Here is a 56951-nt window from a genome sequence, read left to right on the forward strand (position 1 = left end):
CTGAAGCTGCATCAGACTCACGGATTGCCTTGAAGCAAACGCTTCATCAAGAGTGCAGGCAGGTTTTTTCTCGTATCGGCGATGATATGGATATAGATGGTTTGCTCTCGGACTTCATAAATGATGCGATTCAAGCCAGAGATGACTTGTCGATATTGACCAAGGTTCAGCCTTTCTATTTCTTCGGGAATGGAACCTGAATAGGGTAAGGATGCGAGACTGCGAATAGCGATCTTCAAGCTGGCATAAGTGCTATGCCAGGTTTGAGGTGAGAACTGTTTGATGAGGTAGGTGCGAAGATCTTTGAGATCTGTTTCGGCGGACTGAAGAATAACGACCTTCAAACTCATTGGGGGTCGATCCTGTCCAACTCTGCGAAAACGTCTTCAACGTCCCTGTACTTGCCTTCCTCAATTTCTCGATTTCCCATGGCAAGCAGTTTGAGCAGAGCCATTGTTTCTTCCTGCTCTTCAAAACTTTTGACGTCCATGACTACAAGCTTCGCTTCGCCGTTCTGGGTAATCACCAGCGGCTCACGGCTTTCGCTAATCGTTTTGACGATTTCGGCGGTATGGCTTTTCAGGTAGCTGATGGGTTTGATCTGGGATGAAAGCTTCACGGGCTGCGCCTCGCTGAGTGGACTAGGACTGAGTTTAGTCTTAATTCAGTCCTGAGTCAGTCTGAGGTGACAAGCGTGTCTAGCGTTGTTCCGTCTTCGCGGGTTCAAGCGCGAAGACGGCTTCGAACGACTTAGATTCGGAAGCTGCCAACCAACTGCTTCAACCGCGCAGCCTGCTGCTCCAGATCCGCACAAGCCCGCAAAGTCGCCTGCAAGTTCTCCACACCTTCCTGGTTCAGCGTGTTGATCTCGTTGATATCAACGTTGATCGACTCGACCACCGCCGTCTGCTCTTCCGTCGCGGTCGCCACCGACTGGTTCATGCCGTCGATCTCGCCGATGCGCTGGGTCACGCTGCCCAGGCGTTCGCCGGCCTGGTTGGCGATGCCGACGCTGCTTTCGCTCTCACGCTGGCTCTCGGTCATGATGCCGACCGCCTGACGTGCGCCGACCTGCAGCTCTTCGATCATCTTCTGCACTTGCTGCGCCGAATCCTGGGTGCGGTGCGCCAGGTTACGGACTTCGTCGGCGACCACGGCGAAACCGCGACCGGCCTCACCGGCACGGGCCGCTTCGATCGCGGCGTTGAGCGCCAGCAGGTTGGTCTGCTGGGAGATGCTGGTGATCACTTCCAGAATCTGCCCGATGTTCACGGTGTTGCTGTTCAGGGTTTCGATGTTGCCGCAGGAGTCGCTGATCTTCGCCGACAGCTGTTGCATGGCGTGGATGGTTTTATCCACCACCTGCTGGCCGTCTTCGGCCAGGCTGCGCGCATCGCTGGAATGTTGCGAGGCGAGGGCGGCGTTCTGGGCGATTTCCTGGGCGGCGGCGCCGAGCTGGTTGATCGCGGCGGCCACGCTGTTGGTGCGCGAGGCCTGTTGGTCGGAGTTGAACATCGACGAGTTCGACGCCGCGACCACGCGCAGGGCGACTTCGTTGACCTGGCCGGTGGCCGACGACACTTCGCGGATCGAAGTGTGGATGCGCTCGACGAAACGGTTGAAAGAGGTGCCCAGTGCGCCGAACTCATCGTTGCCGTGAATGGTCAGGCGTTTGGTCAGGTCACCTTCGCCTTCGGCGATATCGTGCATGGCGCGGCCCATGGTCAGCAGCGGCTGCATCAGGACGCGGATCAGCATGCCGAGCAGGGCGATGATGATCACTACGGCAATGACCATCGCGATCAGCGCCGAGGTGCGGAATTCGCTGAGCATCGAGAACGCGGTGTCCTTGTCCAGCACCAGCGCGACGTACCAGTCGGCCGACGGCACGCCGTTGACGCGGGTGAAGGAGATCAGTTGGGTCTTGCCGTCGAACTCGACTTCTTTCAGACCCGGGCTGACTTTCGGCGCGCCGTTGGGGTAGGCCTCGGCCAGGGTCTTGAGCACCAGCTTGCTGTCCGGGTGGATCAGGATCTTGCCGTCGGCACCGACGATGAACGCGTGACCGTGGCCGCCGAAGTTCAGCGAGTTGATGATCGCACTGACGCTCGACAGATCAATGTCGGCGCCGGCCACACCGATCATCTGGCCCTGGCGCTGCACCGGGGTGGCGACGGTGATGACCAGTTTGCCCGACGAGGCGGCGATGTACGGTTCGGTGACGATGGTCTGTTGCGCAGCGTTGGCGGCCTTGTACCAGCCACGGGCGCGCGGATCGTAATCCGGTGCGCGGTTGCCGGCCGGAACCGAGAACATCACACCGTCGGCGCCGCCGAAGTAGCTGAGCTGGAAATTGCCGGTGTAGGCGGGCAGGTCGATGATGCGTTTCAGGCTGGCCGGGGCGTTGCCGTCGGCGACAACCTGTTGCGCCATCGATTGCAGCAACTGGATGCGGCTTTCCAGCCAGGTCTGGATGTTGCTGGTGGTCAGGCTGCCCAGTTCCTGCATCGACGCTTCGGTGCTGCTTTGCAGGGCTTCGCGCTGGCGATAGTCGTTGAACAAAATGAAACAGGCGAATGCAACGGCCACCACAAGGGCGGCAGCCAACAAGATCTTGTGGCTGAATTTCATGTTTCTGGTCATTAAGAGAGCTACCGCGAAGGGGCTGGTCAAGAAAGGGCGGCAATTTGCCACACTATCGGGCTTTGCGCTGCACTTATTTCGACCGTGGCGCGCCAAAGATTAGGCGGCTTTTGTGAAAGTCGACGAAATGCTCAATAGCCCCACAAAGTGTCTGATTTACCGATGAATGCCGGACGAGCGGGCGAACAAATAGCCGGTCTGCCAGGGAACCAGACAGGGGTTTTCTCTTCTAAGCTTCTGGTTGGCGCCAGGCCATCCCCCTTCCGCTCCAGGAGTTACACCATGTCGCTGCGATCTATCGCCCTTCTGTCGTTTTGCGTGCTGTTGGCCGCATGCAGCAAGGTCAATCAGGAAAACTATTCGAAGCTCTCGGCCGGCATGGCCAAGGCCGAAGTCGAGACGCTGCTCGGCAAGCCCACCGATTGCTCGGGCGCGCTGGGCATGTCCAGTTGCACCTGGGGCGACAAGAACAGCTTTATCAGCGTGCAGTACGCCGGTGACAAAGTGCTGATGTTTTCCGGCCAAGGCCTGAAGTAAACCGGGGCTTCGCGCCCACGGGAGAAAAACAATGAAGCGGTTATTGCTTGTCCTTTTTGCCGGCCTGGTATTGGCTGGCTGCGCCACGTCCGGTGAAGATCCGCTGGCGCCGAAGACGGTCAACAGTGTCAATCTCAAGCGTTACCAGGGCACCTGGTACGAGCTGGCGCGTCTGCCGATGTACTTCCAGCGCAATTGCGCGCAATCCGAAGCCCGTTACTCGCTCAAGCCCGACGGCAATATCGCGGTGTACAACCGCTGTCTGACGGCAGACTGGAAGTGGGAAGAGGTCAAAGGCACGGCTTATCCACAGGTGCCGGGCAAGACCGACAAGCTGTGGGTCGAGTTCGATACCTGGTTCTCGCGCCTGATTCCGGGTGTGGCGAAGGGTCAATACTGGGTGCTGTACGTCAGCGATGACTACAAGACCGCCCTCGTGGGCGACCCGAGTCGTCGCTACCTGTGGCTGTTGTCCCGCACGCCGACCGTCAACGGTGTGGTGCGTGAGGAACTGCTGAGCAAGGCGCGCCAGCAGGGTTATGACACCACGCGTCTGATCTGGCGGGCGTCGGATCAGCAGATGGCCAAAACGTCCAACTGACTTCTCCTGTTCTGATCGTTCCCACGCTCCGCGTGGGAGTGCCTCAATGGACGCTCTGCGTCCGCTTTTGGGACGCGGAGCGTCCCGGGCTGCATTCCCACGCAGAGCGTGGGAACGATCAGTAACAGAGGTTTTGTGTCAGCCCAAAAGCTCTCGCAGGACCTGGGTGAAGGCGCGATTGCTGTCCTCCTCCCCGGCATGTCGCCCCTCGCGCACGACCCACTGACCGTTGACCAGCACGTCGCGCACCTGACGATCGCCACCGGCAAACAGCCAGCGATTGAGAATCCCGTCACCGCTGGCCGTGGTCAGATACGGATCGCTGCCATCGAGCACAATCCAGTCGGCACGCTTGCCGACCTCCAGCGCACCGATCGGCTGGCCCAGCGCCTGAGCACCTCCATCCAGCGCCGCGTCGTACAACGTGCGGCCAACCATCGGCTGATCCGCGCCATACAAGCGATTGCGCCGCTGATCGCGCAGACGCTGGCCGTATTCCAGCCAACGCAATTCTTCCACCACGCTCAACGACACATGGCTGTCGGAGCCAATCCCCATGCGCCCACCCTGAGCGAGGAAATCCACCGCCGGGAATATCCCGTCGCCGAGGTTGGCCTCGGTGGTCAGGCACAGGCCGGCGATGGCGCGACTCTTGGCCATCAGCGTGACTTCTTCCGGGTTGGCGTGGGTCGCGTGCACCAGGCACCAGCGCTGATCGACTTCGGTGTTTTCGTACAGCCATTGCAGCGGGCGACGACCGCTCCAGCTCAGGCAGTCATCGACTTCCTTCTGCTGCTCGGCGATGTGGATGTGCACCGGGCATTGCTGGTCGCTGGCCGCCAGTACTTCGCTGATCTGTTGCGGTGTGACCGCGCGCAACGAGTGGAAGCACAGGCCCAGCGACTGCGCCTTTTGCTGCGCCAGCAGGGGTTGCAGGCGCGATTGCAGCTTCAGGTAGTTTTCGGTGCTGTTGATGAAACGGCGCTGGCCTTCGTTCGGCGTCTGGCCGCCGAAACCGCTGTGGCTGTAGAGCACGGGAAGTAACGTCAGACCGATGCCGGCCGAGCTGGCCGCCTGGCTGATGCGTAACGCCAGCTCGGCCGGGTCGGCGTAAGGCTGGCCGTTGTTATCGTGGTGGACGTAATGGAATTCGGCGACCGAGGTGTAACCGGCCTTGAGCATTTCGATGTACAGCTGACGGGCAATCACCCCGAGCTGGTCGGGGCTGATTTTTCCGACGAGCCGGTACATCAGATCGCGCCAGGTCCAGAAACTGTCGTTGGGATTGCCGGCCACTTCCGCCAGTCCCGCCATCGCTCGCTGGAACGCGTGGGAGTGCAGATTCGGCATCCCCGGCAGCAGCGGACCGCTCAACCGTTCGGCGCCATCTGCGGTGGAATCGGCCTGGATTCGGGTCAAAACGCCATCGGCGCTGACCTCGAGACGTACATTGTTGGCCCATCCGTTAGGCAGCAGCGCGCGTTCGGCAAAGAAGGCGGACATGGTTCAGCACCCCATCGTGTGTTATTTGTATATACATATACAGACGTTTGCCTGCCCGGTAAACTCCGGCAAGCTAGCAACTTTCATCCAATGAACAGGGATCCACCGTGCCGACTCCGCCTCCAGTCTCCCCGTTGGCCGCGAACATGGGCGACAGTCCGGCGCCCTTGTACGCCCGCGTCAAACAGATGATCACCCAGCAGATCGACAGCGGTAACTGGCCGCCCCATTACCGCGTGCCGTCGGAGAGCGAGCTGGTCAGCCAACTGGGCTTCAGCCGCATGACCATCAACCGCGCACTGCGGGAAATGACCGCCGACGGTCTGCTGGTGCGCATGCAAGGCGTCGGCACTTTCGTTGCTGAACCGAAGAGCCAGTCCGCGCTGTTCGAAGTGCACAACATCGCCGACGAAATCGCCTCCCGTGGCCATCGCCACACCTGTCAGGTAATCACTCTGGAAGAAGAGGCTGCCGGTTCCGAACGCGCGCTGGCGCTGGACATGCGCGAAGGGCAGAAGGTCTTTCACTCGCTGATCGTGCATTACGAAAACGACATTCCTGTGCAAATCGAAGACCGCTTCGTCAATGCGTTGGTCGCCCCGGAATACCTCAAGCAGGACTTCACCCTGCAAACGCCTTACGCCTATCTGAACCAGGTCGCGCCGCTGACCGAAGGCGAGCACGTGGTCGAAGCGATCCTTGCCGAAGCGTCCGAATGCAAATTGCTGCAGATCGAAAAAGGCGAGCCGTGCCTGCTGATCCGCCGTCGTACGTGGTCGGGTCGTCAGCCGGTGACAGCGGCACGCCTGATCCACCCCGGTTCCCGTCATCGTCTGGAAGGTCGGTTCCATAAATGAGTGAAGTGAAAGTTTTACGCGCTGAAGGCTACCCGCGCATGCCGTGGAAAAACGGCGGCGGCAGCACCGAGGAAATCACCCGTGACGCCGGCGCCGGCCTCGACGGTTTTGGCTGGCGCCTGTCGATTGCCGACATCGCCGAATCCGGCGGCTTTTCGACCTTCGCCGGTTACCAGCGGGTCATCACGGTGTTGCAGGGTGACGGCATGACCCTGTGTGTCGACGGCGACGATACCCGGCCGTTGTTACCCCTCGACCCGTTTGCCTTCAGCGGCGAAAGCCAGGTGTCCTGCACTTTGCTCGGCGGCGCGATCCGTGACTTCAACCTGATCTACTCGCCCCAGCGTTACAGCGCACGCCTGCAATGGCTGGACGGCGAGCAGCGGTTTTTCAGTTCGGCGAGCACCGTGCTGATCTTCAGCGTCAGCGAGCTGCTGGAGGTCACGGTCGGTGACCGTACGTCGCAACTCGGCCGGCATGACTGCCTGCAACTGGACGGTAACACCGGGCTGACGGAGATTGCCGTCAATGCCGGCTGCTGCGTGATCGAACTGTCCCCGCGCTGATCCTCCCTTCTGATCGTTCCCACGCTCCGCGTGGGAATGCCGCCATGGACGCTCCGCGTCCGCTTTGTGACGCAGAGCGTCACGGAATGCATTCCCACGCAGAGCGTGGGAACGATCAAAAACCGCTGCTTTTAAAGCAGCGGTTTTTTTTCGTCCCGACGTTCCCGAAATGCGCACCAACTTGTTACCGAACGCCCCAGCGTGGCGCAGAACCACGCTTTCGTAACAACCTCTCGCCACCCTCTATCCACCCCGCGAAAAATTTCATGGACGCCAGAGCCCTTGATTCAGGCGCTCTGCAGCCCTGTTCGGAATTTTTATTGAACAGCCCTCCAACAAGTTGGCCGCTCGATTGCATATTCTTGTATGTACAAGTAAAGACGTATGCGTATGAGTCGATCGAGACTCTCCGCAGCGTCCACTGATTCGCTTGTCGCGCACTGAGGCGCACAGGCTGCTTGCCCACTGCCAGGGTTGGTTTGAATTGATCGCTGAGGAGTCTTTTTCGTGACTGACAACAAAACCACTAAGTTTCGTGACGTCGAAATCCGTGCCGCCCGCGGCAACAAGCTGACCGCCAAGAGCTGGCTGACCGAAGCGCCGCTGCGCATGCTGATGAACAACCTCGACCCGGAAGTCGCCGAGAACCCGAAAGAACTGGTGGTCTACGGTGGCATCGGTCGCGCTGCGCGTAACTGGGAGTGCTACGACAAGATCGTCGAGAGCCTGACCAATCTCAACGAAGACGAAACCCTGCTGGTGCAATCGGGCAAGCCTGTCGGCGTGTTCAAGACCCACAGCAACGCCCCGCGCGTACTGATCGCCAACTCCAACCTGGTGCCGCACTGGGCAACCTGGGAACACTTCAACGAACTCGACGCCAAAGGCCTGGCCATGTACGGCCAGATGACCGCCGGCAGCTGGATCTACATCGGCAGCCAGGGCATCGTCCAGGGCACCTACGAAACCTTCGTTGAAGCCGGTCGCCAGCACTACAACGACAACCTCACCGGCAAGTGGGTCCTGACCGCCGGCCTCGGCGGCATGGGCGGCGCCCAGCCACTGGCCGCGACCCTCGCCGGTGCCTGCTCGCTGAACATCGAATGCCAGCAGATCAGCATCGATTTCCGCCTCAAGACCCGCTACGTCGACGAGCAGGCCAAAGACCTCGACGACGCGCTGGCCCGCATCGCCAAATACACCTCCGAAGGCAAGGCGGTTTCCATCGCCCTGTGCGGCAACGCCGCTGAAATCCTTCCGGAACTGGTCAAGCGCGGCGTGCGCCCGGACATGGTCACCGACCAGACCAGCGCCCACGACCCGCTCAACGGTTACCTGCCGGCCGGCTGGACCTGGGACGAATACCGCGCCCGCGCCAAGACCGAGCCAGCCGCTGTGGTCAAGGCCGCCAAGCAATCGATGGCCGTGCACGTCAAAGCCATGCTCGACTTCCAGAAGATGGGCGTGCCGACCTTCGACTACGGCAACAACATCCGTCAGATGGCTCAGGAAGAAGGCGTCGAAAACGCATTCGATTTCCCAGGCTTCGTACCGGCCTACATCCGTCCGCTGTTCTGCCGTGGCATCGGCCCGTTCCGCTGGGCTGCACTGTCGGGTGATCCGCAGGACATCTACAAGACCGACGCCAAAGTCAAAGAGCTGATCCCGGACGACGCCCACCTGCACAACTGGCTGGACATGGCGCGTGAGCGCATCAGCTTCCAGGGTCTGCCGGCGCGTATCTGCTGGGTCGGCCTGGGCCTGCGCGCCAAGCTCGGTCTGGCGTTCAACGAAATGGTGCGCAGCGGCGAGCTGTCGGCGCCGATCGTGATCGGTCGCGACCACCTCGACTCCGGCTCGGTCTCCAGTCCGAACCGTGAAACCGAGTCGATGCAGGATGGCTCCGATGCCGTCTCCGACTGGCCGCTGCTCAACGCGCTGCTGAACACCGCGAGCGGTGCGACCTGGGTGTCCCTGCACCACGGCGGCGGCGTCGGCATGGGCTTCTCCCAGCACTCGGGCATGGTGATTGTCTGCGACGGTACTGACGAAGCGGCCGAGCGTATCGCTCGCGTGCTGCACAACGACCCGGGCACCGGCGTCATGCGTCACGCCGATGCCGGTTACCAGATCGCCATCGACTGCGCCAAGGAACAAGGGCTGAACCTGCCGATGATCACCGGCAAGTGAACATCTGCGGGAGCGGGCACCCTCGCTCCCACAGGGCCACAACAACAATAACCAGAACAATCCACAGAGGTTGAATCATGGCGGGCAACACCGATCGTGCAGGCAGTAAACCGTTGATCGAAAGGCGTTCGATCGACTACATCCCGGAAGCGGAAAGACACGGTCGTCTGTTCAGTCAGTTCACCCTGTGGATGGGTGCCAACCTGCAAATCACCGCGATTGTCACCGGGGCCCTGGCCGTGGTGCTGGGCGGCGATGTGTTCTGGTCGTTGATCGGTCTGCTGATCGGTCAATTGCTGGGCGGCGGGGTGATGGCGCTGCACGCAGCGCAAGGGCCGAAGCTTGGCCTGCCGCAGATGATTTCCAGCCGGGTGCAGTTCGGCGTCTACGGCGCGGCGATTCCGATCGTGCTGGTGTGCCTGATGTACCTCGGCTTCACCGCCACCGGAACGGTGTTGTCCGGTCAGGCGCTGGGCCAGTTGTTCGGGGTCAGCGATACCGTTGGCATCCTGCTTTTCGCCAGCGTCATCGTCGTGGTCACGGTGCTTGGCTATCGGGTGATTCACTGGATCGGCCGCATCGCCAGTGCCATTGGCGTGATTGCTTTCGTATACCTGTTCAGCCGTCTGATGAGTCAGGTGGACGTCGGCGCACTTCTGGAAATCCGCCACTTCAGCTGGAGCAGTTTCCTGCTGGCGGTGTCGCTCGCGGCCTCCTGGCAGATCGCTTTCGGCCCTTACGTGGCGGACTACTCGCGTTACCTGCCGAGCAAGGTGTCTTCGGTGAAAACCTTCTTCGCCGCCGGTGCCGGTTCGGTGATTGGTGCGCAGGTGGCGATGATCCTCGGTGTGTTCGCGGCCGCTTCGGCCAACGGGCAATTCGCCGGTCATGAAGTCGCCTACATCGTCGGTCTGGGCGGGACCGGTGCCACCGCCGCGCTGCTGTATTTCAGCATCGCGTTCGGCAAGGTCACCATCTCCACCCTGAACTCCTACGGCAGCTTCATGTGCATCGCGACCATCATCAGCGGCTTCCGTGGCCACCTGACGGTCACCCGCATGCAGCGTCTGGTGTTCGTGCTGGTGATCGTCGGCGCGGCGACCCTGATCGCACTGCTCGGCCAGCATTCGTTCCTCGGTGCGTTCAAGTCCTTCATCCTGTTCCTGCTGGCGTTCTTCACGCCGTGGAGTGCGATCAACCTGGTGGACTACTACTGCATCACCCGCGAGCGCTACGACGTGCCGGCACTGGCGGATCCGAACGGTCGCTACGGCCGCTGGAACATCCTCGGTATCAGCGTTTACGTGTTCGGGGTGCTGGTGCAACTGCCGTTCATTTCCACCAAGTTCTATACCGGTCCATTGGTGGCGGCCCTGGGGGATGTGGATATTTCCTGGATCATCGGTCTCGTGCTGCCCGCAGCGCTGTACTACGTCTGCGCGAAAAAATGGCACGGCACCGTACCCGATCGACTGATTCTGCCCGTCGAGCAGGACAGCGTTGTACAACCTAAAACAAGCGGGGCCGGTCGCGCTGCGGCGCAGGCCTGATTTGGACGTGGACAGGGCTGGATGCCTCTTGACTGCCGTAAGCCAATTCATGATTAGGAGCGTCACAACAATGAAATCGAACAAGACCCTGCTGACCACCTTGCTTTCCATGGGCCTGCTGGCCAGCGCCGGCGCGACCCAGGCCGCTGGCTGGTGCGAGTCCGGCAAACCGGTGAAATTCGCCGGCCTGAACTGGGAAAGCGGCATGCTGCTGACCGACGTTCTGCAAGTGGTGCTGGAAAAAGGTTACGACTGCAAGACCGACAGCCTGCCGGGCAACTCCATCACCATGGAAAACGCCCTGAGCAGCAACGACATCCAGATCTTCGCCGAAGAATGGGTCGGCCGCAGCGAGGTCTGGAACAAGGCCGAGAAGGCCGGCAAGGTCGTCGGTGTCGGCGCCCCGGTGGTGGGTGCGATCGAAGGCTGGTACGTGCCGCGCTACGTGATCGAAGGCGACGCCAAACGCAAGATCGAAGCCAAGGCGCCGGACCTGAAAAACATCGCCGACCTGGGCAAATACGCCGCCATCTTCAAGGACGCCGAAGAGCCTTCCAAGGGCCGCTTCTACAACTGCCCGGCCGGCTGGACCTGCGAGCTGGACAACAGCGAAATGCTGAAAAGCTACGGCCTGGAAAACAGCTACACCAACTTCCGTCCGGGCACCGGTCCGGCGCTGGATGCGGCGGTGCTGTCGAGCTACAAGCGTGGCGAGCCGATCCTGTTCTACTACTGGTCGCCAACCCCGCTGATGGGCCAGATCGACGCAGTGAAACTGGAAGAAAAACCGGGCGTCGACAAGACCGTGACCATCAAGGTCGGTCTGTCCAAGACCTTCCACGAGCAAGCGCCGGAACTGGTGGCCGTGCTGGAAAAGGTCAACCTGCCGATCGACCTGCTGAACCAGAACCTGGGCCGCATGGCGAAGGAACGTATCGAGTCGCCAAAACTGGCGAAAATCTTCCTCAAGGAACATCCTGAGGTCTGGCATGCGTGGGTGAGTGAAGACGCTGCCAAGAAAATCGACGCGGCGCTGTAGGTCGAATTCCTCCCGGCCAACCGAGAGGCTGGCCGGGGTGTTCGCCGCAATCGCTTGATTGAGTTTCCTGATTGAGAGCCGCTTATGTTTCCCGAAAGCTTTACCTTTTCCATCGCCGACTGGGTCAACGGTTGGGTCGATGCGCTGGTCACCAACTACGGCGATGTGTTCCGTCATATCTCCGACACCCTGCTGTGGGCCATCGTCAATCTTGAAGGCCTGCTGCGCGCCGCGCCGTGGTGGTTGATGCTGGCCATCGTCGGCGTCGTGGCCTGGCATGCGACGCGCAAAGTCGTGACCACCGCCGTGATCGTCGGTCTGTTGTTCCTGGTCGGCGCTGTCGGTCTGTGGGACAAGTTGATGCAGACCCTCGCGCTGATGATGGTGGCGACGGTCATTTCGGTGCTGATCGGCGTACCGCTGGGGATTCTCTCGGCGCGCAGCAATCGCCTGCGTTCGGTGCTGATGCCGCTGCTCGACATCATGCAGACCATGCCGAGCTTCGTGTACCTGATTCCGGTGCTGATGCTGTTCGGCCTGGGCAAGGTGCCGGCGATTTTCGCCACCGTGATCTACGCCGCGCCGCCGCTGATCCGCCTGACCGATCTGGGCATCCGCCAGGTTGACGGCGAAGTGATGGAAGCGATCAACGCCTTCGGCGCCAACCGCTGGCAGCAACTGTTCGGCGTGCAACTGCCGCTGGCCCTGCCGAGCATCATGGCCGGGATCAACCAGACCACCATGATGGCCCTGTCGATGGTGGTGATCGCCTCGATGATCGGCGCCCGTGGTCTGGGTGAAGATGTGCTGGTGGGCATTCAGACCCTCAACGTCGGACGCGGCCTTGAAGCCGGTCTGGCGATCGTGATTCTCGCAGTGGTCATCGACCGCATTACCCAGGCGTATGGTCGGCCACGGCATGAGGTGAGCAAATGAGCAACGCAACCGTGAGCAAGATCGAAGTCAAAAACGTCTTCAAGATTTTCGGCAACCGCGCCAAGGATGCACTGACGATGGTCGGCCAGGGCAAGACCAAGGATCAGGTGCTGAACGAAACCGGTTGCGTGGTCGGGGTCAACGATTTGTCCCTGAGCATCGGCACCGGCGAGATCTTCGTGATCATGGGCCTGTCCGGCTCCGGCAAATCGACCCTGGTGCGCCACTTCAACCGCCTGATCGACCCGACCAGCGGCGCGATCCTGGTGGACGGCGTGGACATCCTGCAATACGACATGGACGCCTTGCGCGAATTTCGTCGGCACAAGATCAGCATGGTGTTCCAGAGCTTCGGCCTGCTGCCGCACAAGACCGTGCTCGACAACGTCGCCTACGGCCTGAAAGTGCGCGGCGAGACCAAGCAACTGTGCGCCGAACGCGCGCTGCACTGGATCAACACCGTGGGCCTCAAGGGCTACGAAAACAAATACCCGCACCAGCTCTCCGGCGGCATGCGCCAACGTGTGGGTCTGGCCCGCGCCCTGGCGGCGGACACCGACATCATCCTGATGGACGAAGCGTTCAGTGCGCTGGATCCGCTGATCCGCGCCGAGATGCAGGACCAGTTGCTGGAGCTGCAAAAGACCCTGCACAAGACCATCGTCTTCATCACCCACGACCTCGACGAGGCCGTGCGCATCGGCAACCGCATCGCGATCCTCAAGGACGGCCGCCTGATCCAGGTCGGCACGCCGAAAGAGATCCTGCATTCGCCGGCGGACGAGTATGTCGACCGTTTCGTGCAGCGGCGGGCGGCTGTGGTTTAAAGGTTTACGGCAGGCTCGTTCCCACGTCGAGGCGTCGAACCGTCTGCGTAGGAATGCATACCGTGACGCTCCGCGTCACCATTGCGCAGGACTTGAGTCTTGCGGTGAGAGCGGGACGCGGAGCGTCCCAGGCGGCGTTCCCACGCAGAGCGTGGGAACGATCAGGTTAATGAGGTTTTAGATGTCCCAGGCTGAAAAAATCGTTATCGCCGACGCCCCGATGCGTTGGCAGGATGTGGTCGCAGTCGCTCGTCACGGCGCGCAGCTCGAGCTGTCGGCGCAGACCTGGGCGCGCATTGAAAACGCGCAGGGCATCGTCCAGCGCATCGTCGCCAGCGGCGAGCGCGCCTATGGCGTGAACACCGGGCTCGGTGCGCTGTGCAACGTCTCGCTGAAAGACGAACAGCTCAGCCAGCTGTCGCGCAACACCTTGCTCAGCCATGCCTGCGGCGTCGGTCCGGTACTGGCCGATGAGCAGACCCGCGCCATCCTGTGCTCGGCGATCCGCAACTACAGCCACGGCAAATCCGGCATTCATCGCCGGGTGGTCGAAGCGCTGCTGGCGCTGCTCAATCGCGGCATCACCCCGCAAGTGCCGTCCCAGGGTTCGGTGGGTTACCTGACCCACATGGCCCACATCGGCATCGCGCTGCTGGGCGTGGGCAATGTCAGCTATCGCGGGCAGATCGTGTCTGCACAGCAGGCGCTGGCCGAAGAGGGCCTGCAACCGGTTCAGCTCGGGGCGAAGGACGGTCTGTGCCTGGTCAACGGTACGCCGTGCATGACCGGCCTCGGTTGCCTGGGGATTGCCGACGCCACACGTCTGCTGCAATGGGCCGACGTGATCGGCGCCATGAGTTTCGAAGCCCAGCGCGGCCAGATCGCCGCGTTCGATGCCGAGATCATTGCGCTCAAACCGCATCCGGGCATGCAGCAGGTCGGCGTCAATCTGCGCGCCTTGCTCGATGGCAGCGAAGTGATCGCGGCGAGCAAAGGCATTCGCACTCAGGATGCCTTGAGCATCCGCTCGATCCCGCAGGTGCACGGCGCCGCCCGCGATCAACTGGAACACGCGATCAAACAGATCGAAACCGAGCTCAACGGCTGCACCGACAACCCGTTGCTGCTGGGCACGCCGGATGACTTCCGTGTCATGTCCCAGGCCAACCCGCACGGGCAATCGGTGGCGCTGGCGGCGGATCTGCTGGCGATTGCGATGGCTGAAATCGGATCGATTGCCGAGCGGCGTCTGGATCGCCTGATCAACCCGCACGTCAGCGGTCTGCCGGCATTCCTGGTGGCCAATCCGGGGGTGAACTCCGGGATGATGATCGTGCAATACGTCGCCGCGTCGCTGTGCGCGGAAAACCGCCAGTTGGCGCAGCCGGCGGTGCTCGACAACTACGTCACCTCGGGCCTGCAGGAAGATCACTTGAGCATGGGCACCAACGCCGCGCTGAAGCTGCATCGCGCGCTGGAAAACTGCACTCAGATCCTCGCCATCGAGTACCTGCTGGCGGCCCAGGCGTTTGAATTTCTCAAGGAACAGCGCTTCGGCGCCGGCACCGATACCGCCTGGCGACTGCTGCGCGAAAAGGTCCCGGCCTACGATCAGGATCGCTGGCTGGCGCCGGATATCGCCGCAGCTGCAAACGTTCTGAAAGACACGGATCTGCTGCACAACGCATTACCGAATTTGCACTGAAAACTACCCACGCCAGCGTGCCAAGGCGCGGCTCCCCAAAAGGGCAGACGCGACGGACAACGGACATCTCCGGAGCGTCTGGCGAGTTAACAATAAACTCTCAAAAGGAGCACAAAATGACTGCGCTGAACCTGATCCCCGGCCAACTGAGCCTGGCCCAACTGCGTGACGTTTATCAGAACCCGGTCAAGCTGACCCTCGACAACAGCGCCAGCGCGCAGATCGAAGCCAGCGTGGCCTGCGTCGAGCAGATCCTCGCGGAAAACCGCACCGCCTACGGCATCAACACCGGTTTCGGCCTGCTGGCCTCGACTCGCATCGCCAGCGAAGACCTGGAAAACCTACAGCGCTCGCTGGTGCTGTCCCACGCCGCCGGCGTCGGCCAGCCGATCAGCGATGAGCTGGTGCGCCTGATCATGGTGCTCAAGGTCAACAGCCTCAGCCGTGGTTTCTCCGGGATTCGTCGCGTAGTGATCGATGCGCTGATCGCGTTGATCAACGCCGAGGTCTATCCGCACATTCCGTTGAAAGGCTCGGTCGGTGCATCCGGTGACCTCGCGCCGCTGGCGCACATGTCGCTGGTGCTGCTGGGTGAGGGCAAGGCGCGCTACAAGGGCGAGTGGATGGAAGCGACCGAAGCGCTGAAAGTCGCCGGTCTGACCCCGCTGACCCTGGCGGCCAAAGAAGGTCTGGCGCTGCTCAACGGTACTCAGGTTTCTACCGCATTCGCACTGCGTGGTCTGTTCGAAGGTGAAGACCTGTTCGCCGGCGCGCTGGCGCTGGGCGGTCTGACGGTGGAAGCGGTGCTGGGCTCGCGTTCGCCGTTCGATGCGCGCATCCACGCCGCCCGTGGCCAGAAAGGCCAGATCGACGCCGCTGCCGCTTACCGCGATCTGCTGGGCGAGCGCAGCGAAGTCTCCGACTCGCACCAGAACTGCGAAAAGGTGCAGGACCCGTACTCGCTGCGTTGCCAGCCGCAAGTCATGGGCGCGTGCCTGACCCAGTTCCGTCAGGCCGCCGAAGTGCTGGCCATCGAAGCCAACGCCGTATCCGACAACCCGCTGGTGTTCGCGGCCGAAGGCGACGTGATTTCCGGCGGCAACTTCCACGCCGAACCAGTGGCCATGGCCGCTGACAACATGGCGCTGGCCATTGCCGAAATCGGTTCCCTGAGCGAGCGCCGTATCTCGCTGATGATGGACAAGCACATGTCGCAGCTGCCGCCGTTCCTCGTCGCCAACGGAGGCGTGAACTCCGGCTTCATGATCGCCCAGGTGACCGCTGCGGCCCTGGCCAGCGAAAACAAGGCGTTGTCCCATCCGCACTCGGTGGACAGCCTGCCGACTTCTGCCAACCAGGAAGACCACGTGTCGATGGCCCCGGCCGCCGGCAAGCGCCTGTGGGAAATGGCCGAGAACACTCGCGGGATTCTCGCGGTGGAATGGCTGGCGGCGGTGCAGGGCCTGGACCTGCGCAACGGCCTGAAGACCTCGGCCAAACTGGAACAGGCCCGTGGGATTCTGCGTCGCGAAGTGCCGTTCTACGAGAAGGACCGCTTCTTCGCGCCGGATATCAATGCAGCGACCGAACTGCTGGCTTCGCGGGTGCTGACGGAGCTGGTTCCGGCGAAACTGCTGCCGAGCCTTTAACCACTACTGATCGTTCCCACGCTCTGCGTGGGAATGCCTCAAGGGACGCTCCGCGTCCAGTGACGCGGAGCGTCACGGGCTGCATTCCCACGCAGAGCGTGGGAACGATCGCAAGACGAGGACTTGGGATGAAAACCCTCTGGCAACACTGCCACGTCGCAACCATGGCGCAAGGCGTCTACTCGATCATCGAGGATGCGGCCATCGTGACGTCCGGTGCACTCATCGAGTGGATCGGCCCGCGCAGCCAATTGCCGTCAGGCGAATACCCGGCGGTCAATGACCTGCAAGGCGCTTGGGTCACTCCCGGCCTGATCGACTGCCACACCCACACCGTGTTCGGCGGCAACCGCAGCGGCGAATTCGAGAAGCGCCTGCAAGGCGTCAGCTATGCAGAGATCGCCGCCGCCGGCGGCGGCATCGCCAGCACCGTGCGCGCCACGCGCGAAGCCTCGGAAGACGAGCTGTTCGCCAGCGCCGCCAAGCGCCTGAAAAGCCTGATGCGCGACGGCGTGACCACGGTCGAAATGAAATCCGGCTACGGCCTCGATCTGGCCAGCGAGCGCAAGATTTTGCGGGTCATCCGTCGCCTCGCCGCCGAGCTGCCGATCAGCGTGCGCAGCACCTGCCTGGCCGCCCACGCCTTGCCGCCGGAATACAAGGATCGCGCCGACGATTACATCGATCACATCTGCGCCGAGATGCTCCCTGCGCTGGCCGCCGAAGGGCTGGTCGATGCGGTGGATGCGTTCTGCGAATACCTGGCGTTCTCCCCGGAGCAGGTCGAGCGGGTGTTCATCGCCGCGCAAAAACTCGGTCTGCCGGTGAAGCTGCACGCCGAGCAATTGTCGTCGCTGCACGGTTCCAGCCTCGCTGCGCGCTACCACGCATTGTCCGCCGATCACTTGGAGTTCATGGACGAAGCCGACGCCATCGCCATGGCCGAATCCGATACCGTCGCGGTGCTGTTGCCGGGGGCGTTCTACTTCCTGCGCGAAACCCAGTTGCCACCGATGGACGCCCTGCGCAAACACAAGGTGAAAATCGCCATCGCCAGCGACCTCAACCCCGGCACCTCGCCGGCGCTGTCGTTGCGCCTGATGCTGAACATGGCCTGCACCTGTTTCCGCATGACTCCGGAAGAGGCATTGGCCGGCGCCACGATTCATGCGGCACAAGCCCTGGGCATGGCCGAGACCCACGGTTCGCTGGAAGTCGGCAAGGTCGCCGATTTTGTCGCCTGGCAGATCGACCGCCCGGCGGATCTGGCGTACTGGCTCGGTGGTGAACTGGACAAACGCGTCGTGCGTCACGGCGTTGAATCAAGTCTGTAGGAGAGCGGTTGTGGATAAGGTTCTGAACTTCAAACAAGGTCGCGTGCCGCTGCTGATCAGCATGCCCCACGCCGGCGTACGCCTGACCCCGGCGGTCGAGGCCGGGTTGATCCCGGACGCGAAAAGCCTGCCGGACACCGACTGGCACATTCCGCAGCTCTACGATTTCGCCGCCGAACTGGGCGCCAGCACTCTGGCGGCCGAGTACTCGCGGTTCGTCATCGACCTGAACCGGCCGTCCGACGACAAACCGCTGTACGCCGGCGCCACCACCGGGCTGTACCCGGCGACGCTGTTCGATGGCATTCCGTTGTTCAAGGCAGGCCAGGAGCCGTCGAAAGAAGAGCGTGCGACCTATCTGGAGCAGATCTGGACGCCGTATCACCGCACCTTGCAGGAGGAGCTGGCGCGGTTGAAGGCCGAGTTCGGTTACGCGTTGCTGTTCGATGCGCATTCGATCCGCTCGATCATCCCGCACCTGTTCGACGGCAAGCTGCCGGACTTCAACCTCGGCACTTTCAACGGCGCCAGTTGCGATCCGCAGTTGGCCACGCAACTGGAAGCGATCTGCGCCCGCCACGACGCTTACAGCCATGTGCTGAACGGGCGCTTCAAGGGCGGCCACATCACCCGTCACTACGGCAACCCGGCGGAAAACATCCACGCTGTGCAACTGGAGCTGGGCCAGTGCACCTACATGGAAGAGTTCGAACCGTTCCGCTACCGCGCCGATCTGGCGGAGCCGACACGGGTGGTGCTGAAGGAATTGCTGCAAGGGCTGCTCGCCTGGGGCAAAAACCACTACAACTGAGTCAGCTGTGATCGTTCCCACGCTCTGCGTGGGAATGCCTCAAGGGACGCTCCGCGTCCAGTGACGCGGAGCGTCACGGGCTGCATTCCCACGCGGAGCGTGGGAACGATCGGGAGAAGTCGCCACCGTGCAAATCCCGGTCGCCACAGTTCGCTTTTCCCGCTCGTCTGCTGCGTAATGTTTCGGCCACGGTGCAAGAAGACACCGATCCGAACAATAACCCGCTGCCGCACGAGACGATCCCACATGAAAAGACTGTTCACTCGTTGTGCGTTAATCCTGACCGGCAGTGCGCTGCTCAGCGCCGGCGCCATGGCTTCCGATGATGCTTCCTGCAAAACCGTGCGCATGGGCGTCGTCAACTGGACCGACGTGATCGCCACCAGCGGCATGGCCGACGTGCTGCTCAACGGCCTCGGCTACGAAAGCAAACAGACCAGCGCCGTGCAGCAAATCATCTTTGCCGGCATCCGCGACAAGCGTCTGGATATCTTCCTCGGCTACTGGAAACCGGCGATGGACAAGAACATCGCGCCATTCCTCGCCGCCAATCAGGTCAAGGTCATGGACAAGCCCAGCCTGGCCGACGCCCAGGCAACGCTGGCGGTTCCGGATTATGTCGCGGCGGCAGGCCTGAAAACCTTCGGCGACATCGCGAAATTCAAGGATCAGCTCGGCGGCAAGATTTACGGCATCGAGCCCGGCAGTGGCGCCAACACCACGATCAAGACCATGATCGAAACCAACCATTTCGGCCTGAAGGATTTCAAGATCGTCGAATCCGGTGAGGCCGGCATGCTCGCCGCCGTGCAGCGGGCGGTGAACCGCAGGGAGTTCGTGGTGTTCGTCGGCTGGACGCCGCACCCGATGAACATCAACATGAAAATCACCTACCTGACCGGCAGTGAAGACGTCTACGGCCCCAACGAAGGCGCCGCCACCGTTTCCACCGTCACCGCGCCGGACTACGCCGAGCGCTGCCCGAACGTTCATCGACTGCTGGAAAACCTGACCTTCACCGCCGCCCAGGAAAGCCAGTTGATGGTGCCGATCATGGAGCGCAAGACGCCGCAGGAAGTGGCGAAGACCTGGCTGCGTGAGCATCCCGAAGACCTGCAACGCTGGCTGGCGGGTGTCAGCAGTTTCGATGGCAAGGACGGCGTGGCCACGGTTCAGGCCAGCCTGAAAAACTGATGGGCACTTATCCACTTTCGCCGTCGATGGCAGCCTTCGTTTCCAGAACCGAAGGCTTTGCCAGCGAGGACAGCAGCCTCGGCGGATTGCGCAAATCCTATGACGCCATGTGCCGCGCCTTCACGCCCGAACGGCCGGCGGGTCTGGAGGTGGTGGATTTCCAGTTGAGCGGGGTGGCGGTGCGTTCGTATCGCCCGCCCGTCCGGCCATCGGCCAGTGGCTGGCCGTGCGTGTTGTACCTGCACGGCGGCGGTTGGGTGGTCGGCGGGCTGGATTCCCATGACTTCATCTGCTGCGAGCTGGCCATGGCGCTCGGGGCAATGGTGGTGGCGGTGGATTACCGGCTGGCGCCGGAACATCCGTTCCCCGCCGGTTTCGAGGATTGCCTGAGCGTCTGGCGCGCGTTGCGCAGCGGGCCGTTCTGGTTCGATCCCGGACGGATGCTGGTAGCGGGCGACAGTGCCGGGGGCAATCTGGCGGCGGCGCTGTGCCTGGCGCTGCGCGATGCCGGCGAGCCGCTGCCGGGTGCGCAGGTCTTGATCTATCCGGGGCTGGGAGGCGACGAGCAGTTACCGTCGCGCAGCGAATGTGCCGATGCGCCGTTGCTCGCCAGCAGCGATCTCGACTGTTATCACGCCTTGTACCTGCGCGGCACCGCCAAGCCGAACGCCTATGCGATGCCGTTGCTGGCCGGGGACTTCAGCGGTTTGCCCCCGGCCTGGATTGCCGTGGCGCAGTTCGATCCGCTGCGTGACGACGGCGTGTGCTACGCCGAACGGCTGAATGCGGCGGGCGTCGACGCGGCGCTGTATTACGGCGAAGGGCTGGTTCATGGCTGCCTGCGAGCGCGGCATCAGGTCGCCGAGGTCGATCGTCTCTTTGAGAACCTGCTGGGGTTCATGGCTGACAAATTGTGACAGCGCGCGGGCATGCTCATTGACGTAAATCGGGTTTATGATGCCGGACGGCAGAATAATAGAAGTCCCCCCAGGGATGACCTCGACCCCTTACGGAGCGCGCAATGCAGACTTTGTTTCCGCAGATCAAACCTCACGCACGGCACGATCTGGCCGTCGATGACACCCATACGCTGTACGTCGACGAAAGCGGTTCACCGGAAGGTTTGCCGGTGGTGTTCATCCACGGAGGTCCCGGCGCCGGGTGCGACGCCCAGAGTCGCCGCTACTTCGATCCGAACCTGTATCGCATTGTCACCTTCGACCAGCGCGGCTGCGGTCGCTCCACGCCCCACGCCAGTCTGGAAAACAACACCACCTGGGATCTGGTCGAAGACCTCGAGCGCATCCGTAAACATCTGGGCATCGACAAATGGGTGCTGTTCGGCGGTTCCTGGGGTTCGACCCTGGCGCTGGCCTACGCGCAGACCCACCCGGAGCGCGTGCATGGGCTGATCCTGCGCGGGATCTTTCTCTGCCGTCCGCAGGAAATCGAATGGTTCTACCAGGCCGGCGCCAGCCGTCTGTTCCCCGATTACTGGCAGGACTACCTCGCGCCGATTCCGCTGGACGAGCGCGACGACCTGCTCAGCGCTTTCCACAAGCGCCTGACCGGCAACGACCAGATCGCCCAGATGCACGCAGCCAAGGCCTGGTCGACCTGGGAAGGGCGCACCGCGACCCTGCGGCCGAACCCGCTGGTGGTCGACCGTTTCTCCGAGCCGCAGCGTGCCTTGTCGATTGCGCGGATCGAATGCCACTACTTCACCAACAACGCGTTCCTTGAGCCGAACCAGCTGATTCGCGACATGGGCAAGATCGCCCATCTGCCGGGCGTGATCATCCACGGCCGCTACGACGTGATCTGCCCGCTCGACAACGCCTGGGAACTGCATCAGGCCTGGCCGAACAGCGAGCTGCAGGTGATCCGCGATGCCGGCCACGCTGCCTCGGAACCGGGCATCACCGATGCATTGGTGCGCGCCGCCAGCAAAATGGCCCGTCGTCTGCTCGACCTGCCGCCCGAAGAAGCATGAAGGGGCTGTTGCAGCGCGTGAAAGGCGCGCGGGTCGAAGTGGCGGGCGAGGTGGTCGGCAGTGTCGATCAGGGTTTATTGGTGCTGGTGGCGGTCGAACCCGACGACACGCCGGCCAGCGCCGACAAACTTCTGCATAAGCTGCTTAACTATCGAGTGTTCAGTGACGCCGAGGGCAAGATGAATCTGTCCCTGGCGGATGTGGGCGGCGGGTTGCTGCTGGTCTCTCAGTTCACCCTCGCTGCCGACACCAAAAGCGGGTTGCGCCCGAGTTTCTCGACCGCCGCCCCTCCGGCGCTGGGCGAAGAATTATTCGACTATCTATTAAGCAAAGCGAAACAGATGCATGGCACAGTGGCATCAGGTAGATTCGGCGCGGATATGCAGGTGCACCTGGTCAACGATGGCCCGGTAACCTTCCTGTTACAGACATGAAAGCGCTTGAAACATCTTTTTAAGGGCTTTTCGACTGAAAACAGGGAATTTTCGCGATAAATACTTTGTTACCCCTGATGCGTTGTCACGCGGGCTACTAGATAATCGCGCGCTACGGGGATCAGCGTTCGTTGGTCCATTTTGACTTAGGTAGAGACTTGTCCGGATCCGATTGGGGAATCATTTTGACCCAGCGGAGTCGGAACAATGCTCGCCAACTTGGCAAGGGTGTCCTGCAAGGTCGGTTTTTTTGTACCGAATCCCTCACAGGCACTTCATCTGGCCGTTGGTTTATTGATCTGTTTTCGGCGAGGGTTGCTCGTGATTGTTAGTCCCTGTAATGCAGCAAAATTGTCTGCCAAACGCTTGCGCAGCGCTCTGGTAGCGGGCTCGGCAGTACTCTGCCTGCTCAGCGCCGGCCAGCTTTGGGCATTCAATCTTGACGATGTGTCGGCCAAGGCCAAAGAGCTGGCCGGGCAGAAGTTCGAAGCCCCGCGCAGCAACCTGCCGAACGAATTCCGTGAAATGAAATTCGCGGACTATCAGAAGATTCGTTTCCGCACCGAAAAGGCCGAATGGGCCGACCAGAAGACCCCGTTCAAGCTGTCCTTCTATCACCAGGGCATGCACTTCGATACGCCGGTGAAAATCAACGAAATCACCGCGAACACCGTCGAAGAGATCAAATACGATCCGAGCCGTTTCGATTTCGGCGACCTGCAGTTCGATCCGAAGGCCACCGAACAACTGGGCTACGCCGGTTTCCGTGTGCTGTACCCGATCAACAAGGCGGACAAGCAAGACGAAATCATGACCATGCTGGGCGCGAGCTACTTCCGCGTCGTCGGCAAGGGTCACACCTACGGCCTGTCGGCCCGTGGTCTGGCAATCGATACCGCTTTGCCGTCCGGCGAAGAATTCCCGCGTTTTCGCGAGTTCTGGATTCAGCAGCCGAAGCCGGGTGACAAGCACCTGGTGATCTTCGCCCTGCTGGATTCGCCTCGTGCGACCGGCGCCTACCGTCTGATCCTGCGTCCGGGCAGCGACACTATTGTCGACGTGAAGGGCCAGATGTACCTGCGTGATAAGGTCGGCAAGCTCGGCATCGCGCCGCTGACCAGCATGTTCCTGTTCGGCGCCAACCAGCCGTCGAAAGTGCTCAACTACCGTCGTGAACTGCACGACTCCAGCGGTCTGTCGATCCATGCCGGCAACGGCGAGTGGATCTGGCGCCCGTTGAACAACCCGAAACATTTGGCTGTCAGCCAGTTCAGCGTCGAGAACCCGCGTGGTTTCGGTCTGCTGCAACGTGGCCGTGACTTCAGCCACTACGAAGACCTCGACGACCGCTACGACAAGCGCCCAAGCGCCTGGATCGAGCCGAAGGGCGACTGGGGCAAGGGCACCGTTGATCTGGTCGAGATCCCGACTGCGGACGAAACCAACGACAACATCGTTGCGTTCTGGAACCCGGAAAAACTGCCGGAGCCTGGCCAGCCGCTGGACTTCGCCTACCGTATGCACTGGACCATCGACGAGGCCGCGCTGCACGCGCCGGACAGCGCCTGGGTCAACCAGACCCTGCGTTCGACCGGTGACGTCAAGCAATCGAACCTGATCCGTCAGCCGGATGGCAGCGTTGCCTACCTGGTCGACTTCGAAGGCCCGTCTCTGGCCGCTTTGGCTCCGGATGCGGACGTTCGCAGCCAGGTCAGCGTCGGCGACAACGCCGAACTGGTCGAAAACAGCGTGCGCTACAACCCGGAAACCAAAGGCTGGCGCCTGACCCTGCGGATGAAGATCAAGGACCCGAGCAAGTCCACCGAGATGCGCGCAGCCCTGGTGCAGCCAGTGGTCACCGCTGATCTGGCCAAGTCTTCGGTGCCGACGTCCAATTCGTCGGTAGCCAAGGCCGACAAGGTTGCCGCCAAGCAACAAGAGAAAGCCGACAAGGAAGCCAAGGCCGCCGAGGCCAAACAGGCCGACGCCAAGCCGGTTGCAGATGCCAAGGACAAGGCCAACAAAGACGCCAAGCAGCCAGCCGCTGCGGACGCGGCCCCAGCCACACCGGAATCGGCACCGACTGAAGAAGTCCTGACCGAGACCTGGAGCTATCAGTTGCCTGCCGATGAGTAACTCTCAAGTACAGCCAGAGACTCTGTCCGAGTACCTGGCGCATCTGCCGATGACCGACGAGCAGCGCGCGGAACTCGCGGGCTGCCAGTCCTTCAGCGAATTGCATGAACGCCTGTCGTCCAAGACCTTTGACGCACCGACCGAAGCCGCCCAGGCTTCGGTGGGCAAGCGCCTGATCCTGAGCACCGCCGAAGAGCTGCAAGACGCGGAAATGCTGGTGCTCGACGCCAGCGGCCGGGTCAGCATGAAGGCCACGCCGCCGATCCGTCGGACCAAGGTCGTGCCGGAGCCGTGGCGCACCAACATTCTGGTGCGTGGCTGGCGTCGCCTGACCGGCCGGACCAACCCGCCGCAACCGCCGAAGGACGCCAACGTGCTGCCGGCGGCGCGCTGGCGCACGGTCGGTTCGATCCGTCGCTACATTCTGCTGGTGCTGATGCTGGGGCAGACCATCGTCGCCGGCTGGTACATGAAAGGCATCATGCCGTACCAGGGCTGGTCGTTCGTCGATCTGGAAGAAGTCCTGCATCAACCGCTGCTGCAAACCGCCACGCAAGTGCTGCCGTATGCGCTGCAGACCAGCATCCTGATCATGTTCGGGATTCTGTTCTGCTGGGTGTCGGCCGGTTTCTGGACCGCGCTGATGGGCTTCCTCGAATTGCTCACCGGCCACGATAAATACCGGATCTCCGGTAAAAGTGCCGGCAACGAGCCGATTCCGAAAGACGCGCGCACCGCACTGGTGATGCCGATCTGCAACGAAGACGTGCCTCGGGTGTTCGCCGGTCTGCGCGCGACCTTCGAGTCGGTCGCCGCTACCGGTGACCTGGACCGTTTCGACTTCTTCGTCCTCAGCGACAGTAATGACACCGACATCTGCGTTGCCGAGCAGCAGGCCTGGCTGGACGTCTGCCGCGAAGCCAAGGGTTTCGGCAAGATCTTTTATCGCCGCCGTCGCCGTCGCGTCAAACGCAAGAGCGGCAACCTCGACGACTTCTGCCGTCGCTGGGGCGGTGACTACAAGTACATGGTCGTGCTCGACGCCGACTCGGTGATGAGCGGCGAGTGCCTGACCAGTCTGGTGCGCCTGATGGAGGCCACGCCGGACGCCGGCATCATCCAGACCGCGCCGCGCGCTTCGGGCATGGACACGCTGTATGCACGCATGCAGCAGTTCGCCACTCGCGTGTACGGTCCGCTGTTCACCGCCGGCCTGCACTTCTGGCAGCTGGGTGAATCCCACTACTGGGGTCACAACGCGATCATCCGCATGAAGCCGTTCATCGACCACTGCGCCCTGGCGCCGTTGCCGGGCAAAGGTGCGTTCTCCGGTGCGATTCTCTCTCACGACTTCGTTGAAGCGGCGCTGATGCGCCGCGCCGGCTGGGGCGTGTGGATTGCCTACGATCTGCCGGGCAGCTACGAAGAACTGCCGCCGAACCTGCTCGACGAGCTCAAGCGTGACCGTCGCTGGTGCCACGGCAACCTGATGAACTTCCGTCTGTTCCTGGTCAAAGGCATGCACCCGGTGCACCGCGCGGTGTTCCTGACCGGCGTGATGTCTTACCTGTCGGCGCCGTTGTGGTTCTTCTTCCTCGTGCTGTCGACCGCGCTGCTGGCGGTGAACACGCTGATGGAGCCGCAGTACTTCCTCGAACCGCGTCAGCTCTATCCGCTGTGGCCACAATGGCACCCGGACAAGGCGATCGCGCTGTTCTCGACGACCATCGTGCTGCTGTTCCTGCCGAAGCTGTTGAGCATCATCCTGATCTGGGCCAAGGGCGCGAAAGAGTTCGGCGGCAAGTTCAAGGTGACCGTGTCGATGCTGCTGGAGATGCTGTTCTCCATGCTGCTGGCGCCGGTACGGATGATTTTCCACACCCGTTTCGTTCTGGCCGCGTTCCTCGGCTGGGCCGCGACCTGGAACTCGCCGCAGCGTGACGACGACTCGACGCCATGGAGCGAAGCGGTCAAGCGTCACGGTCCGCAGACCCTGCTGGGCTTCTTCTGGGCACTGCTGGTGATCTGGCTGAACCCGAGCTTCCTGTGGTGGCTGGTGCCGATCGTCGGTTCGCTGATGCTGTCGATTCCGGTGTCGGTGATTTCCAGCCGCGTCGGTCTGGGCCTCAAATCCCGTGACGAGAGCCTGTTCCTCATCCCCGAGGAATACAATCCGCCACAGGAGCTGCTGGCCACCGATCAGTACACCCACGAAAACCGCTGGCACGCACTGAATGACGGCTTCATCCGCGCGGTGGTCGATCCACAGCAGAACGCCCTGGCGTGCTCGCTGGCGACCTCGCGTCACGGTCAGGCCGAGCCGATCGAATGGCTGCGCCAGGAACGTGTGCGTCACGCGATCAAGGTCGGCCCGGCCGGGCTGAACAACCATGATCGCCTGCAACTGCTGAGCGATCCGGTGGCCCTGGCCCGTCTGCACGAGCAGGTGTGGGCCGAAGGCCACGCCGAGTGGCTGGACGCCTGGCGGGCTTCGGTGAAAGCTGATCCTCATGCACCGCTGCTGCCGCTCAAGCCTGTGAGCTTGCAGGCGCAACCGGCCTGATCAAGAAACCCCGCGAAAGCGGGGTTTTTTTTTGCCTGCCGATTACCGTCTCGGATCACTCGTTCCCACGCTCTGCGTGGGAATGCAGCCCGGGACGCTCTGCGTCCCATCCGGCACCAACCGATCAAAAAACCTTGTGCAAACGGACGAGTGCGTTAGCATCCGTCCCCGAATTGGCGCACCCGGACAATCTTGTCCATTTCTGTCGGTTTTCGCGCCGCAAACGCAATGGTTTTGGGGACTTGAAGATGAAGAAGTATCTGTCGATGCTGCTGGTCGGCGTCACGGCACTGGTTGCAGTCAATGCGGCGCAGGCCGGCGCAATCGACGACGCGGTCAAGCGTGGCTCGTTGAAGGTCGGCATGGATCCGACCTACATGCCGTTCGAAATGACCAACAAGCGCGGCGAAATCATCGGTTTCGAAGTCGACATCCTCAAAGCCATGACCAAGGCCATGGGCGTCAAGCTGGAGCTGGTCTCCACCGGTTACGACGGGATCATCCCGGCGCTGATGACCGACAAGTTCGACATGATCGGCAGCGGCATGACCCTGACCCAGGAACGCAACCTGCGCCTGAACTTCAGCGAACCGTTCATCGTGGTCGGCCAGACCCTGCTGATCCGCAAAGAGCTGGAAGGCACCATCAAGTCCTACAAAGACCTGAACACCGCCGACTACCGCATCACCTCCAAGCTCGGCACGACCGGCGAGATGGTCGCCAAGAAGCTGATCTCCAAGGCCAAGTACCACGGCTACGACAACGAGCAGGAAGCCGTGCTCGACGTGGTCAACGGCAAGGCTGATGCCTTCATCTACGACGCGCCGTACAACGTGGTCGCGGTGAACAAGGTCGGCGCCGGCAAACTGGTGTTCCTCGACAAGCCGTTCACCTACGAGCCACTGGCCTTCGGTCTGAAGAAGGGTGACTACGACAGCATCAACTTCATCAACAACTTCCTGCACCAGATCCACGAAGACGGCACCTACGATCGCATCCATGACAAGTGGTTCAAGAGCACCGAGTGGCTCAAGGACATGGAATAAGGCCCGCCCGCTGATCGTTCCCACGCTTTGCGTGGGAACGCCGCCCGGGACGCTCCGCGTCCCTTCGCAAGCGTGACGCAGAGCGTCACAGGATGCATTCCCACGCAGAGCGTGGGAACGAGCGAATCAGAGAAACATTCAATGAAACAGAAAAAAGCCCAATGGCCCTGGCACGTCCTGACCGTGCTGGTGCTGGTCGGCCTGGCCGGCGCGTTGTATTACGCCACGTCGCTGATGTCCTACGAATGGCGCTGGAACCGCGTGCCGCAGTACTTCGCCTATCAGGCCGAGGAAACCCAGCGCGCGACCGACATTTCCACCGTCAGCGAACTGGTGCGCAAAGGTGGCAGCGCGCAGGTCACCCTGCGCAACGATGCCGGTGACGAGCAGCACCTGACCGTCGACGAAAACAGCCTGCAATTCGCTCAGGGCGACGATGTGGCCGAAGGCGACGTCGTGGGCGTGACGCGGCATTGGGCGGCGGGTCCGCTGCTGTGGGGCCTGTGGACCACGCTTTGGCTGTCGGTGGTGTCCGGTGTGCTGGGTCTGCTGATCGGTCTGGCCACCGGGCTGTGCCGGCTGTCGAGCAACCCGACCCTGCGCGACCTGTCGACGATCTATGTCGAACTGGTGCGCGGCACGCCGCTGCTGGTGCAGATCTTCATTTTCTATTTCTTCATCGGCACGGTGATGAACCTGTCCCGGGAGTTCGCCGGGATTGCCGCGCTGTCGTTGTTCACCGGCGCCTACGTGGCGGAAATCATCCGTTCCGGTGTGCAGTCGATTGCCCGCGGCCAGAACGAAGCGGCGCGTTCGCTCGGCCTGAGTGCCGGTCAGTCGATGCGTCATGTGGTGCTGCCGCAGGCATTCAAGCGCGTGCTGCCGCCGCTGGCCGGGCAGTTCATCAGTCTGGTCAAAGACACTTCGCTGGTGTCGGTGATCGCCATCACCGAGCTGCTGAAAAGCGGCCGGGAAGTCATCACCACGTCGTTCTCGCCGTTCGAGATCCTGTTCTGCGTCGCCGGCCTGTACCTGTTGATCAACCTGCCGCTGTCGAAAATCGCCAGCCGGCTTGAGCGGAGGCTCGCGCAAAGTGATTGAAGTCCGCGATCTGGTAAAAGTCTTCGACACCCGTGGGCAAGTGGTGCGCGCGGTGGATAACGTCAGCACCTCCGTGGCCAAGGGCGAAGTGCTGGTGGTGATCGGTCCGTCCGGTTCCGGCAAGTCGACCTTCCTGCGTTGCCTTAATGGTCTGGAAGAATTCGATTCCGGCTCGGTGAGCATCGACGGCCTGCAACTGGCCGACCCGAAAACCGACGTCAACGCCTACCGCCGCGAAGTCGGCATGGTGTTCCAGCATTTCAATCTGTTCCCGCACATGACCGTGCTGGAGAACCTGTGCCTGGCGCAGAAAGTCGTACGCAAGCGCGGCCAGAAGGAAAGCGAGGCCAAGGCTTTGGCGCTGCTGGAGAAGGTCGGCATCGCCCAGAAGGCCCGCGAATATCCGTCGCGCCTGTCCGGCGGTCAGCAGCAGCGCGTGGCGATTGCCCGGGCGCTGGCGATGGACCCCAAGGTCATGCTGTTCGACGAACCGACCTCGGCCCTCGACCCGGAAATGGTCGGCGAAGTGCTGGACGTGATGAAAAACCTGGCTGTGGAAGGCATGACCATGGTCTGCGTGACCCACGAAATGGGATTTGCCCGGGAAGTGGCGGATCGGGTGCTGTTCTTCGATCACGGCAAACTGCTGGAAGACGCCTCGCCGGCCGAGTTCTTCGATGCGCCGAAGGATCCGCGAGCCCAGGCGTTCCTGCGGCAAGTTCTCTAAACGCGACGTCACCGATCGTTCCCACGTCGAGGCGTCGAACCGTCTGCGTGGGAATGCCGCTCAGGACGCTCTGCGTCCCTTCGCAAGCGTGACGCGGAGCGTCACAGGATGCATTCCCACGCAGAGCGTGGGAACGATCAAGCGATCAAGCATCCCTTACACCTTGAACCGGCCCACCAGCGTTTGCAGGTGAGTGCCCAGGCGCGCCAACTCGACGCTGGAGGCCGCCGTCTCTTCACTGGCCGCCGAGGTCTGGTCCGACACGTCCCGCACGTTCAGCACGCTGCGGTTGATCTCTTCAGCCACAGCGCTCTGCTGCTCGGCCGCCGCGGCGATCTGCTGGTTCATCGCCTGAATTGCCGAAACGGTGCGGGTGATGCTTTCCAGCGAACCACCGGCACGCCGGGTCAGCTCGACGCTGCTGTCGGTCAGGGTGCGGCTGTTGTCCATGATCGTCGCCACTTGCTGGGTGCCGTTCTGCAGGCCGACGATCAGCTCTTCGATCTCTTCCGTGGACTTCTGGGTGCGCTGGGCGAGACTGCGAACCTCATCGGCAACCACCGCAAAACCACGTCCGGCTTCACCGGCACGGGCGGCCTCGATGGCGGCGTTGAGGGCCAGCAGGTTGGTTTGCTGAGCCACGGACTTGATCACGTCGAGCACGCTGCCGATCTTGTCGCTCTCGCGCTTGAGCTCGCCCATGGCCTCGGTGGAGTGGCCGACTTCGGCGGCCAGGCGTTCGATCTGGGCGATGGCTTCGCCAACCACCTTGTCGCCTTCACGGGCCTGCTGGTCGGCGGCGACCGCCGCTTCCGAAGCTTCCTCGGCGTTGCGCGCGACTTCCTGCACGGTGGCGGCCATTTCGTTCATGGCGGTCGCAACCTGGTCGGTTTCGACTTTCTGATTGTTGACCCCGGCGCTGGTCTGCTCGGTCACGGCGGACAACTCCTCGGCGGCGCTGGCGATCTGGGTCACGCCGTCGCTGATCCCGCCGATCAGTTCGCGCAGGCCCTGGGTCATGCTCTGCATCGATCGTTGCAATTGACCGAGTTCGTCACGGCGCAGGGACACCAGATTGTGGGTCAGGTCACCGGCGGCCACGCGTTCGGCGACTTTCAGGGTTTGCTCCAGCGGAATGATGATCTGCCGGGTGATCGCCCAGGCCGCGAGCAGACCGAAGGCCAGGGCCAGCAGGGTGGCGATCATCAGCATGTTTTTGGCGTGCGCGGCATCGGTGTCGCGGACGATGGTCTGGGATTCGGTGAGTTTCTTGCTGACGTCGAGCAGGATGTCGCCCTGGGCCGACATGCGAGCCAGCGCTTTGGCGTTGTTCACCTGGGAGTCGCGGAACTGGCTGACGGCGGCGCGATAAGCCTTGAGCGATTCGGTGGCCTGTTGCAGGTTGGCGATGTGTTGCTCGGGCAGTTTGCTCGGCAGGCTTTCCAGATTGTTCAGGGCGGCGGCGATGGCATCCAGCGCCGGCTGTTCGGCCTCGGCCTTGCCGCTGTAAGTGTAGCCGCGCACCTGATAGCGCGCCTGCTGCAGCAGTTTGCTCAGTTCGATCACGCTGTTGAATTGCGCGACGCTGTCGCCTTGCAGCAGGGATTTCTCGACTTCGCTGACCTTGGCCACGGCGTTATCGGCGCTGGCGCCGAGTTTGCTGCGGGCGTCTTCCCGCTGCACGGTTGCCTGGGTCATGTCGGCAAAGGCGCGTTTGTACTCGGCGACCGCTGCCAGTTGCTGATCGATCATGGCCACGTCGGACGGTTGCTCGATCATGTTGCGGGCGCTTTGCAGGCCGCTGTCGAGTTTGCCAAGCAGGTCGTTGACCGCGCCAGGGCCCTGTTCGCCACGACGGGCTTCATAGTCCAGGCGCGCAAGGCGCAGGTCTTTGGTCAGCTCGTTGAGGCCGGAGATGAAGCCGAGCTTGTCGCCCCGGCTGATGATTCCGCTCATGCCGGTCCAGCCGGTGAAGGTGATCAACAGGGTCAGCAGCAGCACCAGGCCGAAACCGATTCCAAGTTTACGTTTAACGCTGACGTTTCCAAGACTCTCGGCTAACCAACGGTACATGCGACGACTCCCTCGGACCACTAATTGGACTTATGGGGAGGGTATCGGCCGGATGATGGCAATCTGTAACGCCTTTTGTCTGACGAAGACTTCAGAACAGCCGGGCGAGCAGTGCGGTGACGGCGGTTTCGACCCGCAGGATTCGCTCGCCCAGTTGCACCGGTTGCAGCCCGGCCTTGGCCAGCAGATCGATTTCGTAGGGAATCCAGCCACCCTCGGGGCCGATGGCCAGGGTTACCTGTTCGTTCAGGGCGCGGGGGCAGGGCGGAAAGTTGCCCGGATGGCCGACCAGACCGAGGGTGCCGTCGGTGATGGCCGGCAGGCGATCTTCGACGAACGGCTTGAAGCGCTTCTCGATGATGATTTCCGGCAGCACCGTGTCCCGGGCCTGTTCCAAGCCCAGGATCAACTGTTCGCGGATCGCTTCCGGTTCGAGGAACGGCGTCTGCCAGAAGCTTTTCTCGACCCGGTAGCTGTTGACCAGAATCACCTTTGACACGCCCATGGTCGCCACGGTCTGGAACACCCGGCGCAGCATCTTCGGGCGGGGCAGGGCGAGTACCAGGGTCAGCGGCAGTTTGGCCGGTGGCGGTTGATCGAGGGTGACCCGCAGCTCGGCTTCGCCCGCGTCCAGGCGCAGCAGCTCGGCCGAGCCCATCAGCCCGCCAATGCGCCCGACCCGCAGGCTGTCGCCGACTTCCGAGCGGTGGACTTCCTGCATGTGGGTCAGGCGCCGGTCACGCAGCACGACGCGGTCGGCCGCAATGAAGTCGGCCTCCTCGAGCAGCAGCAGGTTCATGGCTGAGTCGCTGGCGGCTGGTCGTTGTGATCGTCGGCGGTTTCTTCCGGGCGCTCGCGTTTGCTGACCAGACTGCCGAACAGGATGCCGACTTCGAACAGCATCCACATCGGCACGGCCAGCAGGGTCTGGGAGAAGATGTCCGGCGGGGTCAGGATCATGCCGACCACGAAGCAGCCGATGATCACGTACGGACGGATCTTCTTCAGGTATTTGACGTCGACCACGCCGATCCACACCAGCAGCACCACGGCCACCGGGATTTCGAACGCCACGCCGAAAGCGAAGAACAGCGTCATGACGAAATCGAGGTAACTGGTGATGTCGGTCATCATTTCCACGCCGGCCGGGGTGGCCGAGGCGAAGAACTTGAAGATCAGCGGGAACACGAAGAAGTAGGCGAATGCCATGCCGGTGTAGAACAGCAGGATGCTGGAGATCAGCAACGGCACTGCGACACGCTTCTCGTGCTTGTACAGGCCCGGTGCGATGAAGCCCCAGATCTGATGCAGGATCACCGGAATCGCCAGGAACAGCGAGACCATCATCGTCAGCTTCAACGGCGTCAGGAACGGCGACGACACGTCGGTGGCGATCATCGTCGCGCCGGCGGGCAGGTATTCACGCAGCGGCGTCGAGACGAAGGTGTAGATCTGCTGGGTGAAGGCAAACAGACCGGCGAAGATGATGAAGATCGCCGCGACGCAACGCAGCAGGCGGGTGCGCAACTCGGTGAGGTGCGAAACCAGCGGCATGTGCTGGTCGTTTTCGGGGAGATCGCTCATGGGGCTCGCGGCGGCAGTGTTGGGTCGTGTGGGGCTGGCGTTGTTGGCGCGGCAGCTGGAGCAATGGGTTCGACAGGCTTCATGATCGGCGCAGTTTCAGCGGCTGCGGCAGAGACGTGCTCGATGCTCGCCGTCGGCGCATGAATTGTTTGTTCCACAACCGGAGGCACTGGCGTCTGATCTGCCACTGGCTGTACCGGCGTCGGCTCCTGCTGAACCGGCGTGAAAATCTTCCGCGCCTCCTGTTCCAGCGACAGGATGTGCTCGTTGTGCAGTTGCCGACGGATTTCGTCGGCACCGATTTCACGCTCAACTTCCTGTTTGATCGCGTTGAAGCTGCGCTTCAGCCGTCCGACCCAAAGGCCGGCGGTGCGTGCAGCGCCCGGCAGACGCTCGGGACCCAGCACCAGCAGGGCGACGAGGCCGACGAGCAGCAGTTCAGAGAAGCTGATACCAAACATTAGTCAGTGCTCACACGTCTTTGCGGATCGGCTCTTCGACTTTCTGCGCCTGCACGTCGATGGTGTGCGGCGGGTTGGCCTGAGCGGTGGCTTGCGGCTGAACCGGCGGCACCGGTTGCGCAGGCGTGACGGTCGGATCGGCCGGTTTTTCGTCGTCGTTCATGGCTTTACGGAAGCCCTTGATCGATTCGCCGACGTCGGTGCCAAGGTTTTTAAGTTTCTTGGTACCGAACACCAGTACCACGACCACCAGGATGACGATCCAGTGTTTCCAGTCAAAAATGCCCATGTTGCTGTTCCTCTCTTGAAGTTGTTCAGGCGGACGGGCGCGAGGCTTTCTCGACGTGTCCGGACAGGCCGAAACGGCGATCCAGTTCATCCAGCACCGCCTGCGGATGCTGCCCCAACTGGGCAAGCATGACCATGCTGTGGAACCACAGGTCGGCGGTCTCGTAGATCACGTCGCTGCAGTCGCCGCTGACGGCGGCGTCCTTGGCGGCAATGATCGTTTCGACCGACTCTTCGCCGACCTTTTCCAGAATCTTGTTCAGACCCTTGTGGTACAGACTGGCGACATACGAGCTGTCGGCGGCTGCGCCCTTGCGCTCTTCCAGCACCTGAGCAAGGCGGGTCAGGGTGTCACTCATGTTTGTGTCCTGCGGAGTAAATAGCGTGCGGGTCTTTCAGGACCGGGTCGACCGTTTTCCAGTCGCCGTTTTCGAAGACGCGGTAGAAGCAGCTTTGACGGCCGGTATGGCAAGCGATGTCGCCGATCTGTTCGACCATCAGGATGATGACGTCGGCGTCGCAGTCCAGACGCATTTCATGCAGCGTCTGTACATGGCCGGACTCTTCGCCCTTGCGCCACAGCTTGCCACGGGAACGTGACCAATAGATGGCACGGTTTTCCGCCGCGGTCAGCTCCAGGGCTTCGCGGTTCATCCAGGCCATCATCAATACGCGTCCGGTCTTGTGATCCTGGGCAATCGCCGGCACCAGGCCATCGGCGTCCCACTTGATCTCGTCCAGCCAGTTTTTCATCTTCGACTCCGACAGCGAACCCACACTTCAATAGTCGGGCTCAGGCGTTGAAACAGTGTGCCAGCCGATCACGGAACTGGCTATCGGCGAACGACCAGATACAAGCCGACGGCCACCATGATCCCGGCGGGCCAATGCCCCAGTTCGTGCATCGGGCCCCCGGCGGCGAGGATCGTACCGCCTGCCAGATGGGCGCTGCCGAGCAGGCGCAGGAACCAGTCGTCCTTGCGCTTTTTCCACGGCGGTGGCGGGTCGTTGGCGTGGGGTTGGGACATGCGTTCGAGCAGATCGCGGGCCATGTTGGCCAGGTGCGGCAGTTGTTCGAACTGGCTCTGGACGTTGCCGAGCAAGGCTTTCGGGCTGACGCGCTCGCGCATCCAGCGTTCGAGGAACGGCTGCGCGGTGTTCCACAGATCGAGGTCCGGGTACAGCTGACGGCCCAGGCCTTCGATGTTCAGCAGGGTCTTTTGCAGCAATACGAGTTGCGGCTGCACTTCCATGTTGAAGCGGCGCGCGGTCTGGAACAGGCGCATCAGCACCTGGCCAAATGAAATATCTTTTAATGGTTTTTCGAAGATCGGCTCGCACACGGTACGGATCGCCGCTTCGAATTCATTCAATTTGGTTTCCGCCGGCACCCAGCCCGAATCGATGTGCAATTGCGCCACGCGACGGTAGTCGCGCTTGAAGAAGGCGAACAGGTTGCGGGCCAGATAATCCTGGTCTTCCGGGGTCAGGCTGCCGACGATGCCGCAGTCGATCGCGATGTACTGCGGGCTCCACGGGTTGACGGTGCTGACGAAGATGTTGCCCGGGTGCATGTCGGCGTGGAAGAAACTGTCGCGAAACACCTGGGTGAAGAAGATCTCCACGCCGCGCTCGGCGAGCATTTTCATGTCGGTGCGCTGGTCGGCGAGGGTCGCCAGATCGGTCACCTGAATCCCGTAGATGCGCTCCATCACCAGCACTTTCGGCCGGCACCAGTCCCAATAGACTTGCGGCACGTAGAGCAGCGGCGAGCCTTCGAAGTTGCGCTTCAACTGGCTGGCGTTGGCCGCCTCGCGCAACAGGTCGAGTTCGTCGTAGATGGTTTTTTCGTAGTCGCTGACCACGTCCACCGGGTGCAGCAGACGGGCGTCGGCGGAGACTTTTTCGGCGGCGCGGGCGAGGATGAACAGCCACGCCAGATCCTGAGCGATGATCGGTTTCAGACCCGGGCGGATCACCTTGACCACCACTTCTTCGCCAGTCTTCAGTTGCGCAGCGTGTACCTGTGCCACCGAAGCCGAGGCCAGCGGTTCGACGTCGAAGCGGCTGAACACTTCGCTGATCTTCTTGCCCAGTTGCTCTTCGATCAGTTTGACCGACAGCTGCGAATCGAACGGCGGCACGCGGTCCTGCAACCGCATCAGCTCATCGGCGATGTCTTCCGGCAGAAGGTCGCGGCGGGTCGAAAGGATCTGCCCGAACTTGATGAAGATCGGCCCCAGGTCCTGCAACGCCAGGCGCAGGCGTGCCCCACGGCTGAGGTCCAGCGGCTTGCGCGGGAACCAGCGCCACGGTAGGACGTAGCGCAGCGCCAGCAGGAACCACGGCAAAGGCAGATCGAACAGCAGGTCATCGAGGCGGTAGCGGATCACGACGCGCTGGATGCGCAACAGACGGCGGACGGCGAGCAGCTTCATGCGTTATCGCTTGGGTCGAGGGATCGGGAAAGGCGCTCGAAGCGCGCCTCGAGACGTTCCAGATCGAGTTTGATCCGGTCCAGTTCGCTGAAACGGGCTTCGGCTTCGCGCTGCCCGACGAGGGTGCGCGATTCTTCGGCCAGGTATTCGGCGAGGTTCTGGTTGAGGCTGGCAAATCCTTGTTGATACCAGCGGGCGCGGCTGCGCAGGTGGCCGCCGACCAGTTGCGTGGCGACAGGTCCCAGCCAGCGCGAGAGTTCGTACTCCCAGTCCAGCTCCAGATCCTGCAGCACGCCCGCCAGCTCCAGCAGCACGCCGCTGTCGCCGTCGAGTTCGACTTCCGGCGCGTGCAGCACCGCCGTCTTGTCCTTGCTCAGGGCCAGTTTCACCAGACTCGAGGCCGGGGCGCGCAGGGTGCAGTCGACGCCGGTTTCCCAACGGGACGCCAGCATCAGGCCTTCGTCGCTCGGCAGGATAAACAGTTGCAGCGCCGGGCTGCGGCAATCCACGGCAATCACTTTGCCGGTCAGATGCGCCAGTCGCGGCAGCGCCGTGCTGTCGAGACGCAGCACGCGGTTCAGGCCGAGTTCGACGCTGGCGAGCAGCCCGGTCAGCAGCATCAGGGTTTGATGCCGCGGTGCAGGGCGACGATGCCTGCGGTCATGTTGTGATAGGTCACGCGGTCGAAACCGGCGTCGACCATCATCGACTTCAAAGTTTCCTGATTCGGGTGCATGCGGATCGATTCAGCCAGGTAGCGATAGCTTTCCGAGTCGTTAGTGATCAGCTTGCCCATCAGCGGCATGAAGGCGAACGAGTAGGCGTCGTAGGCCTTGGACATCAGCGCGTTGGTCGGCTTGGAGAATTCCAGCACCAGCAGGCGGCCGCCCGGCTTGAGTACGCGCAGCATCGAACGCAGGGCGTCTTCCTTGTGCGTCACGTTGCGCAGGCCGAAGGCGATGGTCACGCAGTCGAAATGGTTGTCCGGGAACGGCAGCTTTTCCGCGTCGGCCTGGACGAACTCGACGTTGCCCGAAACACCGACATCCAGCAGGCGGTCACGACCGACCTTGAGCATGGATTCGTTGATGTCCGCGAGAACCACCTGACCGGTCGGGCCGACCAGGTGCGAGAATTTCTTGGTCAGGTCGCCCGTGCCACCGGCGATGTCCAGCACGCGATTGCCGGCGCGTACGCCCGACAGTTCGATCGCGAAACGCTTCCACAGACGGTGCATGCCGCCCGACAGAAGGTCGTTCATCAGGTCGTACTTGGCGGCCACGGAGTGGAACACCTCAGCGACTTTTTCCGCTTTCTGGCTTTCCGGAACGTTTTTGAAGCCGAAGTGAGTGGTGGGTTCGGCATCGCTGCCTTTGCGCTGATCAGTCATATCGCTGTCACCAAAAGAGAATGCGCGACATTCTAATCCCCAAGCCATGCTTTGTCTTGGAATGGCTAAAGGTAAGATGGGCAACCTTCGGGACGATTTGCCGCAGTGGCGGTCAAGATTCGTTGCAGGCATTCATAGCCCCATTCAAAAAGCAGGAGTCATTCAATGGCCCATATCAGTGTTGAGCGTGCCCACAGCCTGGGCAAGGAAGCGGCCCGCGAGAAAGCCGACAAACTGGCGCAGAAACTCTCCGATCAATATGGCCTGGAGCCGCAGTGGTCGGGCGATGTCCTGAACCTCAAGCGTTCGGGCGTGAAGGGCGCCGTGCATGTGGCCGAGGATTCGATCCGGGTCGACGTGGAACTGGGCCTGATGATGTCGGCCATGAGCGGCATGATCAAAGCCGAGATCGAAAAGGCGCTGGATAAAGCGCTGGTCTGATCAGGACAAAACGGGGGAGCTTCGGGCTCCCCGTTTTTTTCCTGAGCACCTGCCTTTTATGTCAGTTGTTAGGGTGCCGTTTCTAATTTTTCTCCCTACTTTGTGCCTGAGCCCGACACTCGTCAGGGCAGTTCCTCAAACCTTCTGCGCGTGAGGTGCACCATGGCCAAAGTCATTTTGAAGAAAAAAATCGACGCTTCGACTTCCGCTCTGAGCGACGTCAAATCCTATGCCCGCAAGATCTGGCTGGCAGGCCTGGGTGCCTATACCAAGGTCGGTCAGGAGGGCAGCGAGTACTTTCAGGAGTTGATCAAGGCTGGTCAAACTGTTGAAAAGAAAGGCAAAAAAGCCGTCACCGAAAAACTCGAAGCGGCCAACGCCGAGATCGATGAAGCCAAGAGCGAAGTCAGCTCTTTCAAAGGCCGGGTCGAAGTTCAGCTCGACAAGGTCGAGAAGGCGTTCGACACGCGTGTCGCCAGTGCCTTGAATCGTATCGGCATTCCGTCTAAACATGACGTTGAGGCACTCTCTGCTAAGCTCGATGAGCTGACGGCATTGCTCGAACGCGTCGCGCGTAAATCTTAAGGAGAACGGGATGGCTGGTAAAAAGAACACCGATAAAGAAGGCAGCTCGTGGATCGGAAAAGTCGAAGACTATTCCCGCAAGATCTGGCTGGCTGGTTTAGGCGTGTACTCGAAGATCGACACTGACGGCAGCAAGCTCTTCGATACATTGGTCAAAGACGGCGAGAAAGCGGAGAAGCTCACCAAGGCTGCAGTCGGCAAGAAAGTCGATGCTGCCAAGGATTCTGCAAGCTCGGCAAAATCGCGCATCAGCGGCGTGAAAGATCGCGCACTGGGCACCTGGGATCAGCTGGAAGGGGCTTTCGACAAGCGCCTGAACAGCGCGATTTCGCGCCTGGGCGTACCGAGCCGCAACGAGGTGAAGGATCTGCACAAGAAGGTCGATACCCTGACCAGGCAGATCGAAAAACTCACCGGCCTGAAAGCCCAGCCTGTCGCGGCCAAAACCGCAGCAGCCAAGCCTGCGGCCAAAACCGCTGCCAAGCCACTGGCTAAAGCCGCCGCCAAACCAGCAGCCAAAACCGCTGCCGCCAAGCCTGCAGCGAAAGCCGCGGCCAAACCGGTTGCCGCCAAGGCCGCCGCCAAGCCAGCTGCAAAAACGGCAGCAAAACCAGCTGCCAAACCGGCGGCCAAGCCAGCAGCGAAAACCGCTGCCGCCAAACCCGCTGCCAAGCCTGCCGCCAAACCGGCTGCGGCGAAAAAACCGGCAGTGAAAAAACCGGCCGCGCCGAAAGCCGCTGCGCCGAAAGCTGCTGCTCCAAAACCGGTGACCACACCGCAAGCACTGGCAAGCACGTCGAACTCCGCCTCGGCCCCAACCCCGGCGCCTGCTCCGACTGCTGCATCGACGCCGTCGACGCCAACCAGTCAGTCCTGATTTTTCAGGGCTCAAGAAAACGCCCGGCCTGTGAAGGTCGGGCGTTTTTGTTTGGGTAAAAGCCGTCGGATTACTCGTGATCTTCGAGGTACTGCAAAGCCATCCTCTCCGTCGCCACCTTCACCGGCGGCAACAGATGCGGCGCCACCAGCATCATGATCTGGTACACCACCAGCCGCACTTCCCCTTCGCGATCAAGAATCCGCTGATAGTCCAGCGAGAACAGCAGCGTCATGGTGATCTGCTCCACCAGTTGCCCCAGCGCCTGGGTGTCGCTGACCAACTGCCCCGACGCCTTCAACCGCGCCAGCAACGACGCCAGCGTACGCTTGAGCACGTTGAGGAACTGGCGAATGCCCTTGGCCAGTTTCGGCAGGCGGCCGGCCAGGTTCGACAGGTCCTGGAACAGGAAGCGGTACTGCGCCAGCCGTTCGACGATCAGGTGCAGGAACAGCCAGTAATCCTCCGGCGCCAGTTCGACATCGGCGGGCGGGTCGAGCAGCGGGGCGAGGTCGTTCTGGAAGCGCTCGAACAGTCCGAGAATCAGCGGCTCCTTGCCGTGGAAGTGGTAGTAGAGGTTGCCGGGGCTGATCCCCATTTCATTGGCAACCTCCATGGTGGAGACGTTCGGCTCGCCCTTTTCGTTGAACAACTGCAGGGCACATTCGAGGATCCGTTCGCTTGTTTTCATCCAGTCTTCTTAAAGGGCTTGAGTCAGTCAGCGCACACGCACATAGGTGCCCGGTGCAGCTTCCATCGGTGGGTAATTGGCGTTGCCGAGGGTCATCTGGGTTTCGTGCAGGGTGCCGGAGCGCTGCTGCACCCACTCCAGCCATTGCGGCCACCAGCTGCCGTCGACTTTCTTGGCGTCGTAGTACCAGGCACGCGGATCGCCGCTGAGCTTTCCGTTCTCGACGTAATGGGCTTTCGGGTTGCCTGGCGGGTTGAGGATGCTCTGCACGTGGCCGCTGTTGGACAGCACGAAGCGCCGCTCGCCGCCCAGCAACAGCGTCGAGCGATACACCGCGTCCCACGGCGTGATGTGGTCGTTCATGCCGGCCACGCTGAAGCTGTCGACCGTGACCTTCTGCAGGTCGATCGGCGTGCCGCACACTTCCAGCCCACCGGGATGGGTCAACGGGTTGTGCTTGAAGAAGTCCAGAATGTCGCCGTGAAACGCGGCGGGCAGGCGGGTGCTGTCGTTGTTCCAGTAGAGGATATCGAACGCCGGCGGCTCCTTGCCCAGCAGGTAGTTGTTGACGAAGTAACTCCAGATCAGATCGTTGGGGCGCATCCAGGCGAACACCTTGGCCATGTCGCGACCCTCCAGCACGCCTTTCTGATAGGAGCGCCGCTTGGCCGCTTCGAGCGTTTGCTCATCGGCGAACAGGGTGGCCGGGGTGTTCATTTCACTGTCGAGCAGGCTCACCAGATAGGTGGCGCTGGAGACCCGCCGCAACTGCCGCTTGGCCTGCAGATGCCCCTGCAGTGCTGCAATGGTCAGCCCGCCGGCGCAGGCGCCCATCAGGTTGACCTCACGGGCGCCGGTGATCGCCCGGCAAATGTTCATCGCTTCTTCCACGGCTTCGACATAGGTCGACAGGCCCCATTCGCGATGCCGCACATCCGGGTTGCGCCAGCTGATCATGAAGGTCTGTAAACCGTTCTTCAGGGCGAACTGGACGAAGCTGTTGCTCGGGCTGAGGTCGAAAATGTAGTACTTGTTGATTTGCGGCGGCACCACCAGCAGCGGTTTCGAATACTGTTTTTCGCTCATCGGCCGGTACTGGATCAGCTCGAGCATTTCGTTGCGAAACACCACTGACCCTGTGGTGGTGGCGACGGTCTTGCCGACTTCGAAAGCCTGTTTGGTGACCTGGCGTGGCAGGCCGTCGTTGTGCAGCAGGTCGTCGATCAGATGGCTGAGGCCGCGCACCAGACTGTGGCCGCCGGAGTTGAACAGCTCCTTCACAGCCAGCGGATTGAGCAGGGTGTTGGAAGGCGCCACGGCGTCGTTGAGCAGGGTGAAGGCGAAGTGCGCGCGGGCGCGGTCGTCGTCGCTCATGCTGCTCTCGTCGATCCAGCTCTTGACCTGTTTCTGCCAGGCCAGATAAGCCTGGAGGCTGCGCCGATAGAACGGATTGAGGCTCCACGCCGGATCGGCGAAGCGGCTGTCCTGCGGATTGGTCGGATGCAGGGTTTCGCCGAGCAGCACGCGTCCGAGCGCGCCCCCCAGCTTCAAGGCGTGTTTTGCACTGTGGATCGGATTGCGCAAGCCGTGGGCCGCGACGCTGCGCAAGGTCGAGATCAGGTCCCGGTCGCGCAGACCGGTCATGGCACTCTGTGCATTGATGAACACGGCGGGGCTGGGCACGACGCCCGTCGCTGGTTTGTCACGCATGACTCAACACTCCTTCGTCTTCAGGCCAAAAACAAACACACCGAACCAGAACACCATAGACGCTGTTGCGGGTTGCTGCCTGCGCGGCCTCCTGCCGCGCACCTGTGTGGACACGTTGCAAGACGCTGTCCAGAAATCCGTGCCGGGACGGTTATCCGCCCAGCGGTGTCGGGTGCGGATGCATCACCGCACGCTGACGTTCCTCCTGGAGGAATTTCATGATGATCGGCGCCACCGCCTCGGCCCGGGTAATCAGGAACAGATGCCCGTCGTCGATGATGTGCAGCTGCGCGTTGGGGATTCGCCAGGCGAGCATGCGCATGTTGATCAGCGGGATCAGCGGATCGTCATCACCGGCCAGCACCAGCGTCGGCTGGTGGATCTTGTGCAGCCAGTGAATGCTGGTCCAGCCCAGGCCCGCGAACAGTTGCCAGTAGTAGCCGAGTTTGCCCGCCGAACGCACCTTGGCCGCATGGCTGGCGGCGAGTGTCGGGTCGCGGCGGAACGAGCCGCCGTAGATCATCGGGGCGATGCGGATCACATGGGACGGCTGGATGTAGCGCCGTGGGCTGGCCATCATCCACAGCACCTTCGGCTTGCCCGGCACCATCACCGCACCGGCGGCGGTCGCCGCCAGCACCAGCTTCTTGCAGCGCTCGGGATAGTCGTAGGCGAACTGCTGCGCCAGCGCGCCACCCCAGGACACGCCGATCACGTTGACCTGTCCGTAGTCGAGGTAATCGAGCATCCGCGCGGTGAGCTTCGCCAGCCCGGGAAAGCGATACGGACGGCTCGGCGTCGAAGAGCCACCGACACCGGGCACGTCGAAGGCGATCACTTCCAGGTCCGGATCCAGCGCCGCGACAAAAGGAAACACCAGCTCCAGGTTGGCGCCGATGCCGTTGAATATCAGCAAGGGCGTCAAGTGAGGCTTGCCGGGGCGGACCGCCGTGCGGATGGTCTGGCCATCCAGCTCGACGGTTCGAAAGATGAACGGGTGCGGCATGCTTCAAGGCCCTGTGGGTCGCAATCTCAGTGTTCACCTCACTCCCGAAAGGGAGTGAGGTGTGTCGGTTACCGCTCGTGAACGTAAGTGCCCGGTGAAGCTTCGCCTGCCGGATACGCCTTGTTGCCCAGTTTCGTTGGTGCTTTCTTCAATTCGCCCGAACGGGCCGCCTGCCACGCCTGCCAGTACAGCCACCAGGAGTCGGCGTGCTTGGTCGAGTTTTCCTGCCAGTCATCGGCATTGGCGGTCATTTCGTCGCTGGTCATGTAGCGCGATTTCGGGTTGCCCGGCGGGTTCAGAATGCTCTGGATATGCCCGCTGCTGGACAGCACGAATTCGACCTTGCCACCAAACAGCTGCGCCGACTTGTAGCAGGACTTCCACGGCGTGATGTGGTCGTTGGTGCCCGCCAGCGAGAAAATGTCGGCGGTCACCTGCTTGAGGTCGATCGGCGTGCCGCACACTTCCAGTGCATTGGGGCGGATCAGTGGGTTGTTTTTGAACATCTCGATCAGGTCGCCGTGGAACGCGGCCGGCAGTCGAGTCGTATCGTTGTTCCAGAACAGGATGTCGAACACCGGCGGTTCGTTGCCGAGCAGGTAATTGTTGACCCAATAGTTCCAGATCAGGTCGTTGGGGCGCATCCAGGCGAAGACCTTGGCCATGTCTTTGCCTTCGAGCACGCCGGCCTGGTACGAATGGCGCTTGGCGGTCTCCAGGGTCTGCTCGTCGACGAAGAGCGCGACGTCGCTGTCCAGCGTTGTATCGAGCACGCTGACCAGCAGGGTCAGGGCGTTGACCTTGTTCTCGCCGATCGCCGCGTAGTGGCCGAGCAGGGCGGTGCAGGTGATGCCGCCGGAGCAGGCGCCGAGCATGTTGACGTCCTTGCTGCCGGTGATCGCGGTGACCACATCGACCGCTTCCTTCAGGGCCTCGATGTAGGTGGAAAGGCCCCACTCGCGCTGTTCCTTGGTCGGGTTGCGCCAGCTGACGATGAAGGTCTGCACATTGTTGCGCAGGCAGAAGCGCGCCAGGCTCTTGTCCGGGCTCAAATCGAATACGTAAAACTTGTTGATCTGCGGCGGCACCACCAGCAGCGGGCGCTCGTGCACTTGTTCGGTGATCGGCTTGTACTGGATCAGCTCCAGCACGTCGTTGCGAAACACCACCGCGCCTTCGGTCACACCCAGGCTCTTGCCGACCTCGAACGCACCCATGTTGACCTGGCTCGGCATGCCGCCGTTGTGCACCAGATCCTTGGCCAGATGCGAGAGGCCATCGAGCAGGCTCTTGCCGCCGGTCTCGAAGAAACGTTTGACCGCCGCCGGGTTGGCCGCGGTGTTGGTCGGCGCCATGGCCTCGGTCATCAGGTTGATCACGAAGTGGCCGCGCGCGATGTCCTTGGGCGAGAGGCTGCTGTCGTCGATCCAGGCGTGGAGCTCCTTGCGCCATGCCAGGTAAGTTTGCAGATAACGTTTGTACAGCGGGTTCTGACTCCACGCCGGATCGACGAAGCGACGGTCATCGCCCGCCGGTTGCAGATCTGATTTGCCGAACAGCACGTTCTTCAGTTCAAGGCCGAACTGGGTGACGTGTTTGACACTATGGATAGGTTGTTTGATGGCCTGGGTCAGCACCATTCGAGCAGAGGCCAGCAGATCCTTTCCGCGTAGCCCAACGACAGGATTCAGCCCCAGGGTGTTCTCCGAGGCCTGGTACTTCAAATCATCGTTATTCTTGTTACTCATCTACGACGCTCCATTGTCCTGAGACGAGTACCCGGTTTTCTGCTGTGCAGTTCCACAGCCAATGCCAGGTACTACTGCTCGGGTGACCGTTGATTCTGCATAGCTGCTTTACAGTCGTAGAGCACTGCAGGGAACTTGCCAGTTCCATTGGTTACCCGAGATTGATTTTTTTCGCAAGCAGCCGATCCCGGGCCGCTTTAGCGGAGCATTCAAACAGATGAATCTAGAAAATGCCCTCTAAACAGTCCGAGGCGCGGACTAGAGCATCAGCTTGACGACGGACTGGTCCGGGTCGCGGGTTTTGCCGGCGGCTTTGAGTTCGGCCAGATAATCGGCCCAGAGTGCGTCATGACGTCGCCCTAGCTCGTACAGGTAATCCCAGGTGAACAGGCCGCTGTCGTGACCGTCGTCGAAGGTCAGTTTCAGTGCGTACTGACCGGCCGGTTCTACTTTGGTCAGGCCGACGTGCAGCTTGCCGAATTGCAGGATCGGTTTGCCGTGGCCCTGGACCTCGGCGGAGGGGGAGTGCACGCGCAGGAATTCGGCGGGCAGGGTGTATTCCTCGCCGGACGCGTATTTGAGCGACAGGGTTTTCGAGGCTTTGTGCAGTTTGATGTCGGTGGGAAGCATAGAAAAAAGCCTTTAGCTGCAAGCTACAAGCGGCAAGCTTAACTCAGCTTGCCGCTTGTAGCTCGGAGCTGGCAGCTCTACAGAATATAACGGGACAGGTCTTCGTTCTGCGCCAATTCGCCCAGGTGGCTGTTGACGTATTCGGCGTCGATCTCGATCGCCTTGTCGTCGTGGGCGCTGGCCAGGTCGCCGGCACTGAACGACACCTCTTCCAGCAGACGCTCGAGCAGCGTGTGCAGGCGACGGGCACCGATGTTCTCGGTCTTCTCGTTGACCTGCCAGGCGATCTCCGCCAGACGCTTGATGCCTTCCGGCTGGAACTGGATGTTCAGGCCTTCGGTTTTCAGCAGCGCGCAGTATTGCTCGGTGAGCGAGGCGTGCGGTTCGCTGAGGATGCGTTCGAAGTCCTGCGGGCTCAGGGCCTTGAGTTCCACACGGATCGGCAGACGGCCTTGCAGCTCCGGCACCAGATCGCTCGGCTTGCTCAGGTGGAACGCACCGGAGGCGATGAACAGGATGTGGTCGGTCTTGACCATGCCCAGCTTGGTGTTGACGGTGCAGCCTTCGATCAGCGGCAGCAGGTCACGTTGCACGCCTTCGCGGGACACATCAGCGCCGCCGACATTGCCGCGCTTGGCGACCTTGTCGATTTCGTCGATGAACACGATGCCGTGCTGCTCGACGGCTTCCAGAGCCTTGGCCTTCAACTCTTCTTCGTTGACCAGGCGACCGGCTTCTTCGTCGCGTACCAGTTTCAGCGCTTCCTTGACCTTGAGCTTGCGGGCCTTCTTCTTGCCCTTGCCCATGTTGGCGAACAGGTTCTGCAACTGGTTGGTCATTTCTTCCATGCCCGGAGGCGTGGCGATCTCGATGCCGGCCATTTCGGCGACTTCGATCTCGATTTCCTTGTCGTCCAGCTGACCTTCGCGCAGGCGTTTGCGGAACAGCTGGCGGGTGTTGGAATCCTGGGTCGGCGCTTCTTCGTTGCTGAAGCCCATGCGTGCCGGTGGCAGCAGGGCGTCGAGGATACGGTCCTCGGCGGCGTCTTCGGCACGGTGGCGAACGCGGGTCATTTCCTGCTCGCGCAGCATCTTGATCGCAGCATCGGCCAGATCACGGATGATCGATTCGACGTCACGGCCGACGTAGCCGACTTCGGTGAACTTGGTCGCTTCGACCTTGATGAACGGCGCGTTGGCCAGCTTGGCCAGGCGACGGGCGATCTCGGTTTTACCGACACCGGTCGGGCCGATCATCAGGATGTTCTTCGGGGTCACTTCAACGCGCAGCTCTTCAGGCAGCTGCATGCGGCGCCAGCGGTTGCGCAGGGCAATCGCGACGGCGCGCTTGGCATCGTCCTGGCCGATGATGTGGCGGTTGAGTTCGTGGACGATTTCGCGGGGAGTCATGGACATAATAATTGACGGTCCTCAAGCAGAAACAAGCCGTGGCACTGGGGCCGCGTCAGGCTTATTCAGCGAGATCCTGCTCCTCAATGGTCTGGGTGTGGTTGGTGAATACACAGATGTCGCCGGCGATGCCGAGAGCGGTCTCGACGATTTCGCGGGCCGACAGATCGGTCTTCTTCAGCAGGGCGCTGGCGGCGGCTTGCGCATAGGCACCACCGGAACCCATGGCGATCAGGCCGTCTTCGGGTTCGACCACGTCACCGTTGCCGGTGATGATCAGCGAGGCGTCCTTGTTGGCGACCGCGAGCATCGCTTCGAGGCGGCTCAGGGAGCGGTCGGTGCGCCATTCTTTGGCGAGTTCGACGGCGGCGCGAACCAGGTGACCCTGGTGCTTTTCAAGCTGGCCTTCGAAACGTTCGAACAGGGTGAAGGCGTCGGCGGTGGCACCGGCGAAACCGGCGATGACTTCGCCGTGGTACAGGCGACGAACTTTCTTCGCGTTGCCTTTCATCACGGTATTGCCGAGAGAAACCTGGCCGTCGCCGCCCATGACGACTTTGCCGTGGCGGCGGACTGAAACGATGGTGGTCAAGGGAAGAGTCTCCACACTGCGGGGCGAAAATGCCTTATGCCCATTCATATGGGGGTGGTGGAGAGGATTTCAACTGCGGGGCGGGAGAGGGGACGAGCGGTGGTTTGCGCGGGGTCGTTCCCACGCAGAACGACATGATCGTTCCCACGCTCTGCGTGGGAATGCAGCCCGGGACGCTCCGCGTCCCTTGCCGCAGGGACGCGGAGCGTCCATTGAGGCATTCCCACGCAGAGCGTGGGAACGATCGGTGAGGAGGATCAGCGGCTCTGACGTTGTTGTAACAACAGGTTGCTGAAGCCGGCGCCCGCCAGTTGTTTCTGGGCGGTGGTCAGCTGTTCGCGGTTGCTGAACGGGCCGACCAGTACGCGATACCAGGTTTCATCCTTGACCGTCCCGGACTCAACCGCGACTGCCTGGCCGAGCAGAATGATCTGCGCGCGGACCTTGTCGGCATCCGTCTCTTTGCGGAACGAGCCAGCCTGGAGGAAGAACTTGGTCACCGGTGCAGCCTTGGTCACCGGCGGTGCTGGCGGCGGGGTGATCCCGGCCAGTGCAGCCTGCGCGCGCGCCGTGTCGATCTTCGCCGCTTCCGCCGGGGTCACCGGCGTGGTCGGGATTGCCGGCACCTGTGGTGTCGGCAGGGTTTTCTCCGGCACGGCATCAGGCGGCACGATCACTTCCGATTCCGGCAGCAGGGTGTAGAAGTCGTACTTCGGCTTCACCGGTTGCGTCGGGCTCGGCGGGGTCTTGTTGGCCTCGGCGATCTTGCTGGCTTTCTGTTGTTGCTGTTGCTCGACCTTCTCGCGCTTGACCGTGTCGCTGCCCTTGCCCGGCTCCAGTTTCATCAGAAACACGATGAACGCGCCGACCGTCAGGCCGATGGCCATCCACAGCCAGCCCGGAATCGGCTGCTTCGCTGGAGCCTGGTAACGGCTGGCGCCACGCTTGGGTGCAGGTTTCTTCTTGGCAGCCAACTTACATGCGCTCCAGGGTTTCCAGGCCGAGCAGTTCCAGGCCTTGCTTGAGGGTACGGCCGGTCAGCGCGGCAAGGCGCAGGCGGCTTTGCATTTGTGCCGGAGTGTCGGCGGTGAGGATCGGGCAGTTCTCGTAGAAGCTGGAGAACAGGCCGGCGACCTCGTACAGGTAGGTGCACAGGGTGTGTGGCGTGCCCTTTTCCGCAACGTTGTTCAGCACTTCACCGAACTGCGCCAGTTTGGCTGCCAGATCGTGTTCCTGCGGCGCTTCGAGGACGATCTGGCCATCGACTTCGCTGTAATCCTTGTCAAGCTTGCGGAACACCCCGGCCACGCGAGTGTAGGCGTACAGCAGGTACGGGGCGGTGTTGCCTTCGAGGTTGAGCATCTGGTCGAAGTTGAAGCTGTAGTCGCTGGTGCGGTGCTTCGACAGGTCGGCGTATTTCACTGCGCCGATGCCCACAACCTTGGCGATGCTGCGCAGTTCGTCGTCGGCCAGTGTCGGGTTTTTCTCTTTTACCAATGCGTAGGCACGTTCCTGCGCTTCGGTCAGAAGATCGATCAGCTTCACGGTGCCGCCGTCACGGGTCTTGAACGGACGGCCGTCGGCGCCGTTCATGGTGCCGAACCCCATGTGCTCCATTTCCATCGGATGGGTCACGAAACCGGCCTTGCGCGCCACGGCGAACACTTGCTGGAAGTGCAGGGCCTGACGCTGGTCGACGAAGTACAGCGCGCGGTCGGCCTTCAATTTGCCGCTGCGGTAGCGCACAGCCGCCAGGTCGGTGGTGGCGTACAGGTAGCCGCCGTCGGCCTTGACGATGATCACCGGCAGCGGCTCACCTTCGGCGTTCTTGAATTCGTCGAGGAACACGCACTGGGCGCCGTTGCTTTCGACCAGCATACCGGCGGCTTTCAGGTCGTTGACCACGTTGATCAGGTCGTCGTTGTAGGCGCTTTCGCCCATCACGTCGGCCATGGTCAGTTTGACATTGAGCAGTTCGTAGATCTTCTGGCAGTGCGACAGCGAGATGTCCTTGAACCTGGTCCACAGCGCCAGGCATTCAGCGTCGCCGGCCTGCAACTTGACCACCAGGCCACGGGCGCGGTCGGCGAATTCCGGGGATTCGTCGAAGCGTTGCTTGGCGGCGCGGTAGAAGTTTTCCAGGTCCGACAGCTCGTCGCTGGTGATCGGGTTTTCCTGCAGGTACGCCATCAGCATGCCGAACTGGGTGCCCCAGTCGCCGACGTGGTTCTGACGGATGACGGTGTCGCCGAGGAATTCGAGCACGCGGGCCACGCCGTCGCCGATGATGGTCGAACGCAGGTGGCCGACATGCATCTCTTTGGCCAGGTTCGGCGCCGACAGATCGACCACGGTGCGTTGCGCCGGGCCGGCCTTGCGCACGCCAATGTGATCGTCGGCCAGAGCCGCGTCGAGGCGCGAGGCCAGCGCCTGGGTGTTCTGGAAGAAATTGATGAAGCCAGGACCGGCGATTTCGGCCTTGGTGACGTTTTCGTCAGCCGGCAGGGCGGCGATGATTTTTTCCGCCAGATCGCGCGGCTTCATGCCCGCAGGCTTGGCCAGCATCATGGCGATGTTGCTGGCAAAGTCGCCGTGGGTCTTGTCCCGGGCGTTTTCCACCTGGATCGCCGGCGTCAGGCCTTCAGGCAACACACCTTCGTTGACGAGTTGGGTGAGGGCTTGTTGGATCAGCTGGCGAATGGTGTCTTTCATGGTCTTCTCTTTCGACCGCAAGCGCGGCGGCGCATCGATGCGCGGGTGGAAAAACTGGGCATTATCCGTTGCGAAGACGGGCTTGCCAACCTTAGCAGGCAGGATGTGGATGTGTGGTGACAAATAGACTGCTTTCGCGAGCAGGCTCGCTCCCACAGGTAAAGCGCAGTCCTTGTGGGAGCGAGCCTGCTCGCGAAGGCGATCTTCAGATCAATACAAATCGACAGGATCGACATCCAGCGACCAGCGCACTGCCCGGCCGCTTGGCATCTGCTCCAGCACCAGCAGCCAGCTCGCCAGCAATCGGTGCAGCGGCGCCCGGGCCGTGGCCTGCAACAGCAGCTGCGCGCGGAAGCGTCCGGCCCGACGTTCCATCGGTGCCGGCACCGGCCCCAGCAATTCGATGCCGCTCAGGTTCTGTTCGGCCAGCAAGCGCTCGGCCTCGCTGCATGCCTCATCGAGAAAACCTTCGGCCTGCCCCGGCTTGTGGGCTTCGGCGCGCAGCAGGGCGAGATGGGCGAACGGCGGCAGGCCGGCGGCGCGGCGTTCGCTCAGCGCCTGTTCGGCGAAGGCGAAGTAACCCTGCTCGGTCAGTTGCACCAATAAAGGATGGTCGGCGAGGTGGGTCTGGATGATCACCTTGCCCGGTTCTTCCGCCCGCCCGGCACGCCCGGCAACCTGCACGATCAGCTGCGCCATGCGCTCGCTGGCGCGGAAGTCGCCGGAGAACAGCCCACCGTCGGCATCGAGGATCGACACCAGCGTCACTCGAGGGAAGTGGTGACCCTTGGCCAACATCTGGGTGCCGACCAGAATGCACGGCTGGCCTTTCTGGATCGTGGCGAACAGCTGGTTCATCGCGTCCTTGCGCGACGTGCTGTCACGGTCGACGCGCAACACCGGATAGTCCGGGAACAGAATCGCCAGCCGTTCTTCGGCCCGCTCGGTGCCGGCGCCCACGGGGCGCAGATCGACCTTGTTGCACTTCGGGCACTGGCGCGGCACGCGCTCGACGTAACCGCAGTGGTGGCAGCGCAATTCGCCGTAGCGCTGGTGCACTGTCATCCGCGCATCGCAGCGCTGGCACTCGGACATCCAGCCGCAATCGTGGCACAGCAAAGTCGGGGCAAATCCCCGGCGGTTGAGGAACACCAATACCTGCTGGCCGGCGGCGAGGGTCTGGCCGATGGCTTGCTGCATCGGCCCGGAAATGCCGCTGTCCAGGGGACGACTTTTCACATCCAGGCGCAGGAAACGTGGCTGCTTGGCGCCTCCGGCCCGTTCGTTCAGGCGTAGGAGTCCGTAACGGCCGGTGTAGGCGTTGTGCAGGCTTTCCAGGGATGGCGTCGCGGAGCCGAGCACGATCGGGATGTTTTCCTGTCGCGCCCGCACCAGCGCCAGGTCCCGTGCGTGGTAGCGCAGACCTTCCTGCTGTTTATAGGAGCCATCGTGTTCTTCGTCGATGATGATCAGCCCCGGATTTTTCATCGGGGTGAACAGCGCCGAGCGGGTGCCGATAATAATGTCGGCCTCGCCGTCACGGGCGGCGAGCCACGCGTCCAGACGATCACGGTCGTTGACCGCCGAGTGCAGCAAGGCGATGCGGGCGTTGAAGCGTTGCTCGAAGCGGGCGAGGGTCTGCGGGCCGAGGTTGATTTCCGGGATCAGCACCAGCGCCTGCTTACCGGCCTCAAGGGTTTCGCGGATCAGTTGCAAATAGACTTCGGTCTTGCCGCTGCCGGTGACCCCGGCCAGCAGGAACGCGTGATAACTGTCGAACCCGGCGCGAATCGCCTCATACGCAGCGCGCTGTTCGTTGTTGAGCGGCAGCTCCGGCTGGGCCAGCCAGTGCTCATGGCGCGCGCCGGGGGCGTGGCGGCGCACTTCGACCTGCACCAGATCCTTGGCCAGCAACAGGTCGAGGCTGTCCTTGCTCAGCATCAGTTTGCTCAGCAACTGATGGGCGACGCCGTGAGGGTGCTGGGCCAAAGTCGCGAGGGCTTCACGCTGGCGCGGGGCGCGGGCGATGCGCGGGTCATCGAGGCTGGCGCCGGGAGCCGCCGACCAGAACCGTTCCTGACGGGCTTCGGCCAGTTCGCCCTGGCGCAACAGCACCGGCAGCGCCCAGCTCAGGGTGTCGCCGAGGCTGTGCTGATAATACTGAGCCGTCCACAGGCACAGCTTGAACAGCGCTGGCGGCAGTGGGGCGGTAGCGTCTAGCAGCGCCAGCGCCGGTTTGAGCTTTTCCACCGGCACTTCGCTGGTGTCGGAGACTTCCACCAGAATCCCGATCATCTCCCGCCGGCCGAACGGTACCCGCAGGCGCATGCCCGGTTGCAACTGCGAACGCAGCACGCCGGCCGGGGCCCGATAGTCGAACAGGCGGCGCAGGGGCGAAGGCAGGGCGAGGCGCAGAATGGCGTCGGGCACGCGGGATCTCGATAAGAAGCTAACAGGCAGCGGGGATGATGTTTGGGCCGGGAGCCTAGCAGACGGTCGGTCTCAGTGACAGCTTGCGCGATTGACATTGTCTGGTAGAATCCGCGGCCTAATTACGTGCGGTATTCAACAATAGTGTTGGGTGGCGGCACGCTAGCCTGAGGAAGACACCATGAAAGCCGAAATTCACCCGAATTACCCAGAAATCGCTGTTACCTGCTCCTGCGGTAACAAGTTCGAAACTCGTTCGACCTTCGGCAAAGCCCTGGCGATCGACGTTTGCAACGAATGCCACCCGTTCTACACCGGTAAGCAGAAGACTCTGGACACCGGCGGCCGTGTGCAGAAGTTCGCAGACCGTTTCGCTACTTTCGGCGTCGGCAAAAAAGCCTGAGGCTGATCATTTTGGAAAGTCATATCGGCTTCTCCAGACTGATGAAAAAGGCGTCCCTTGCGGGCGCCTTTTTTGTGTCCGCGATTTGGCTGTCCGGCGCCCAGGCGTTCTGCCCGATGCCCTCGGGGCTGTCGAGCGTGGTGGTTCAGCGAGTTGTCGATGGCGACACGGTGCGCCTGAGTGACGGCCGCAGCGTACGCCTGATCGGCCTCAACACGCCCGAGCTGGGCAAGCAGGGGCGCAGCGACGAACCGTTTGCCGTGGCGGCGCGCAAACGCCTGGAAGCCTTGGTGGCCGACAGTGGCGGTCGGGTCGGTTTGCGCCTTGGTGCGCAAGAAAAAGACCATTACGGGCGTACGCTCGCCCATCTCTACAGCGTCAGCGGCGCCAGTCTCGAAGCGCAAATGCTCGCCGATGGCCTTGGATTCCAGGTCGCAGTGGCACCGAATGTCGATCTTGTCGATTGCCAGCAAGCCGCCGAACACAGCGCGCGACAGGCCGGGCTTGGCTTGTGGAAGCGCTCGCCTGTACTGAAAGCGGAGCAGATCGAGCGCTCGGGTTTCGCGCTGGTCAGCGGTCGTGTGAGCAAGGTTCAGCGCAATCGCGGTGGAATCTGGATCGAGTTGCAGGACAAGCTTGTACTGCGCGTTGCACCCAATCTGCTGGAACGCTTCGATAGCGCCGCTCTGCAGGCGTTGAAGGGCAGGCAGATCGAGGCCCGTGGCTGGGTGGTCGACCGTTCCCGGCGTGGTGGATTGAAATCAGGTCAGGCGCGCTGGCTGTTGCCGTTGACCGATCCTTCGATGCTCCAGCCGTCCCGCTGAAGAAAAAATTGTAGACATTTTTTCTGTCGATTGTGAACAGTCTAGCCCTTGTGCGCCGTGGCTCTTGGCCCAAAGTCTTAGGGCAGGGCGCTTGACAGGGGTGACCGGGCAGTCTTGTGGGGACTTTGCGAGGCGCGTATCCTCGCTGACCAGTCTGTCCAACAGTAAAAAGCGGAATGCCAAAATGTCTGATCTGAAAACTGCCGCTCTCGAATATCATGCCAATCCTCGTCCAGGAAAGCTGAGTGTCGAGCTCACCAAGGCCACTGCTACCGCCCGCGACCTGTCGCTGGCCTACAGCCCCGGCGTAGCTGAACCAGTGCGCGAGATCGCCCGCGATCCTGAACTGGCCTACAAGTACACCGGCAAGGGCAACCTGGTTGCAGTCATTTCCGATGGCACCGCGATTCTGGGCTTGGGTAACCTCGGCCCACTGGCTTCCAAGCCAGTGATGGAAGGTAAAGGCGTGCTGTTCAAGCGCTTCGCCGGCATCGACGTTTTCGACATCGAAGTCGACTCCGAAAGCCCGCAAGCCTTCATCGACACCGTAAAACGCATTTCCATCACCTTCGGTGGCATCAACCTGGAAGACATCAAGGCGCCTGAGTGCTTTGAGATCGAACGCGCTCTGATCGAGCAGTGCGACATTCCGGTATTCCACGATGACCAGCACGGCACCGCGATCGTGACCGCTGCGGGCATGATCAACGCCCTGGAAATCGCTGGCAAAACCCTGGCCGACGCCAAGATCGTCTGCCTGGGCGCTGGCGCAGCCGCCATCTCCTGCATGAAATTGCTGGTGAGCATGGGCGCCAAGGTCGAGAACATCTTCATGGTTGACCGTACTGGCGTGATCCACGCTGGCCGTGACGACCTGAACCAGTACAAGGCTGTGTTCGCTCACCCTACCGAGAAGCGCACCCTGGACGACGCCATCGAAGGCGCTGACGTATTCGTCGGCCTGTCGGGCCCGAACCTGCTGAGCGCCGAGCAACTCAAGCGCATGGCGGCCAACCCGATCGTTTTCGCCTGCTCCAACCCGGATCCGGAAATCTCCCCGGAACTGGCTCACGCCACCCGTAACGACGTGATCATGGCCACCGGCCGTTCGGACTACCCGAACCAGGTCAACAACGTACTGGGCTTCCCGTTCATCTTCCGTGGTGCCCTGGACGTTCGCGCCAAGCGCATCAACGAAGAAATGAAGATCGCTGCCGCCAACGCCCTGCGCGAACTGGCCAAGCTGCCGGTGCCTCAGGAAGTGTGCGACGCCTACGGCGGTATCTCCCTGGAATTCGGTCGTGAGTACATCATTCCGAAGCCAATGGACAAGCGCCTGATCACCGTGATCTCCGACGCCGTGGCCAAGGCTGCGATCGAGACCGGTGTGGCGACCCTGCCGTATCCGAAGAACTACCCGCTGAAAAGCGTGGATGACGTGTTCAACGGCTAAGTCGTTGTAGCGCTTCATGAAGAGCCCCGCTTTTTAAGCGGGGTTTTTTTTTGGTCGTGAAAATGCGTTCCGGCTTCAAGGGCGGCCCTCACCCTAACCCTCTCCCCCTGGGAGAGGGCTAGGGTGAGGGCGGCCTTTGATGTGAAACGCCATTCTCAGTACGACAGAAAACAAAAAGCCCCGCACTTCTCACGAAGGCGGGGCTTTTTGGCAGTTGCGGATCAGAACAAATCGATCGGCGCCTGTTCATCCGCCGGCAGCGGGCTGCCCGGTACGGTGCCATTGCCGATCTCGTTGACCGACGGTGGCGTGTCTTCGGCCTTGAACAGCTCGAAGTACGCGCCCGGTGTGCTCGGCGATGCCGCGCGACCGCTGACCGGATCCACCCGCAGGCTGAGAATGCCTTCCGGCTCCGGCTGGACATGCGGTGGCTTGTCCTTGAGCGCGGCGGCCATGTAGTTCATCCAGATCGGCAGTGCCACGGTACCGCCGAACTCACGGCGACCGAGGCTTTCCGGCTGGTCGAAACCGGTCCACACGGTGGTCACGTAGTCGGCGTTGTAACCGGAGAACCACGCATCCTTGGATTCGTTGGTGGTACCGGTCTTGCCGGCGATGTCGCTGCGGCCCAGGGCCAGTGCACGACGACCGGTGCCGAGCTTGATCACGTCCTGCAACATGCTGTTGAGGATGTAAGTAGTACGGCCATCGACGATGCGCTCGGCAACTGCCGGTGCTTGCGGCACGGCGGCGTTGCCCGGCGCTTCACCCGGAACCGGCGCTGCATTGACGGTAAACGATTCGGTAGCGGGGGCCGCGATGCCATCGGTGGCCGCGCCGCCCTGCGGTACGGTCGGCGGGTTGGCGACGAACAGCGTATCGCCGTTGCGGCTTTCGATCTTGTCGATGATGTACGGGGTGATCTTGTAGCCGCCGTTGGCGAAGGTGCTCCAGCCGGTGGCGATCTCCATCGGCGTCAGAGTCGCGGTGCCCAGCGCCAGGGACAGGTTTGGCGGCAGGTCCTGCTTGTTGAAGCCGAAGCGGGTGATGTAATCGATGGTCTTGCCCACGCCCATCGCCTGCAGCAGGCGGATCGAAACCAGGTTGCGCGACTTGTACAGCGCCTCACGCAGACGGATCGGGCCGAGGAAGGTGTTGGTGTCGTTCTTCGGACGCCAGACCTTGTCCAGGTACTCGTCGACGAACACGATCGGCGCGTCGTTGACCAGGCTGGCGGCGGTGTAGCCGTTATCCAGTGCGGCGC

54 protein-coding genes and 1 pseudogene (2 of these 55 cut by a window edge) are annotated in these 56951 nt (G+C 61.9%); 29 read left to right on the plus strand and 26 right to left on the minus strand.

What is annotated here, in order from left to right:
• Window positions 1-4 carry the end of a DUF924 family protein gene (locus tag BMZ46_RS13100; RefSeq protein WP_074689526.1) on the plus strand. Its footprint begins 599 nt before the window's first position, so 4 of the gene's 603 nt are visible here — the last part of the coding sequence; the start codon falls outside the window, past its left edge; it ends in the stop codon at window positions 2-4.
• Between the two features lie 13 nt (window positions 5-17).
• Here the strand turns inward: BMZ46_RS13100 and BMZ46_RS13105 are convergent, their stop codons facing one another.
• The 3 genes from BMZ46_RS13105 to BMZ46_RS13115 form a co-directional block, all read right to left on the minus strand.
• The gene (locus BMZ46_RS13105; protein ID WP_039764706.1) at window positions 18-350 is read right to left on the minus strand and encodes a type II toxin-antitoxin system RelE/ParE family toxin; all 333 of its coding nucleotides are present in this window, start codon (window positions 348-350) and stop codon (window positions 18-20) included.
• Window positions 347-619 carry a type II toxin-antitoxin system Phd/YefM family antitoxin gene (locus BMZ46_RS13110; protein WP_039764708.1) on the minus strand — a complete coding sequence of 91 codons (273 nt, stop codon included), beginning with the start codon at window positions 617-619 and terminating at the stop codon, window positions 347-349. Before BMZ46_RS13110 ends, BMZ46_RS13105 begins: the two co-directional genes overlap by 4 nt.
• Before the next feature lie 131 nt (window positions 620-750).
• Window positions 751-2643 carry a methyl-accepting chemotaxis protein gene (locus BMZ46_RS13115; RefSeq protein WP_217634494.1) on the minus strand — a complete coding sequence of 631 codons (1893 nt, stop codon included), beginning with the start codon at window positions 2641-2643 and terminating at the stop codon, window positions 751-753.
• Between the two features lie 282 nt (window positions 2644-2925).
• Here BMZ46_RS13115 and BMZ46_RS13120 point away from each other — a divergent pair, with 282 nt between their 5' ends.
• Window positions 2926-3180 carry a hypothetical protein gene (locus BMZ46_RS13120; RefSeq protein ID WP_007952486.1) on the plus strand — a complete coding sequence of 85 codons (255 nt, stop codon included), beginning with the start codon at window positions 2926-2928 and terminating at the stop codon, window positions 3178-3180.
• Between the two features lie 31 nt (window positions 3181-3211).
• A complete protein-coding gene (locus BMZ46_RS13125) occupies window positions 3212-3781 on the plus strand; it encodes a lipocalin family protein (RefSeq protein ID WP_039764712.1) in 570 nt (189 codons plus the stop codon).
• Between the two features lie 138 nt (window positions 3782-3919).
• Here the strand turns inward: BMZ46_RS13125 and BMZ46_RS13130 are convergent, their stop codons facing one another.
• Complete coding sequence (locus BMZ46_RS13130) at window positions 3920-5284, minus strand: formimidoylglutamate deiminase (protein ID WP_074689530.1); 1365 nt, start codon at window positions 5282-5284, stop codon at window positions 3920-3922.
• Window positions 5285-5430: 146 nt separating this feature from the next.
• On the opposite strand from BMZ46_RS13130, the gene hutC reads away from it, so the two are divergent.
• From hutC to BMZ46_RS13230, 20 genes are all read left to right on the plus strand, one after another.
• Entirely contained in the window at window positions 5431-6141 is a 711-nt protein-coding gene (hutC, locus tag BMZ46_RS13135; protein ID WP_170844914.1) for a histidine utilization repressor, read from the plus strand.
• Window positions 6138-6707 (plus strand): HutD/Ves family protein, encoded by a 570-nt coding sequence (locus tag BMZ46_RS13140; protein WP_074689532.1) that lies wholly within the window; start codon window positions 6138-6140, stop codon window positions 6705-6707. Before hutC ends, BMZ46_RS13140 begins: the two co-directional genes overlap by 4 nt.
• A gap of 507 nt (window positions 6708-7214) precedes the next feature.
• The gene (hutU, locus tag BMZ46_RS13145) at window positions 7215-8897 is read left to right on the plus strand and encodes a urocanate hydratase (protein WP_039764719.1); all 1683 of its coding nucleotides are present in this window, start codon (window positions 7215-7217) and stop codon (window positions 8895-8897) included.
• Window positions 8898-8974: 77 nt separating this feature from the next.
• Window positions 8975-10447 carry a purine-cytosine permease family protein gene (locus tag BMZ46_RS13150; protein ID WP_074689534.1) on the plus strand — a complete coding sequence of 491 codons (1473 nt, stop codon included), beginning with the start codon at window positions 8975-8977 and terminating at the stop codon, window positions 10445-10447.
• A 70-nt stretch (window positions 10448-10517) separates the two neighbouring features.
• A complete protein-coding gene (locus BMZ46_RS13155; protein ID WP_039764723.1) occupies window positions 10518-11486 on the plus strand; it encodes an ABC transporter substrate-binding protein in 969 nt (322 codons plus the stop codon).
• A gap of 84 nt (window positions 11487-11570) precedes the next feature.
• Complete coding sequence (locus BMZ46_RS13160; RefSeq protein WP_007952475.1) at window positions 11571-12422, plus strand: ABC transporter permease; 852 nt, start codon at window positions 11571-11573, stop codon at window positions 12420-12422.
• Window positions 12419-13249, plus strand: coding sequence for a quaternary amine ABC transporter ATP-binding protein (locus tag BMZ46_RS13165; protein WP_074689536.1), 831 nt, complete (start codon window positions 12419-12421; stop codon window positions 13247-13249). Before BMZ46_RS13160 ends, BMZ46_RS13165 begins: the two co-directional genes overlap by 4 nt.
• 181 nt (window positions 13250-13430) lie before the next feature.
• A complete protein-coding gene (gene hutH / locus BMZ46_RS13170) occupies window positions 13431-14954 on the plus strand; it encodes a histidine ammonia-lyase (protein ID WP_074689538.1) in 1524 nt (507 codons plus the stop codon).
• 116 nt (window positions 14955-15070) lie between these two features.
• A complete protein-coding gene (hutH, locus tag BMZ46_RS13175) occupies window positions 15071-16603 on the plus strand; it encodes a histidine ammonia-lyase (protein WP_039764727.1) in 1533 nt (510 codons plus the stop codon).
• Window positions 16604-16731: 128 nt separating this feature from the next.
• Window positions 16732-17937 (plus strand): imidazolonepropionase, encoded by a 1206-nt coding sequence (gene hutI / locus BMZ46_RS13180; protein ID WP_074689540.1) that lies wholly within the window; start codon window positions 16732-16734, stop codon window positions 17935-17937.
• Between the two features lie 10 nt (window positions 17938-17947).
• Window positions 17948-18748, plus strand: coding sequence for an N-formylglutamate deformylase (gene hutG, locus BMZ46_RS13185; protein ID WP_039764730.1), 801 nt, complete (start codon window positions 17948-17950; stop codon window positions 18746-18748).
• 246 nt (window positions 18749-18994) lie between these two features.
• Window positions 18995-19942: a choline ABC transporter substrate-binding protein gene (locus BMZ46_RS13190; RefSeq protein ID WP_039764732.1), complete on the plus strand. Its 948-nt coding sequence runs from the start codon at window positions 18995-18997 to the stop codon at window positions 19940-19942.
• On the plus strand, window positions 19942-20859 hold the full coding sequence (locus tag BMZ46_RS13195; RefSeq protein WP_074689542.1) for an alpha/beta hydrolase: 918 nt from the start codon (window positions 19942-19944) through the stop codon (window positions 20857-20859). Before BMZ46_RS13190 ends, BMZ46_RS13195 begins: the two co-directional genes overlap by 1 nt.
• A 104-nt stretch (window positions 20860-20963) precedes the next feature.
• Window positions 20964-21935, plus strand: a complete 972-nt coding sequence (gene pip, locus BMZ46_RS13200; protein WP_007952436.1) for a prolyl aminopeptidase — start codon at window positions 20964-20966, stop codon at window positions 21933-21935.
• A complete protein-coding gene (gene dtd / locus BMZ46_RS13205; protein WP_064592873.1) occupies window positions 21932-22369 on the plus strand; it encodes a D-aminoacyl-tRNA deacylase in 438 nt (145 codons plus the stop codon). Before pip ends, dtd begins: the two co-directional genes overlap by 4 nt.
• 321 nt (window positions 22370-22690) lie before the next feature.
• Window positions 22691-24505, plus strand: a complete 1815-nt coding sequence (locus tag BMZ46_RS13210) for a glucan biosynthesis protein G (RefSeq protein WP_011332055.1) — start codon at window positions 22691-22693, stop codon at window positions 24503-24505.
• Entirely contained in the window at window positions 24498-27068 is a 2571-nt protein-coding gene (gene mdoH, locus BMZ46_RS13215; RefSeq protein WP_074689544.1) for a glucans biosynthesis glucosyltransferase MdoH, read from the plus strand. Before BMZ46_RS13210 ends, mdoH begins: the two co-directional genes overlap by 8 nt.
• Window positions 27069-27316: 248 nt before the next feature.
• Window positions 27317-28114: a transporter substrate-binding domain-containing protein gene (locus BMZ46_RS13220; protein WP_039772466.1), complete on the plus strand. Its 798-nt coding sequence runs from the start codon at window positions 27317-27319 to the stop codon at window positions 28112-28114.
• A 141-nt stretch (window positions 28115-28255) separates the two neighbouring features.
• The gene (locus BMZ46_RS13225) at window positions 28256-29215 is read left to right on the plus strand and encodes an amino acid ABC transporter permease (protein ID WP_007952431.1); all 960 of its coding nucleotides are present in this window, start codon (window positions 28256-28258) and stop codon (window positions 29213-29215) included.
• Window positions 29208-29942 carry an amino acid ABC transporter ATP-binding protein gene (locus tag BMZ46_RS13230; protein WP_064592877.1) on the plus strand — a complete coding sequence of 245 codons (735 nt, stop codon included), beginning with the start codon at window positions 29208-29210 and terminating at the stop codon, window positions 29940-29942. Before BMZ46_RS13225 ends, BMZ46_RS13230 begins: the two co-directional genes overlap by 8 nt.
• Window positions 29943-30098: 156 nt before the next feature.
• On the opposite strand, the gene BMZ46_RS29805 is transcribed toward BMZ46_RS13230, so the two are convergent.
• The 11 genes and pseudogenes from BMZ46_RS29805 to ubiE all read right to left on the minus strand — a co-directional run bounded on the left by BMZ46_RS29805 (window position 30099) and on the right by ubiE (window position 38176).
• A complete protein-coding gene (locus BMZ46_RS29805) occupies window positions 30099-30971 on the minus strand; it encodes a methyl-accepting chemotaxis protein (RefSeq protein ID WP_371807397.1) in 873 nt (290 codons plus the stop codon).
• Window positions 30954-32015 (minus strand): annotated as a pseudogene (locus BMZ46_RS29810) (methyl-accepting chemotaxis protein); the annotation flags it as partial. The gene BMZ46_RS29805 and the pseudogene BMZ46_RS29810, both read right to left, overlap by 18 nt.
• 91 nt (window positions 32016-32106) lie before the next feature.
• Window positions 32107-32814: a 16S rRNA (uracil(1498)-N(3))-methyltransferase gene (locus tag BMZ46_RS13245; RefSeq protein ID WP_074689548.1), complete on the minus strand. Its 708-nt coding sequence runs from the start codon at window positions 32812-32814 to the stop codon at window positions 32107-32109.
• The gene (gene tatC / locus BMZ46_RS13250) at window positions 32811-33599 is read right to left on the minus strand and encodes a twin-arginine translocase subunit TatC (RefSeq protein WP_007952425.1); all 789 of its coding nucleotides are present in this window, start codon (window positions 33597-33599) and stop codon (window positions 32811-32813) included. Before tatC ends, BMZ46_RS13245 begins: the two co-directional genes overlap by 4 nt.
• The gene (gene tatB / locus BMZ46_RS13255) at window positions 33596-34060 is read right to left on the minus strand and encodes a Sec-independent protein translocase protein TatB (RefSeq protein WP_064592882.1); all 465 of its coding nucleotides are present in this window, start codon (window positions 34058-34060) and stop codon (window positions 33596-33598) included. The genes tatC and tatB overlap by 4 nt, the downstream gene beginning before the upstream one ends.
• 10 nt (window positions 34061-34070) lie before the next feature.
• Window positions 34071-34349, minus strand: a complete 279-nt coding sequence (locus BMZ46_RS13260; protein ID WP_007952423.1) for a twin-arginine translocase TatA/TatE family subunit — start codon at window positions 34347-34349, stop codon at window positions 34071-34073.
• Between the two features lie 25 nt (window positions 34350-34374).
• Window positions 34375-34707, minus strand: a complete 333-nt coding sequence (locus BMZ46_RS13265; protein ID WP_007952422.1) for a phosphoribosyl-ATP diphosphatase — start codon at window positions 34705-34707, stop codon at window positions 34375-34377.
• On the minus strand, window positions 34700-35101 hold the full coding sequence (hisI, locus tag BMZ46_RS13270; RefSeq protein ID WP_007909357.1) for a phosphoribosyl-AMP cyclohydrolase: 402 nt from the start codon (window positions 35099-35101) through the stop codon (window positions 34700-34702). Before hisI ends, BMZ46_RS13265 begins: the two co-directional genes overlap by 8 nt.
• A gap of 80 nt (window positions 35102-35181) precedes the next feature.
• Entirely contained in the window at window positions 35182-36786 is a 1605-nt protein-coding gene (gene ubiB, locus BMZ46_RS13275) for a ubiquinone biosynthesis regulatory protein kinase UbiB (RefSeq protein ID WP_039772455.1), read from the minus strand.
• On the minus strand, window positions 36783-37406 hold the full coding sequence (locus BMZ46_RS13280) for a ubiquinone biosynthesis accessory factor UbiJ (RefSeq protein ID WP_039772453.1): 624 nt from the start codon (window positions 37404-37406) through the stop codon (window positions 36783-36785). The genes ubiB and BMZ46_RS13280 overlap by 4 nt, the downstream gene beginning before the upstream one ends.
• Window positions 37406-38176: a bifunctional demethylmenaquinone methyltransferase/2-methoxy-6-polyprenyl-1,4-benzoquinol methylase UbiE gene (gene ubiE, locus BMZ46_RS13285; protein ID WP_007952418.1), complete on the minus strand. Its 771-nt coding sequence runs from the start codon at window positions 38174-38176 to the stop codon at window positions 37406-37408. Before ubiE ends, BMZ46_RS13280 begins: the two co-directional genes overlap by 1 nt.
• A gap of 165 nt (window positions 38177-38341) precedes the next feature.
• Between ubiE and BMZ46_RS13290 the strand changes: the two genes are divergently transcribed.
• The 3 genes from BMZ46_RS13290 (at window position 38342) to BMZ46_RS13300 (ending at window position 40079) form a co-directional block, all read left to right on the plus strand.
• Window positions 38342-38617 carry a polyhydroxyalkanoic acid system family protein gene (locus BMZ46_RS13290; protein ID WP_007952417.1) on the plus strand — a complete coding sequence of 92 codons (276 nt, stop codon included), beginning with the start codon at window positions 38342-38344 and terminating at the stop codon, window positions 38615-38617.
• A 162-nt stretch (window positions 38618-38779) separates the two neighbouring features.
• On the plus strand, window positions 38780-39202 hold the full coding sequence (locus BMZ46_RS13295; protein ID WP_007952416.1) for a phasin family protein: 423 nt from the start codon (window positions 38780-38782) through the stop codon (window positions 39200-39202).
• A 10-nt stretch (window positions 39203-39212) separates the two neighbouring features.
• Entirely contained in the window at window positions 39213-40079 is an 867-nt protein-coding gene (locus BMZ46_RS13300; protein ID WP_074689550.1) for a phasin family protein, read from the plus strand.
• 70 nt (window positions 40080-40149) lie between these two features.
• On the opposite strand, the gene BMZ46_RS13305 is transcribed toward BMZ46_RS13300, so the two are convergent.
• From BMZ46_RS13305 to BMZ46_RS13355, 10 genes are all read right to left on the minus strand, one after another.
• The gene (locus tag BMZ46_RS13305) at window positions 40150-40770 is read right to left on the minus strand and encodes a TetR/AcrR family transcriptional regulator (RefSeq protein WP_007952414.1); all 621 of its coding nucleotides are present in this window, start codon (window positions 40768-40770) and stop codon (window positions 40150-40152) included.
• A 27-nt stretch (window positions 40771-40797) separates the two neighbouring features.
• On the minus strand, window positions 40798-42480 hold the full coding sequence (gene phaC, locus BMZ46_RS13310) for a class II poly(R)-hydroxyalkanoic acid synthase (RefSeq protein ID WP_074689552.1): 1683 nt from the start codon (window positions 42478-42480) through the stop codon (window positions 40798-40800).
• A gap of 151 nt (window positions 42481-42631) precedes the next feature.
• Window positions 42632-43486 (minus strand): poly(3-hydroxyalkanoate) depolymerase, encoded by an 855-nt coding sequence (phaZ, locus tag BMZ46_RS13315; protein ID WP_007952412.1) that lies wholly within the window; start codon window positions 43484-43486, stop codon window positions 42632-42634.
• A 68-nt stretch (window positions 43487-43554) separates the two neighbouring features.
• A complete protein-coding gene (phaC, locus tag BMZ46_RS13320; RefSeq protein ID WP_039772445.1) occupies window positions 43555-45234 on the minus strand; it encodes a class II poly(R)-hydroxyalkanoic acid synthase in 1680 nt (559 codons plus the stop codon).
• Window positions 45235-45492: 258 nt separating this feature from the next.
• Window positions 45493-45864: a gamma-butyrobetaine hydroxylase family protein gene (locus BMZ46_RS13325; RefSeq protein ID WP_039772444.1), complete on the minus strand. Its 372-nt coding sequence runs from the start codon at window positions 45862-45864 to the stop codon at window positions 45493-45495.
• Window positions 45865-45941: 77 nt separating this feature from the next.
• A complete protein-coding gene (gene hslU, locus BMZ46_RS13330) occupies window positions 45942-47279 on the minus strand; it encodes an ATP-dependent protease ATPase subunit HslU (protein ID WP_039772441.1) in 1338 nt (445 codons plus the stop codon).
• Between the two features lie 55 nt (window positions 47280-47334).
• On the minus strand, window positions 47335-47865 hold the full coding sequence (gene hslV / locus BMZ46_RS13335; protein WP_003196958.1) for an ATP-dependent protease subunit HslV: 531 nt from the start codon (window positions 47863-47865) through the stop codon (window positions 47335-47337).
• A 257-nt stretch (window positions 47866-48122) separates the two neighbouring features.
• Window positions 48123-48839, minus strand: a complete 717-nt coding sequence (locus BMZ46_RS13345) for an SPOR domain-containing protein (protein ID WP_039772438.1) — start codon at window positions 48837-48839, stop codon at window positions 48123-48125.
• Window position 48840: 1 nt separating this feature from the next.
• A complete protein-coding gene (gene argS / locus BMZ46_RS13350) occupies window positions 48841-50577 on the minus strand; it encodes an arginine--tRNA ligase (RefSeq protein ID WP_039772437.1) in 1737 nt (578 codons plus the stop codon).
• Window positions 50578-50787: 210 nt separating this feature from the next.
• The gene (locus BMZ46_RS13355) at window positions 50788-53007 is read right to left on the minus strand and encodes a primosomal protein N' (RefSeq protein WP_074689557.1); all 2220 of its coding nucleotides are present in this window, start codon (window positions 53005-53007) and stop codon (window positions 50788-50790) included.
• 181 nt (window positions 53008-53188) lie between these two features.
• Between BMZ46_RS13355 and rpmE the strand changes: the two genes are divergently transcribed.
• From rpmE to BMZ46_RS13370, 3 genes are all read left to right on the plus strand, one after another.
• On the plus strand, window positions 53189-53410 hold the full coding sequence (gene rpmE, locus BMZ46_RS13360; protein ID WP_039772434.1) for a 50S ribosomal protein L31: 222 nt from the start codon (window positions 53189-53191) through the stop codon (window positions 53408-53410).
• Between the two features lie 41 nt (window positions 53411-53451).
• Window positions 53452-54234 carry a thermonuclease family protein gene (locus BMZ46_RS13365; protein WP_170844912.1) on the plus strand — a complete coding sequence of 261 codons (783 nt, stop codon included), beginning with the start codon at window positions 53452-53454 and terminating at the stop codon, window positions 54232-54234.
• Window positions 54235-54418: 184 nt separating this feature from the next.
• Window positions 54419-55687: a malic enzyme-like NAD(P)-binding protein gene (locus BMZ46_RS13370; protein WP_007952395.1), complete on the plus strand. Its 1269-nt coding sequence runs from the start codon at window positions 54419-54421 to the stop codon at window positions 55685-55687.
• A 221-nt stretch (window positions 55688-55908) separates the two neighbouring features.
• Here BMZ46_RS13370 and BMZ46_RS13375 read toward each other — a convergent pair whose 3' ends face one another.
• Window positions 55909-56951: the final stretch of a penicillin-binding protein 1A gene (locus BMZ46_RS13375; protein WP_371855321.1), read on the minus strand. 1402 nt of this gene lie beyond the right edge of the window; the window shows 1043 of its 2445 coding nt (coding positions 1403-2445); its start codon lies off the right edge, out of view; the stop codon is at window positions 55909-55911.

Source organism: Pseudomonas sp. NFIX49, from assembly GCF_900115915.1.
In the GTDB taxonomy this organism is placed as follows: domain Bacteria; phylum Pseudomonadota; class Gammaproteobacteria; order Pseudomonadales; family Pseudomonadaceae; genus Aquipseudomonas; species Aquipseudomonas pharyngis.

Bases quoted from the DNA above. Each gene is read 5' to 3' on its own strand.
- BMZ46_RS13105 (WP_039764706.1), bottom strand. From the start codon at position 350: ATGAGTTTGAAGGTCGTTATTCTTCAGTCCGCCGAAACAGATCTCAAA.
- BMZ46_RS13115 (WP_217634494.1), bottom strand. From the start codon at position 2,643: ATGACCAGAAACATGAAATTCAGCCACAAGATCTTGTTGGCTGCCGCC.
- BMZ46_RS13120 (WP_007952486.1), top strand. From the start codon at position 2,926: ATGTCGCTGCGATCTATCGCCCTTCTGTCGTTTTGCGTGCTGTTGGCC.
- BMZ46_RS13125 (WP_039764712.1), top strand. From the start codon at position 3,212: ATGAAGCGGTTATTGCTTGTCCTTTTTGCCGGCCTGGTATTGGCTGGC.
- BMZ46_RS13130 (WP_074689530.1), bottom strand. From the start codon at position 5,284: ATGTCCGCCTTCTTTGCCGAACGCGCGCTGCTGCCTAACGGATGGGCC.
- hutC (WP_170844914.1), top strand. From the start codon at position 5,431: ATGGGCGACAGTCCGGCGCCCTTGTACGCCCGCGTCAAACAGATGATC.
- BMZ46_RS13140 (WP_074689532.1), top strand. From the start codon at position 6,138: ATGAGTGAAGTGAAAGTTTTACGCGCTGAAGGCTACCCGCGCATGCCG.
- BMZ46_RS13150 (WP_074689534.1), top strand. From the start codon at position 8,975: ATGGCGGGCAACACCGATCGTGCAGGCAGTAAACCGTTGATCGAAAGG.
- BMZ46_RS13155 (WP_039764723.1), top strand. From the start codon at position 10,518: ATGAAATCGAACAAGACCCTGCTGACCACCTTGCTTTCCATGGGCCTG.
- BMZ46_RS13160 (WP_007952475.1), top strand. From the start codon at position 11,571: ATGTTTCCCGAAAGCTTTACCTTTTCCATCGCCGACTGGGTCAACGGT.
- BMZ46_RS13165 (WP_074689536.1), top strand. From the start codon at position 12,419: ATGAGCAACGCAACCGTGAGCAAGATCGAAGTCAAAAACGTCTTCAAG.
- hutH (WP_074689538.1), top strand. From the start codon at position 13,431: ATGTCCCAGGCTGAAAAAATCGTTATCGCCGACGCCCCGATGCGTTGG.
- hutH (WP_039764727.1), top strand. From the start codon at position 15,071: ATGACTGCGCTGAACCTGATCCCCGGCCAACTGAGCCTGGCCCAACTG.
- hutI (WP_074689540.1), top strand. From the start codon at position 16,732: ATGAAAACCCTCTGGCAACACTGCCACGTCGCAACCATGGCGCAAGGC.
- BMZ46_RS13190 (WP_039764732.1), top strand. From the start codon at position 18,995: ATGAAAAGACTGTTCACTCGTTGTGCGTTAATCCTGACCGGCAGTGCG.
- BMZ46_RS13195 (WP_074689542.1), top strand. From the start codon at position 19,942: ATGGGCACTTATCCACTTTCGCCGTCGATGGCAGCCTTCGTTTCCAGA.
- pip (WP_007952436.1), top strand. From the start codon at position 20,964: ATGCAGACTTTGTTTCCGCAGATCAAACCTCACGCACGGCACGATCTG.
- dtd (WP_064592873.1), top strand. From the start codon at position 21,932: ATGAAGGGGCTGTTGCAGCGCGTGAAAGGCGCGCGGGTCGAAGTGGCG.
- mdoH (WP_074689544.1), top strand. From the start codon at position 24,498: ATGAGTAACTCTCAAGTACAGCCAGAGACTCTGTCCGAGTACCTGGCG.
- BMZ46_RS13220 (WP_039772466.1), top strand. From the start codon at position 27,317: ATGAAGAAGTATCTGTCGATGCTGCTGGTCGGCGTCACGGCACTGGTT.
- BMZ46_RS13225 (WP_007952431.1), top strand. From the start codon at position 28,256: ATGAAACAGAAAAAAGCCCAATGGCCCTGGCACGTCCTGACCGTGCTG.
- BMZ46_RS29805 (WP_371807397.1), bottom strand. From the start codon at position 30,971: ATGCAGAGCATGACCCAGGGCCTGCGCGAACTGATCGGCGGGATCAGC.
- BMZ46_RS13245 (WP_074689548.1), bottom strand. From the start codon at position 32,814: ATGAACCTGCTGCTGCTCGAGGAGGCCGACTTCATTGCGGCCGACCGC.
- tatC (WP_007952425.1), bottom strand. From the start codon at position 33,599: ATGAGCGATCTCCCCGAAAACGACCAGCACATGCCGCTGGTTTCGCAC.
- tatB (WP_064592882.1), bottom strand. From the start codon at position 34,060: ATGTTTGGTATCAGCTTCTCTGAACTGCTGCTCGTCGGCCTCGTCGCC.
- BMZ46_RS13260 (WP_007952423.1), bottom strand. From the start codon at position 34,349: ATGGGCATTTTTGACTGGAAACACTGGATCGTCATCCTGGTGGTCGTG.
- BMZ46_RS13265 (WP_007952422.1), bottom strand. From the start codon at position 34,707: ATGAGTGACACCCTGACCCGCCTTGCTCAGGTGCTGGAAGAGCGCAAG.
- hisI (WP_007909357.1), bottom strand. From the start codon at position 35,101: ATGAAAAACTGGCTGGACGAGATCAAGTGGGACGCCGATGGCCTGGTG.
- ubiB (WP_039772455.1), bottom strand. From the start codon at position 36,786: ATGAAGCTGCTCGCCGTCCGCCGTCTGTTGCGCATCCAGCGCGTCGTG.
- BMZ46_RS13280 (WP_039772453.1), bottom strand. From the start codon at position 37,406: ATGCTGCTGACCGGGCTGCTCGCCAGCGTCGAACTCGGCCTGAACCGC.
- ubiE (WP_007952418.1), bottom strand. From the start codon at position 38,176: ATGACTGATCAGCGCAAAGGCAGCGATGCCGAACCCACCACTCACTTC.
- BMZ46_RS13290 (WP_007952417.1), top strand. From the start codon at position 38,342: ATGGCCCATATCAGTGTTGAGCGTGCCCACAGCCTGGGCAAGGAAGCG.
- BMZ46_RS13295 (WP_007952416.1), top strand. From the start codon at position 38,780: ATGGCCAAAGTCATTTTGAAGAAAAAAATCGACGCTTCGACTTCCGCT.
- BMZ46_RS13300 (WP_074689550.1), top strand. From the start codon at position 39,213: ATGGCTGGTAAAAAGAACACCGATAAAGAAGGCAGCTCGTGGATCGGA.
- BMZ46_RS13305 (WP_007952414.1), bottom strand. From the start codon at position 40,770: ATGAAAACAAGCGAACGGATCCTCGAATGTGCCCTGCAGTTGTTCAAC.
- phaC (WP_074689552.1), bottom strand. From the start codon at position 42,480: ATGCGTGACAAACCAGCGACGGGCGTCGTGCCCAGCCCCGCCGTGTTC.
- phaZ (WP_007952412.1), bottom strand. From the start codon at position 43,486: ATGCCGCACCCGTTCATCTTTCGAACCGTCGAGCTGGATGGCCAGACC.
- phaC (WP_039772445.1), bottom strand. From the start codon at position 45,234: ATGAGTAACAAGAATAACGATGATTTGAAGTACCAGGCCTCGGAGAAC.
- BMZ46_RS13325 (WP_039772444.1), bottom strand. From the start codon at position 45,864: ATGCTTCCCACCGACATCAAACTGCACAAAGCCTCGAAAACCCTGTCG.
- hslU (WP_039772441.1), bottom strand. From the start codon at position 47,279: ATGTCCATGACTCCCCGCGAAATCGTCCACGAACTCAACCGCCACATC.
- argS (WP_039772437.1), bottom strand. From the start codon at position 50,577: ATGAAAGACACCATTCGCCAGCTGATCCAACAAGCCCTCACCCAACTC.
- rpmE (WP_039772434.1), top strand. From the start codon at position 53,189: ATGAAAGCCGAAATTCACCCGAATTACCCAGAAATCGCTGTTACCTGC.
- BMZ46_RS13365 (WP_170844912.1), top strand. From the start codon at position 53,452: ATGAAAAAGGCGTCCCTTGCGGGCGCCTTTTTTGTGTCCGCGATTTGG.
- BMZ46_RS13370 (WP_007952395.1), top strand. From the start codon at position 54,419: ATGTCTGATCTGAAAACTGCCGCTCTCGAATATCATGCCAATCCTCGT.